Origin of the sequence: Paraburkholderia sp. 32 (genome assembly GCF_050435345.1) — a bacterium.
In the GTDB taxonomy this organism is placed as follows: domain Bacteria; phylum Pseudomonadota; class Gammaproteobacteria; order Burkholderiales; family Burkholderiaceae; genus Paraburkholderia; species Paraburkholderia tuberum.
This window is the reverse complement of record NZ_JBNDKD010000002.1, coordinates 745,762-803,432: the sequence shown is the minus strand read 5'-3', so window position 1 is coordinate 803,432 and position 57,671 is coordinate 745,762. Positions and strand designations below refer to the sequence as shown.

General features: G+C 64.3%; 40 protein-coding genes and 4 pseudogenes (2 of these 44 only partly in view). 18 read left to right on the top strand and 26 right to left on the bottom strand.

Going from position 1 to position 57,671, the window contains the following annotated elements; translation table 11 throughout:
- The 3 genes from OKW26_RS19025 to OKW26_RS19015 form a co-directional block, all read left to right on the top strand.
- On the top strand, window positions 1-140 hold the end of the coding sequence (locus OKW26_RS19025) for a YMGG-like glycine zipper-containing protein (protein WP_429354762.1). 421 nt of this gene lie to the left of the window's left edge; 140 of the gene's 561 nt are visible here — the last part of the coding sequence; its start codon lies beyond the left edge, outside the window; it ends in the stop codon at window positions 138-140.
- Between the two features lie 721 nt (window positions 141-861).
- Window positions 862-984 (top strand): hypothetical protein, encoded by a 123-nt coding sequence (locus tag OKW26_RS19020; RefSeq protein ID WP_013094087.1) that lies wholly within the window; start codon window positions 862-864, stop codon window positions 982-984.
- Between the two features lie 99 nt (window positions 985-1,083).
- Window positions 1,084-1,668 carry a helix-turn-helix domain-containing protein gene (locus tag OKW26_RS19015; RefSeq protein ID WP_429354761.1) on the top strand — a complete coding sequence of 195 codons (585 nt, stop codon included), beginning with the start codon at window positions 1,084-1,086 and terminating at the stop codon, window positions 1,666-1,668.
- Between the two features lie 127 nt (window positions 1,669-1,795).
- Here OKW26_RS19015 and OKW26_RS19010 read toward each other — a convergent pair whose 3' ends face one another.
- The 8 genes from OKW26_RS19010 to OKW26_RS18975 form a co-directional block, all read right to left on the bottom strand.
- Complete coding sequence (locus OKW26_RS19010) at window positions 1,796-2,812, bottom strand: UDP-glucuronic acid decarboxylase family protein (protein ID WP_429354760.1); 1,017 nt, start codon at window positions 2,810-2,812, stop codon at window positions 1,796-1,798.
- Between the two features lie 51 nt (window positions 2,813-2,863).
- Window positions 2,864-3,820, bottom strand: coding sequence for a glycosyltransferase family 4 protein (locus tag OKW26_RS19005; protein WP_429354759.1), 957 nt, complete (start codon window positions 3,818-3,820; stop codon window positions 2,864-2,866).
- Window positions 3,810-4,949, bottom strand: a complete 1,140-nt coding sequence (locus tag OKW26_RS19000; protein WP_429354758.1) for a glycosyltransferase family 9 protein — start codon at window positions 4,947-4,949, stop codon at window positions 3,810-3,812. The genes OKW26_RS19005 and OKW26_RS19000 overlap by 11 nt, the downstream gene beginning before the upstream one ends.
- A complete protein-coding gene (locus OKW26_RS18995) occupies window positions 4,946-6,034 on the bottom strand; it encodes a glycosyltransferase (protein WP_429354757.1) in 1,089 nt (362 codons plus the stop codon). The genes OKW26_RS19000 and OKW26_RS18995 overlap by 4 nt, the downstream gene beginning before the upstream one ends.
- Window positions 6,031-7,776: a carbamoyltransferase family protein gene (locus OKW26_RS18990; protein WP_429354756.1), complete on the bottom strand. Its 1,746-nt coding sequence runs from the start codon at window positions 7,774-7,776 to the stop codon at window positions 6,031-6,033. Before OKW26_RS18990 ends, OKW26_RS18995 begins: the two co-directional genes overlap by 4 nt.
- Before the next feature lie 22 nt (window positions 7,777-7,798).
- A complete protein-coding gene (gene waaF, locus OKW26_RS18985; RefSeq protein WP_429354755.1) occupies window positions 7,799-9,040 on the bottom strand; it encodes a lipopolysaccharide heptosyltransferase II in 1,242 nt (413 codons plus the stop codon).
- Complete coding sequence (locus OKW26_RS18980; RefSeq protein ID WP_429354754.1) at window positions 9,037-9,639, bottom strand: D-glycero-alpha-D-manno-heptose-1,7-bisphosphate 7-phosphatase; 603 nt, start codon at window positions 9,637-9,639, stop codon at window positions 9,037-9,039. The genes waaF and OKW26_RS18980 overlap by 4 nt, the downstream gene beginning before the upstream one ends.
- A 123-nt stretch (window positions 9,640-9,762) precedes the next feature.
- Window positions 9,763-11,070, bottom strand: a complete 1,308-nt coding sequence (locus tag OKW26_RS18975) for a glycosyltransferase family 4 protein (RefSeq protein ID WP_429354753.1) — start codon at window positions 11,068-11,070, stop codon at window positions 9,763-9,765.
- Window positions 11,071-11,448: 378 nt separating this feature from the next.
- On the opposite strand from OKW26_RS18975, the gene OKW26_RS18970 reads away from it, so the two are divergent.
- A complete protein-coding gene (locus tag OKW26_RS18970; protein ID WP_429354752.1) occupies window positions 11,449-14,142 on the top strand; it encodes an ATP-binding cassette domain-containing protein in 2,694 nt (897 codons plus the stop codon).
- Between the two features lie 31 nt (window positions 14,143-14,173).
- On the opposite strand, the gene OKW26_RS18965 is transcribed toward OKW26_RS18970, so the two are convergent.
- Window positions 14,174-15,106, bottom strand: a complete 933-nt coding sequence (locus tag OKW26_RS18965; protein WP_429354751.1) for a glycosyltransferase family 2 protein — start codon at window positions 15,104-15,106, stop codon at window positions 14,174-14,176.
- Between the two features lie 55 nt (window positions 15,107-15,161).
- Window positions 15,162-15,869 carry a PIG-L deacetylase family protein gene (locus OKW26_RS18960; protein ID WP_429355255.1) on the bottom strand — a complete coding sequence of 236 codons (708 nt, stop codon included), beginning with the start codon at window positions 15,867-15,869 and terminating at the stop codon, window positions 15,162-15,164.
- Between the two features lie 57 nt (window positions 15,870-15,926).
- Between OKW26_RS18960 and OKW26_RS18955 the strand changes: the two are divergent.
- Window positions 15,927-16,388 (top strand): annotated as a pseudogene (locus OKW26_RS18955) (phophatidylserine decarboxylase associated domain-containing protein); the annotation flags it as partial.
- 56 nt (window positions 16,389-16,444) lie between these two features.
- Here the strand turns inward: OKW26_RS18955 and OKW26_RS18950 are convergent.
- The 3 genes and pseudogenes from OKW26_RS18950 to OKW26_RS18940 all read right to left on the bottom strand — a co-directional run bounded on the left by OKW26_RS18950 (window position 16,445) and on the right by OKW26_RS18940 (window position 23,055).
- Window positions 16,445-20,528 (bottom strand): annotated as a pseudogene (locus OKW26_RS18950) (CheR family methyltransferase).
- A gap of 104 nt (window positions 20,529-20,632) precedes the next feature.
- Window positions 20,633-21,622: a chemotaxis protein CheB gene (locus tag OKW26_RS18945; protein ID WP_429354750.1), complete on the bottom strand. Its 990-nt coding sequence runs from the start codon at window positions 21,620-21,622 to the stop codon at window positions 20,633-20,635.
- Between the two features lie 353 nt (window positions 21,623-21,975).
- Window positions 21,976-23,055 carry a glycosyltransferase family 4 protein gene (locus tag OKW26_RS18940; protein WP_429354749.1) on the bottom strand — a complete coding sequence of 360 codons (1,080 nt, stop codon included), beginning with the start codon at window positions 23,053-23,055 and terminating at the stop codon, window positions 21,976-21,978.
- Window positions 23,056-23,159: 104 nt separating this feature from the next.
- On the opposite strand from OKW26_RS18940, the pseudogene OKW26_RS18935 reads away from it, so the two are divergent.
- From OKW26_RS18935 to OKW26_RS18925, 3 genes and pseudogenes are all read left to right on the top strand, one after another.
- Window positions 23,160-23,420, top strand: a pseudogene (locus OKW26_RS18935) (hemerythrin domain-containing protein); the annotation flags it as partial.
- 168 nt (window positions 23,421-23,588) lie between these two features.
- Window positions 23,589-23,861 (top strand): DUF6723 family protein, encoded by a 273-nt coding sequence (locus OKW26_RS18930; protein ID WP_184059249.1) that lies wholly within the window; start codon window positions 23,589-23,591, stop codon window positions 23,859-23,861.
- 300 nt (window positions 23,862-24,161) lie between these two features.
- Complete coding sequence (locus OKW26_RS18925; protein WP_429354748.1) at window positions 24,162-24,440, top strand: DUF2934 domain-containing protein; 279 nt, start codon at window positions 24,162-24,164, stop codon at window positions 24,438-24,440.
- Window positions 24,441-24,524: 84 nt separating this feature from the next.
- Here OKW26_RS18925 and OKW26_RS18920 read toward each other — a convergent pair whose 3' ends face one another.
- On the bottom strand, window positions 24,525-25,067 hold the full coding sequence (locus OKW26_RS18920; RefSeq protein ID WP_429354747.1) for a CinA family protein: 543 nt from the start codon (window positions 25,065-25,067) through the stop codon (window positions 24,525-24,527).
- A gap of 120 nt (window positions 25,068-25,187) precedes the next feature.
- On the opposite strand from OKW26_RS18920, the gene OKW26_RS18915 reads away from it, so the two are divergent.
- From OKW26_RS18915 to OKW26_RS18905, 3 genes are all read left to right on the top strand, one after another.
- Window positions 25,188-27,224 carry a protein-L-isoaspartate(D-aspartate) O-methyltransferase gene (locus OKW26_RS18915; protein WP_429354746.1) on the top strand — a complete coding sequence of 679 codons (2,037 nt, stop codon included), beginning with the start codon at window positions 25,188-25,190 and terminating at the stop codon, window positions 27,222-27,224.
- Between the two features lie 330 nt (window positions 27,225-27,554).
- Window positions 27,555-28,859 carry a cation:proton antiporter gene (locus tag OKW26_RS18910; protein WP_429354745.1) on the top strand — a complete coding sequence of 435 codons (1,305 nt, stop codon included), beginning with the start codon at window positions 27,555-27,557 and terminating at the stop codon, window positions 28,857-28,859.
- A gap of 233 nt (window positions 28,860-29,092) precedes the next feature.
- Window positions 29,093-29,509 (top strand): organic hydroperoxide resistance protein, encoded by a 417-nt coding sequence (locus OKW26_RS18905; protein WP_429354744.1) that lies wholly within the window; start codon window positions 29,093-29,095, stop codon window positions 29,507-29,509.
- Window positions 29,510-29,616: 107 nt separating this feature from the next.
- On the opposite strand, the gene OKW26_RS18900 is transcribed toward OKW26_RS18905, so the two are convergent.
- The 3 genes from OKW26_RS18900 to OKW26_RS18890 form a co-directional block, all read right to left on the bottom strand.
- Window positions 29,617-30,351: an ABC transporter substrate-binding protein gene (locus OKW26_RS18900; RefSeq protein WP_429354743.1), complete on the bottom strand. Its 735-nt coding sequence runs from the start codon at window positions 30,349-30,351 to the stop codon at window positions 29,617-29,619.
- Between the two features lie 145 nt (window positions 30,352-30,496).
- Entirely contained in the window at window positions 30,497-31,093 is a 597-nt protein-coding gene (locus OKW26_RS18895) for a hypothetical protein (RefSeq protein WP_429354742.1), read from the bottom strand.
- 55 nt (window positions 31,094-31,148) lie between these two features.
- Window positions 31,149-32,891, bottom strand: a complete 1,743-nt coding sequence (locus OKW26_RS18890) for a ShlB/FhaC/HecB family hemolysin secretion/activation protein (protein ID WP_429354741.1) — start codon at window positions 32,889-32,891, stop codon at window positions 31,149-31,151.
- Between the two features lie 418 nt (window positions 32,892-33,309).
- Here OKW26_RS18890 and OKW26_RS18885 point away from each other — a divergent pair, with 418 nt between their 5' ends.
- Window positions 33,310-34,659: an IS4 family transposase gene (locus tag OKW26_RS18885; protein ID WP_429352904.1), complete on the top strand. Its 1,350-nt coding sequence runs from the start codon at window positions 33,310-33,312 to the stop codon at window positions 34,657-34,659.
- A 462-nt stretch (window positions 34,660-35,121) separates the two neighbouring features.
- On the opposite strand, the gene OKW26_RS18880 is transcribed toward OKW26_RS18885, so the two are convergent.
- On the bottom strand, window positions 35,122-43,470 hold the full coding sequence (locus OKW26_RS18880) for a hemagglutinin repeat-containing protein (protein ID WP_429354740.1): 8,349 nt from the start codon (window positions 43,468-43,470) through the stop codon (window positions 35,122-35,124).
- 742 nt (window positions 43,471-44,212) lie between these two features.
- Between OKW26_RS18880 and ltrA the strand changes: the two genes are divergently transcribed.
- Window positions 44,213-45,580: a group II intron reverse transcriptase/maturase gene (ltrA, locus tag OKW26_RS18875; RefSeq protein WP_429354739.1), complete on the top strand. Its 1,368-nt coding sequence runs from the start codon at window positions 44,213-44,215 to the stop codon at window positions 45,578-45,580.
- A gap of 326 nt (window positions 45,581-45,906) precedes the next feature.
- Here ltrA and OKW26_RS18870 read toward each other — a convergent pair whose 3' ends face one another.
- The 4 genes from OKW26_RS18870 to OKW26_RS18855 all read right to left on the bottom strand — a co-directional run bounded on the left by OKW26_RS18870 (window position 45,907) and on the right by OKW26_RS18855 (window position 50,883).
- A complete protein-coding gene (locus tag OKW26_RS18870) occupies window positions 45,907-46,710 on the bottom strand; it encodes an IS5 family transposase (RefSeq protein ID WP_143037180.1) in 804 nt (267 codons plus the stop codon).
- Window positions 46,711-46,866: 156 nt separating this feature from the next.
- Window positions 46,867-48,156 (bottom strand): MFS transporter, encoded by a 1,290-nt coding sequence (locus OKW26_RS18865; RefSeq protein WP_429354738.1) that lies wholly within the window; start codon window positions 48,154-48,156, stop codon window positions 46,867-46,869.
- A gap of 52 nt (window positions 48,157-48,208) precedes the next feature.
- Window positions 48,209-49,537, bottom strand: a complete 1,329-nt coding sequence (locus OKW26_RS18860; RefSeq protein ID WP_429354737.1) for an MFS transporter — start codon at window positions 49,535-49,537, stop codon at window positions 48,209-48,211.
- A gap of 71 nt (window positions 49,538-49,608) precedes the next feature.
- Complete coding sequence (locus tag OKW26_RS18855; RefSeq protein WP_429354736.1) at window positions 49,609-50,883, bottom strand: glucarate dehydratase family protein; 1,275 nt, start codon at window positions 50,881-50,883, stop codon at window positions 49,609-49,611.
- A 205-nt stretch (window positions 50,884-51,088) separates the two neighbouring features.
- On the opposite strand from OKW26_RS18855, the gene OKW26_RS18850 reads away from it, so the two are divergent.
- The 3 genes from OKW26_RS18850 (at window position 51,089) to OKW26_RS18840 (ending at window position 52,824) form a co-directional block, all read left to right on the top strand.
- On the top strand, window positions 51,089-51,793 hold the full coding sequence (locus OKW26_RS18850) for a GntR family transcriptional regulator (protein ID WP_429354735.1): 705 nt from the start codon (window positions 51,089-51,091) through the stop codon (window positions 51,791-51,793).
- A gap of 292 nt (window positions 51,794-52,085) precedes the next feature.
- Window positions 52,086-52,343 (top strand): hypothetical protein, encoded by a 258-nt coding sequence (locus tag OKW26_RS18845; protein WP_429354734.1) that lies wholly within the window; start codon window positions 52,086-52,088, stop codon window positions 52,341-52,343.
- A gap of 133 nt (window positions 52,344-52,476) precedes the next feature.
- The gene (locus OKW26_RS18840; RefSeq protein WP_084754269.1) at window positions 52,477-52,824 is read left to right on the top strand and encodes a hypothetical protein; all 348 of its coding nucleotides are present in this window, start codon (window positions 52,477-52,479) and stop codon (window positions 52,822-52,824) included.
- Window positions 52,825-52,921: 97 nt separating this feature from the next.
- Here the strand turns inward: OKW26_RS18840 and OKW26_RS18835 are convergent, their stop codons facing one another.
- The 3 genes and pseudogenes from OKW26_RS18835 to OKW26_RS18825 all read right to left on the bottom strand — a co-directional run bounded on the left by OKW26_RS18835 (window position 52,922) and on the right by OKW26_RS18825 (window position 55,512).
- On the bottom strand, window positions 52,922-53,935 hold the full coding sequence (locus OKW26_RS18835; protein WP_429354733.1) for a Gfo/Idh/MocA family protein: 1,014 nt from the start codon (window positions 53,933-53,935) through the stop codon (window positions 52,922-52,924).
- 130 nt (window positions 53,936-54,065) lie between these two features.
- Window positions 54,066-54,332 (bottom strand): annotated as a pseudogene (locus tag OKW26_RS18830) (trehalose synthase); the annotation flags it as partial.
- Between the two features lie 322 nt (window positions 54,333-54,654).
- Window positions 54,655-55,512, bottom strand: coding sequence for a helix-turn-helix transcriptional regulator (locus OKW26_RS18825; protein WP_184023351.1), 858 nt, complete (start codon window positions 55,510-55,512; stop codon window positions 54,655-54,657).
- Window positions 55,513-55,616: 104 nt separating this feature from the next.
- On the opposite strand from OKW26_RS18825, the gene OKW26_RS18820 reads away from it, so the two are divergent.
- On the top strand, window positions 55,617-56,516 hold the full coding sequence (locus OKW26_RS18820; protein ID WP_429354732.1) for an SDR family oxidoreductase: 900 nt from the start codon (window positions 55,617-55,619) through the stop codon (window positions 56,514-56,516).
- A 62-nt stretch (window positions 56,517-56,578) separates the two neighbouring features.
- On the opposite strand, the gene OKW26_RS18815 is transcribed toward OKW26_RS18820, so the two are convergent.
- Entirely contained in the window at window positions 56,579-57,271 is a 693-nt protein-coding gene (locus OKW26_RS18815; protein ID WP_429354731.1) for a phosphatase PAP2 family protein, read from the bottom strand.
- Window positions 57,272-57,518: 247 nt separating this feature from the next.
- Between OKW26_RS18815 and OKW26_RS18810 the strand changes: the two genes are divergently transcribed.
- Window positions 57,519-57,671: the start of an endonuclease/exonuclease/phosphatase family protein gene (locus tag OKW26_RS18810; protein ID WP_429354730.1), read on the top strand. The gene runs 720 nt beyond the window's last position; the window shows 153 of its 873 coding nt (coding positions 1-153); its start codon is at window positions 57,519-57,521; its stop codon lies off the right edge, out of view.

The window sequence follows — 57,671 nt, the reverse complement described above, 5'->3', positions numbered from 1 at the left end:
ATCAGGCGTACGTTCAGTGCATGTATGGCAATGGCCAGCGGGTGCCTGTGCCGCGCAGCGCCGCCGATGCGTACCGGACGCACGACGAAGCGACGCCTCCGCCGCCGGCCTACGATACGGCGCCTCCGCCAGGTTACTGAACCAGGCACGCCGACCACGCTCGCGTTGTCGACGGGGAGCGAGCGCTTGAGCGCGGTGGCCTGTGGAAAAGCCGACAGTTGTTCTCTCATCCTGTACGACGACTCTTGCAGTACGAGCTTTCCACTCAACCAGAGTCGGTCTGACACGGCAGAAGGGCAGGGCCGTCGTTCACGCCGCGGTCGCCTGTTGTGGTTTGAGACCGCTACCGCCATTTTGCAGCCGGGATCGCGCGAGACGAACCGGGTTGCAACGGTTCGCATAATCCTGCACTTTTCCTACCGGCCGTGGTGGCCGGTAAGGAGAAGATCATCGCGGGCTTCAGTAAAGAGGCGAGCGAGCCGTCGCGTTCTTCGCGTCGGCTCGTATCTGCATGGCCGCTCTGGCGCCGAGCTTTGAGCAGGGCGCTACATGCCTTGCCGTCAGACGGATTCCGCGGTCGTCCCCGATTGCGGTTCCGCGATGGGCGGCCGTCACTTGCCGCGCCTGCACCGCCCACGTAATGACAGTTCAATCGCGCCAATACCGACGCCAACCGTATTGGACGTTCAATGCGGTTGATACACTCTGAAAATTCCTCCACCGGGCTGCTCGCATCGTCAGGCGCTTGCATGCCCGCGCCGCAACGCTCTGGCGCGGGCAGGACCGGGAACACTGGTTGCGGCTTGATCACGATGGCCGCGGTTAGCCACGGTCACCCGCAATCTCACGTAGGAGAGCGTCATGACTTCGGACAAGAATTCGAATCGTCAGCCGTCGAATCCGGCGCAGCCCGGCCGCGACAGCGGACAGCAGCAACAGAACCAGACTCCTCCGACGCATCAGGGCGGCCAGCGGCAGCCCTGAGCGCGCTGAGTGACGGCGTGTCCGGGCGTCGTCGCTCGAAAAACCGGACCCCCCGACGTAATAGCGCCGCTAACGGCGGATCGTGACTACGAAGGCGAAGTGGAAAAACTACACATCTATCTGTTCGGCGCGCACGATGCGGTTCGGCACGAGCAGGCGCTGATCCGGCTCGACAAGGCCGGCTACATGGTCACGCTCGCGCGGGTCGTGGTCGAAGATCTGCCGACCTATGCGCAGGCGCGCGACCGCTGCGAGCTGCAGAGTCTGATCCGACGAATCGCGCCGCGCGACACGCTCGTCGTGCTCGAGCTGGCCGCGCTCGGCTGCAACGCGCGCGACATCCTCGCCACCGTGATGCAGTGCCGGAAGGCCGGCGTGGCGCTGCGTTGCGTCGAAGTCGGCCATACCGATCTGGCCGGGCGCCCCGAGCCCTCGGCGGTGAAGGCATTGCGCGCGCTGGTGCGGCTCGACGCCGCGTGCCGCAGCCTGCGCAGCCGCGACAGTCTCGCGGCCGTCCGCGCGAGCGGCAAGCACACGGGCAGGCCGCCGTCGCTTTCCGAGCAGCAGCGTCAACGCGTGCTGCAATCGCTCGGCAGAGGACAGTCGGTCAGCGAGGTCGCGCGGCGCTTCGGCACGTCGCGTCAGACCGTGATGCGCATTCGCGCGGACACGCCAGCCGTGTAGAAATTGCGTGCCGGAGCCGTTTGCGTCATCTTATTACCGCATCGCTGATCGTGCAGCCCGCGCGGCGCGTTTCGCACGACTAATCGCGTGAAACGCGCCACTGCGTCGGCAGCGCTGCGCCGCTGGCTCAATAAAGGCGAGCGGACGTGACTCCGGCGCCGTCCATGCCCGCAGGCGGCGGCGTGTGCTGACTCGCCTCGATGCGCGCGCGGAAATAACGCGCGGTGCGCGGCAGCCCTTCGTCAAGCGACGTGCCCGGCTGCCAGCCGAGCAGTTTTGTCGCCAACGAGATGTCCGGCTGTCGATGCCATGGATCGTCGGCCGGCAGCGGCCGTGATTCGAGCGGCGACGCGGAGCCGGTCACCGCGACGATGCGCTGCGCGATCTCGCGCATCGACACTTCGTGCGGATTGCCGAGGTTGACCGGGCCGCCTGGATCGTCGGCGCTGTTCATCAGCAGGATGAAGGCGTCGATCATGTCGTCGACATAGCAGAACGAACGCGTCTGCGAGCCGTCGCCATAGACGGTCAGCGGCTCGCCGCGCAACGCCTGCATCATGAAGTTCGACACCACCCGGCCATCGGCCGGATGCATGCGCGGGCCGTAGGTGTTGAAGATGCGCGCGATGCGGATCGACAGACCATGCTGGCGGTGATAGTCCATGAACAGCGTTTCCGCGCAGCGCTTGCCTTCGTCGTAGCACGAGCGCGGACCGATGGGATTCACGTGGCCCCAGTAGTCTTCTTTCTGCGGATGGACGAGCGCGTCGCCATACACCTCGCTCGTCGACGCCTGGAAAATCCGCGCTTTCACGCGTTTGGCGAGCCCGAGCATATTGATCGCGCCATGCACGCTGGTCTTCGTAGTCTGCACCGGATCGTGCTGGTAGTGGATCGGTGACGCGGGGCACGCGAGGTTATAAATTTCATCGACTTCCACATACAACGGGAACGTCACGTCGTGACGCATCAGTTCGAAGTTCGCGCAGTCGAGTAGATGCGCGATGTTGTCCTTCGTACCGGTATAGAAGTTGTCAACGCATAGCACGTCATGTCCCTGCGCGACGAGCCGTTCGCACAGGTGCGAGCCGAGAAAGCCGGCGCCGCCGGTGACCAGAATGCGCTTGCGGGTAAGTTCTTTCATGATGCGTGATCCTGAGGTTGGACCGCATGAACGTTGAAAATCAGCGTGGCATCACGCCGTGACGTGCAGCAGCGCGTCGTGCCAGTCCTCCGCGAAACGGTCGATATGAAAGCGTTCGAGCGCCGTGCGCCGCGCGCCTTCGCCGAGCCGCCGCGCTTCGCCGGGATCGCGCAGCAGCCCGAGCATGGCGTCGACGAGCGCGTCGACGTCGGTATGCACGAAGCCGTTTTCGCCGTTGCGGATCACGGTGGCGAGTTCGGCCGTCGCGAGACCGACGATCGGCATGCCGATCGTCATCGCCTCGACGATCGCGAGGCCGAGGCTGGTCCAGCGTATCGGATTGAAAAAGAAGCGGTAGCGCGCGCTGAACGCGGCCAGATCGAGGTTGCCGATTTCACCGATGCCGTCTAGCCGCTGTGCGTCCATGCCGACGAGATCGAGCGGCACGCGCGTGCGCGTTTCGCTGAAGACATCCGCGCCGAGCCGCCGGCCGCGCTGCGCGAGATGATTGACGACCACGATGCCGCGCTGCAGTTCGCCGCTGTAGCGCACGCCGTCGGGCACCACGACGCCATGTTCGATCACGCGCGTCGGCGTGACGCCGCTGTCCCACATCAGCCGGTTGAAGTGCGTGACGTGGACCAGCAGCGTGCCGGGATCGTCGACCCAATGCCATTGCTCGAACGGGTTCTCCTGCGGCGGGTCGTGCTCGACATAGACGCGTGGCAGACGTTGCTGCGCGGCGCTCAGCACGCGCTCGCGGTCGTGGTCCCAGTGGATGCGATGCTGGTACAGCACCACGTCGAACTCGCGGTTGGGCACGTCGTCGATTGCGATCTCGTGCACGTTGTCGCCCCACGGCAATACGCCGACCTTGCCGGCATAGCCGGGCGGATGAGCGGGTTTCGTCACCAGATAGAAATCGTGCGGCGTCTGGCTCAGGTAATACATGTAGTTGCCGTGCACGTGCCAGGTCAGCACGCGCAGCCGGCGGCAATTACGCAACATGGTGCAGATCCTCGAAAGACAGCAAAACGGTTCCCTCATGCAGGCTGCCTGGCGCGCCTGGTTGCGCGCCGGGCGCGCGCGCAAGCTGCTCGCGGGCGGTCTCGACCACCTGTTCGACCTGCACGTTCAGCGCGCACGGATGACCATACGGGCAGTCGCGGAACATGCACGGCCGGCACGCCGGATAGTCGGCCAGCACGCGATGCCGCGCATGATCGAGCGGCGCCCAGCGCCGCGTGTCGCTGCCGCATGCGATCACGACCGACGCGCTCGCCATCGCCGCGGCGATGTGCGAGATGCCGGTGTCGTTGCAGACCACGAGCCGCGCATGCGCGACCAGCGCGGCGAGTCCGCCGAGCGACGTCGCACCCGCCAGATGCAGCGCGGGCGCGCTCATCGCACCGAGCACCGCGCAGGTCAGCGGCGCTTCGGCGGCCGTGCCGGTGATCGCGATCTGCCAGCCGTCGGCGGCGAGGTGGTCGGCGACGGCCGCGAAGCGCTCGGCGGGCCAGCGGCGCGACGGCAATTGCGAACCGGGGTGAACCAGCACGAGCCGCTCGTCTTCGATGCCGTGATACGTGCGCAGCGCGGTGTACTCGTCGAGGTCGAGCTCGGTGAGCGGGAAGGTCAGACGCCGGTCGTGCGTCGGCGCGCCGAGTGCGCTCATCAGCGCGAGATAGCGCTCGGGCTCCGGCAGCGCATCGGGCCAATCGATGAAGCAACCCTCGCGCGGTACCTCGTCGGGCTGCACGAAGCCTGCGTCGGCACATGCGCCGAGTTGATGCAGCAGAGCGTTGGCGATGCCGCCGCTGCCGTGCAGCTGGATCGCCAGATCGAAACGCCGCTCGCGCATCCGCGCGAAGAACGCGGGCAAGCCACCGTTCGATTCGGGCTGCTCGGGAAAACCGACCGCGCCCGGAAACACGATCAGCTCGTCGACGAGCGCCGCGTAGCGCTCGACGAACGCGCGTGCCCACGGCAGTCCGATCAGCGCGATATGCGCATCCGGCGCGGCCGCGCGCAGTGCGCGCAAGGCGGGCACCGCGCACAGCATGTCGCCGAGCTGCAGCGCGCGAAACACGGCGATACGGCGCGGCGCGAGCGCCGCCAGCAGCGAGGGTGGGGTCATGGAAAGAACACCTTGAAACGGATGGCGCCATAGAGCCGCCAGTAGATCGATAAAAACGGAATGGGGATCGACGTCCAGAGCATTTCGGCGACGTGGCGCCAGCCGTGGTTGCGCCCGCGCAGCCGCCGCGCGCAGAAATAGCCGGTCAACCCGCACCACGCGCTCAAACCCGCGCCCGCGAGCATCGGCTGATCCGCGAACGAACCGCCGATCGCCAGCACCGCGGCGCAGAGAATCGCGTAGTACAGCAGCGGCGGCCGCGAGCGGATGCGGGTTCGAAACAGTTCGGGATGCTTGCGATAAAGCAGCGCATCGAACTGGCTCTTTTTCTGCTGCGCGATGCTGACGCCCCAGCGCGCGGGCCGCACCGGATGCACGACCACCGCGTCGCGGGCGCGCACGATCTGGCCGCCCGCGGTAAGCAGCGTGAACTGCAGGTCCGAATCCTCGCGCCACGCCGACGTGAACCGTTCGTCGAAGCCGCCGGTCGCGACGAGCGCCGCACGCGTGACGAACACGTTCGCGGTCGCGAATTCGGCGCGCGCGAGGCCGCTCGCGTCGGCTTCGTAATCGGTCGGCAGATCGGGCGGCGGGGGCAGCGGCACGACGATCGTGCCGGCGGCCGCCGTCGCGCCTTGCGCGAGCGCCGCGACGCCAGCCGTCAGCCAGTGCGGATCGGGCAGCGTGTCGTCGTCGGTGAAGGCGATCAGCGAAGCGCGCGCATACTGCCAGCCCGCGTTGCGCGCGCCGGCCGGCCCCTGGGTGCGCGTGACCGGGAGGTAGTGCAGTTCCAGCCCGCGCGGCGCCATCTCGCGCGCGAATCGTTCGACGCAGGCGCGCGTGGCCTCGTCGGGACCGTCGTCGCAGACCACGATCTCGTAGCGGTGCGGCGCGAACTGCTGCGCGCATAGCGCGGCAAGGCAGTTCGCGAGCATCGCGGGACGGCGGTAGGTGGGCACCACCACCGACACGTCGGGCCACGACTGCGTGCGCAACGTGCGACCGGTTTCGTCGGCATCTTCGCTGCTGTAGCGCTCGGCCACGCCGCCATGCAGGGGCGACGGACACATGACCGAGGCGTTCATGCGCGGCCCCCCGCCTTGTCGACGAGGAACGGGCCGATCACGAGCGCGTCGAGCGGCGAGGTCCAGAACGACTCGACCGCGTCGCGCGGCGAATTCACCATCGGCTCGCCGCGCGTGTTGAACGACGTATTGACGAGAATCGGCACGCCCGTGCGCTGCTTGAACGCCGCCAGCAAGTCGTAGTACAGCGGGTGCTGCGCGCGGTTGATGGTCTGCACGCGCGCGGTGCCGTCCACATGCCGCACGGCCGGAATACGCGCGGCCCTGTCGGCGCGCACGTCGAACACGAACAGCATGAACGGCGCGGTTTGGCCGTTCACGAACCATTCGTTGGTTTCCTCTTCCATCACGACCGGCGCGACCGGGCGAAAGTCCTCGCGATCCTTGATCTCGTTGAGCTTCGCCTGCATCCGCGGATCGACCGGCGACGCGAGGATCGAGCGCGCGCCGAGCGCGCGTGGCCCGAATTCGGTGCGCCCCTGATACCAGCCGATCACCTTGCCCTGCGCGAGCAGATCGGCGGTCTCGCCGGCGATATCGGCGAGTCGCCGGTACGGTACTTTCGACCAGCGCAGGAACTGCTCGATTTCCGCTTCGCTGTATTCGGGCCCGAGATACGCATGATCCATTCTCCAGTGACGTTCGCGGTCGCCGCGCGCGGCACGCTCGCGATAGTCGGTCCACAGTGCCGCGCCAAGCGCGGTGCCAGCGTCGCCGGCCGCCGGTTGCACCCACACTTCGCTGAATGGCCCGGCGTCGCGCACCTTCGAGTTCATCACGCAGTTCAGCGCGACGCCGCCCGCCATGCAGAGCCGGCTCAAGCCGGTCCGCCGATGCAGCCAGTGCGCGAGTTCCAGCACGGTCTCCTCGAGCACGCGCTGCAACGAATTGGCGATATCGAAGTGGCGTTGTTCGAGCGGCCCGCCGCGTTCGCGCGCGGGACCGAAGCGTTCGGTCAGCCGCGGAGCGTCGACGGTATAGCTGCCGTCGTGCCGATAGCGGACGATCTCGCGGAACACCTCGACATAAGCCGGCTTGCCGTACGACGCGAGCGCCATCACCTTGTACTCGTCCGACGAGTGCAGGAAGCCGAGCCAGTCGGTGACCGCTTCGTAGAGCAGCCCGAGCGAGTGCGGCAGCTCGACCTGTTTCAGACGCTGGTACTCGCCGCCGACGAATTGCCCCATGCTGGTCGTCACGCCCTCGCCGCGGCCGTCCATCGTCAGCACGGCGGTGTCGTCGAACGGCGCGGCGAGAAACGCGCTCGCCTCGTGCGCGAGATGGTGCTCGACGAAGTGCCATGCGAAGCCGTGCTCGCGATCCACGCCCCGGAAGCGCTTGCGCAGATGATGCGGCGCGCCGTCGAGCAGCTGGCCCTTCGCGTTGGCGATATAGCTGAGGAACAGCGGGTCCCACGCCGACGCGGACGGGTTGTCCGGGCGCGTGCCGGCCGGATCGAACGGCAGCTCGATCGTCGCACCCGGCCTCTTCGGCATGCCGCCGAATAGCGTGGGGTCGTACGAGTAAGCGACGTGATCGATCGCGGCGAGCGTAATGCCGGCGGCCTTCAGGCAGTAGTCGATCGCATCGAACGGGAGCTGCCAGGTCGAGAACGGCACCGGACGTTTCGCGTGCTTGACGTGCGTGAAGCGTTCGTCTTCGGCGGCGGCGAGCACCACACCGTCGCGCAGCAGCGCGGCGGCGCTGTCGTGATAGACCGCATTGATTCCGAGTGTGTACATGGCATTGGCAGTGGAAGTGGGTTCAGGGGACGGTTGGCTGATCGATCAGCGACGGCGTGCTCGTGTCATCGGCGCGACCGGCGCGCTCCGATACACCACGACGCGGCGCATGCGCATGCGCTTGCCGCAATTCGAGTGCCGCGTGCACGACCTCGTCGGTCGGAACGCCGAGCAGGCAGGCGTGATGCCCGTGCGGACACACGCTGCGATAGCACCAGCGGCATTCGACGTCGCGATACAGCACGCGTTGCGGCGTTTGCCACGGCGTGTGCTGCGGGTTGGTCAGCGCGTAAAGATCGACGACCGGCGTGCCGAGCGCGGACGCGACATGCACGGGGCCGCTGTTGTTGGACACGAGCACGCTCGCGCGTTCGAGCAGCGCGGCGAGTTCGGCGAGCGTCAGCGCACCGCTCAGGTCGTATAGCTGCGCGCGCGCGCCGGGCGCGGCCGTGCGCATGACGGTCTCGACGAGCGCTCGCTCGCTCGCGCCGCCGGTCACGAGCACCGAGGCGCCGGTCTCGCGCGCGAGCTGCGTGGCGACCTCGCCGAAGCGCTCGGGCGGATAGCGGCGCGACGCAGCGGTCGCACCTGGATGCAACACGACGCACTCGGTGTGGCGGCAGATGCCGAGCGTCCTCAGTTTCGCGTCGAGCGACTGGCGCGCGTCCGGCGGCACGCGAAAGCGCATGCCGGTATCGCCCGTCTGCGCGCCGACGTGATGCACCAGATCGAGCTGGCGTTGCACCTCGTGCCGGGTGCGTTGCTGCGGCTCCGGCTCGCGCAGCCAGTCGGTCAACAGCGCGTACGGGTTTTCACGGCAATGCGCGAGGCGGCGCGGAATCCCCGCGAGATAGCACAGCATCGCGGCCGGCAACGGGCTCTGGCTATAGACGGTGAAAATCACCGCCGCGTCGAAGCCGCCGCGCCGCAGCCGCTGCTGCATGCGGTGATCGTCGAGCAGATCGCGCGTCACGGTCGACGCGGGCGCGACCCACGGCGCGTCGTATTCGATCACATCGTCGACGTCGTCGAGAAACGGCGCGAGCGCGACGCCGCTGCGCGACGCCAGCAGCGTGAGATGGCGGTCTTCGGCGGACTCGCGCAGCGCGTGCAGCGCGGGCGTGGTCATCAGCACGTCGCCGAGATTGTCGAGGCGCACGCACAGAATCCGTTTGACCTCGCCGCCCCAGCACACCGGCTGCGACGTATCGGGCGCGCGCGCGTGAGCCAGCTTGGGCGGCGCAAGTGGCAGAGGTGCGTTCACCGCGGCGCCTCCTTGCGGCGCGCCGCGGTGCCCGGCGGCAGGCCGTGCAATACGACGCGTTGCGCGGCCTCGTGCAGACCGGCGGCGCGCGCGCCCGGCGTGCGCTGCGGGCCGGTTCGCCATTCGGTTTCGTGGCCGTTGTCGAGCAGGATCGTGCGGCAGCCGGCGCGATTGCCCGCTTCGACGTCGTCGAGAATGTCGCCGATGAACCAGCTGTTGGCGAGATCGAGCTCATGCTCTTCGGCCGCGCGCAGCAGCATGCCGGGCGCGGGCTTGCGGCAGTCGCAGACGATCGCGTAACGCGCGACGCTGCCCCCCGGATGATGCGGACACCAGTACGCGCCGGCGAGCGTGGCGCCGCACTCGGCGAACATCTGCCGCAGCCGGCGTTCTACGTCGAACAGCGCTCTGTCTTCGAACTTGCCGAGCGCGATGCCGGACTGATTGCTGATCACGAACAGCGCGTACGGGTACGCGGCGAGCAGCGCGAGCGCTTCGCGCGCGCCCGGCGCGAAACGCATCAGCGCGGGATCGGCGTTGTAGGGCACGTCTTCGAGCAGCGTGCCGTCCTTGTCGATGAACACGGCGGGTAGCGTCATGATGGTTCGTGGTATGCGCGAGCTTCGGTCAAAAGTCGGGAAAAGGCGCGCCGCAGCCGCTGGACCGGCCGCGGCGTGTTCCAGATGCGCACACCGTGCGGGTTCGCGCGGCGTGCGCCGTCGTCAACGGGACGACGCTCCGGCTGCTGCTCGCAGCGGTAGCTGCGCCGGCTCGGACGCGGTGTCGAGCGATGTCTTGGTCGGTGCGAGCCTTGCCGCGCGTGCATAGATTTGCGCGAGCGCATCGCTGACGCCGCGCCAGGTGAAGCCGGTCCGCGCCCGGTCGAGACCCGCTTCGCCCATCCGGCGCGCGAGCGCGGGGTCGCGCCGCAAGCGGTCGAGACGCGCGGCGAGCGCGTGCGGATCGCGCGGCGGCACGAGAAAGCCGGTCACGCCATCGAGGATCGAGTAGCGGATGCCGCCGACATCGGCGCCGATCACCGGCGTCGCGCAGGCCATCGCCTCGATCGGCGTGATGCCGAACGGCTCGTACCAGGGCGTCGTCACGAACACGTCGGCGGCGCTATAGAAGTAGCGCAGCCGCGTGCGACCACGCCGGCCGACGAAGCTCGTCTGCTCCGCGACGCCGCATTCGCGGGCGATCTCGCGCAGGCGCGCGATCTCCGGCGTCGCGATTTCGTTGGGCGCGTCCGAATTGCCGCCGACTACGTACAGCCGCGCCGACGCGTTGAACGTGTGCTTCAGCACGCCGACGCCGCGCACCACGTTGTCGATGCCTTTGCGCGGCACGAGCCGGCCCAGTTGCAGCACGATGAAGTCGTGCTGGCGCCAGCCGAGCGCATCGCGGGCGGCTTCGCGCTCGACGGGCCGGAACTCCTCGGCATCGAATCCGCACGGCACGATCTGGATGCGCGCTGGATCGGCGCGATAGTGTTCGAGCAGATCGGCTTGGTCCTGCGGACATTCGGCGACGAGCACGTCCGAGCCTGCGACCAGTTCGTCTTCGATCGCGAAGCGCTCGTCGGGGAAGCCGTCATCCGTTCCCTGATGGATACGCCGCACGCGGCCGAGCGCGTGAAAGGTCGTGACCAGCGGCACGCCGAGCGCAGCCTTCACTTGCAGCGCGGCGAGGCCGGACATGAAGAAGTTCGCGTGCATCACGTCGTAGGACTGCGGTTCGCGGCGAAAGAACGCGCTCAGAAACGCGGCGAACTCGTCCATGAATGGCAGCAGTCGTTCCTTTGGCAATTGCCGCGGCGGTCCCGCGGGCACATGAATCACGCGCACGCCGTCCATGTCGACGCGCTCGGGCAGCAGTGCGCGATCGCGGCGCGTGAACACGTCGACCTGATGGCCCATTTCCACCAGTTGACGCGCGACGTTCGCGACGTAGATGTTCTGTCCGCCGCTGTCGACGCCACCGGCGACAGCAAGTGGCGACGCGTGTTCGCTGATCAGGGCGATCTTCATTGGCATTCCTTCCTGCGATGAGCGGCTATTGATGTTGACTTTCGTAAGCGGCGCACAGCATGTGGTGTGCCATTCGCATCCTGCGGTGCGGACAAACGACGCAAACGTCGCGCGGAACCGTACGAAGCGCTGTAGCGTGCCCTTTGTCGTGGGTAGAGAAGCGCTGTGGCGTCCCCTGTTTCTACATACGGTCATGTAACTTCGAACCGCTTGCGCCGCGCCGGTACCAGGATGGGCGCAGGACCCCGCCCAATTAACAAGTAAGAAGTGCGCGGAAAAGGGCTGGAGCCAGCGCCTTTTTTGCTTGCGCCCGGGCGCGCCGCTTGCGCGACGCCACACTTGTGCGACGTTTCTTCCGGGTGCCCCCACCACGACCTCATGCCGAATTCCGCCCCGCCGCCTCGCTCCGAACTGACGCGCCGAATCGTCGGCGATCTCGCGCATGCGGTATGGCGTTATCGCTGGCAGACCAGCGGGGCGCTCGCGCTGATGATCGCCGCGCGGCTCGCGACTGTGCTGATGCCGCTCACGCTGAAGCACATCGTCGACGAACTGAGCCATCCGCTCGCCCAGGTGGCGTTTCCAGTGTTCCTCGTGCTCGCCTATGCGCTGCTACGATTTTTCGGCGACGCGCTGAACGAGGCGCGCGACGTCGTGTTCAGCATCGTCGTGCAACGCACGGTCGCGGCGCTGACCGAGCGGACCTTCGCGCATCTGCATCGGTTGAGCGCGCGCTTTCATGCGCGGCGCGAGACTGGCGCGATCGTGCGCGACGTGCAGAAAGGCGCCGACGGCATCGGCTTTCTGCTCGGCACCGCGCTGTTCGCGATCGTGCCGACCTTCTTCGAGATCGCGGTGATCGTCGGGATCATGGTGCATAGCTACGCGCGCGAATTCCTGCTCGCGATCGTCGTGACCTTCGTGCTGTATGCGGGCTATACGTTCGTGTTCACGCGGCGGCGCGTCGCATTCCAGCGCGCGGTCAATCTGCTCGAAGCGCAATCGGACGGGCGGCTCGTCGACAGTCTGCTGAACTACGACACGGTCAAATACTTCGCGACCGAAGAGAGCGAGACGCAACGGCTCGGCAACGTGCTGGAGAAGTGGGTGCACGCGCGCATCGCTAACCAGAACGCGTTGACCGCCTTGCACGTGGGACAGAGCGCGGTGATCGCGCTCGGGGTAGCGGCGGTCATGTTGCTCGCCGCGCAGCACGTGGTGGCCGGCAGCATGAGCGTCGGCGATCTGATTCTGGTGAACGCCTACCTGATCCAGATCTGCATGCCGCTGAACACGCTCGGCTTCGTGTTTCGCGAGACCAACGACGCGCTCGTCAACGTCGAGCGCATGTTCGTGATTCTGGCGGCGCGCGGCCGCGTCGGCGAGGATATCGATGCGCGCGACGCGCAGCCGCTGAAGGTCGGCGCGGGGCTGATCGAGTTCGAACACGTCGATTTCGGCTACGACACGGCGCGGCAGGTGCTGCGCGATGTCGACTTTCACGCGTATCCGGGCAAGACGCTCGCGGTGGTCGGCGGCAGCGGCTCGGGCAAATCGACGCTCGTGAAGCTGCTGTTTCGCCTCTATCGGCCCGAGCGCGGCATGATCCGCATCGACGGGCAAGACATCAGCATGCTCACGCAGCGCAGTCTGCGCGAGGCCATCGGCATCGTGCCGCAGGACACCGTGCTGTTCAATGAAACGATCGCCTACAACATTGCCTATGGACGTCCGTCGGCGACGCGCGCGGACGTCGTGCGGGCGGCGCGGGCCGCGCAGCTCGACGAGTTCATCGAGCGCTTGCCCGACCATTACGACACGCGCGTCGGCGAGCGGGGCGTGCGGCTATCGGGCGGCGAGCGGCAGCGCATCGCGATTGCGCGCGCGATTCTGAAGGACCCGCGCATCATCGTGTTCGACGAGGCGACCTCGGCGCTCGACACGCGCTCCGAGCGCGCGATCCAGACCGAGCTGACGCGCCTCGCGCAAGGCCGCACGTCGATCGTGATCGCGCATCGACTTTCTACCGTCGTCGACGCGGACTGGATTCTGGTGATGGAGCACGGCCAGGTGGTCGAGCAGGGCACGCATCGGGAACTGCTCGCGCGCGAGGGCGTGTACGCGAAGATGTGGTCGCTGCAATGGCAGCAGGGTGAACTCGAACACGCGCAGCGCCGGCTGACCGCGCGATCGGTCAGCGTCAGCGCATTGACGGCGGGTGTGATCGATGCCTTGCACGACGAGATCGCCGAGCAGCGCGTCGTCGTCTACGCGGAACCGTCCGACCACGAGCTGCGGGTGACCGGCGATCCGAGCGTGCTGCAACCGTTGATCGCCGAGTTGTGCCGCAATGAGATCGCGCAGGCGAGCCCGGGGCAGCGCATCGCGTTGCGCGCGCAGCGGCACGGCAATCATGTGTGGTTCAGCGTGCTCGGCATGGGCGACAAGCCGGCCGAGCTATCGCAGGCGGCGGCGCGGCAGATGGAAAGCGCGCTGGCGGCCGCGGGCGGCAGCTTCACGCTGACGCCGCTGAACGGGCGGCTCGCCTATGTGGCGATGCTGCCGCTGCGGCCGGTCGCGGATGCGCAACCGCCACTGGCGTCGGCGCCCACGGCGCCGGATTCGGCGGAGCCCGCTCCGCTCGATGGCCTGTTCGTGCTCGCGATCGACGACCAGGAAGAAGCGCGCGACGCGCTCGAAGCGGTGCTGAGCACGAGCGGCGCACGCGTACGGCTATGTGCAGCGGGCACCGAAGCGCTGGACTGGCTGCGCGCGACGGACCCGGCGCAATGGCCGCACGTGCTGCTCTGCGATCTGATGCTGGCCGGCGAGGATGGTTATGACGTGCTGAGCCGTTTGCGCGCACTGGAAGGCGGGCGGCCGTCGATACGCGGCGGGCCACTGCCCGCGATCGCGCTGACCGGCTACACGGACGCACTCGACGAACAGCGCGCGCGCACCGTGGGTTTCGACACGCACTTGCACAAGCCCGTGGCGCCCGCAGAACTGATCGCCGCGATCCGGCGGCTCGCGCAGGCGCCGTCGCGCACGGACACGGCGTTGCCGCGATAATGATGCGCGCGATTCAGGTCTGAGCGAGGTCTCAGATCGGCGCGTCGAACTTGCCACCAACAGTCGTCGTTGCGGACGCGTCGAGATTGCGCTCGGCCGCGCGCACGCGGTCGCGCATCGCGAGGATCGACCGGGGGACTACCCGGCGTTCTCGCACGGTCCACGCCAGCCCGGCCAGTAATTCGGTGCCGTCGCGCAGCAGCGTGCCTTCCCGCGCGAATACGTCGAGGGCGCGCACAGTCGCGCTCAACGCTTCGCCCAACGGCAGACGCAGCCACGCGACCCACGCGGCGTTGCGCGCGAGCATGCGACGGCGCAACGCGCTATCGCGCACCGGCGACGGATGGTGATGGAGCGTCAACTGCTCGCAGTAGACGATCGCATGTCCCGACGCGAGCACGTCGAGCGAAACGAGTGTTTCCTCACCGCCGATGAAAAGACGCGGCTCATAGCCGCCGATCTCGCGATACAGCGCCGCGCGAAACACGCACGCGCCCGCCATCAAGCCGATCAAGGAGGGCCCCGGCAGACCGACACGGCCGAGCGGGCTTGCGCGCATCAACGCACAGGTCGGATCCGTCGTGTTGTCCGCGCCGACCGCGACACGCGCATTCAGCACACCGACGCGCGGCCATGCATCGAGCAATTGCATCGCGCGTTCGAGCGAGCCCGGGCCCCACCAGGTGTCGTCATCGCAGAACGCGACATAGTCGGTCTCGACGCACGCGACCGCGTGGTTGCGCCCTGCCGCGCCGAGATTGCCGTTGCATTCGACGACGCGAACGCTCGGATAGCGCGCTTCGACGAGTGCGACCGTGTTGTCGGTGGAACCGTTGTCGGCGACGATGATCGGCGGGTTTTCGGGTAACGCGAGCAGACGTTCCAGGGTAGTGAGCAATTCGCCCGCACGGTTATACGTGAGAACGACGACCGAAATACGCGGGTGGGGGGCTTTGGTTTGCATGCTGTGCAATCGCTTCGACGGTTGGACTGCGACGACGCAAACCTCGTGCCGTGCGTCACGCGTTTTGCGTTGATCGACCCGATTCGTCGCGGCCAAGCTGCCAATAGCGTTCGGACGAAAAAAGGCTTGCCTGTCCTTCGGGACCGAATGCGCGCAATTGGCTGCGATAGGCGTCGAGTGCCGCGCGCTTCGTGCGCTCGTGTTGCGTAGTGCGGGGCACGTCCAACGCATGCGGTGTGTTGGCGGCGTAGCCGCGTTTCGCGAGGTCGGACAGGCGCGCTTGCACGACGCCGGACATGCGCCGGTAGGGCACGTCTTCATACGCGACGAACTGCGTGGCTGGCTGACGCCGCACCAGGGCGAGACAGGCATTGGACACGAGAACGTGATCCGAATGGAACAGACCCAACGGCATGACGATCAGTGTGGGTTTTGTTTCGGAAACAGCGTGGTTCAACGCGGCGATCAGCTCGTCCGCATCAGGCGATGCGTGGTATTGCGCGTCGCGAAACAGCAGATGTACCGGAATCGCCGACAACAACCCCAGCGCCTCCCAGTCTTCCGCCTGACGCGCCCGCATCGCTTCGAACGCGTCGGCGAAACCGGCCGCGCGGTCCCAATCGGTCGTCATGTTCTCGGCGGGCGGCGCGGTGAAAACCGTGCAGACGACCGCGCCGGGATGCGCGGCGATCAGAAGTCCGCAGCTGAGGACCGCATCGTCGAGATGCGGTGAGATGACGAGCAAGCGCTGGTCCGATTCCATACCGGCGAGTAGCAAGCTGCATTCCGCCGGCGCGGTGCGCGAAGGGTCGGTGCGGGAATAGTACTTGCTCCCATTGCGGTTCTACTACTACGCGAACGTGCGCGCACGGCGCCACGCACGCGCGCCGTTGAAGAACTCGCGGCGCTGATCGAAGGCGATCCGGTGCTGCGCATGGATATGACGCGGGCCATCATTCAGGCGCAAGAGGCGGGCTACGTGCTCGGCTATGCATCGATCGACGAGCTGATGACGATCGTCGACTACCTGATGACCTACGCACCGCCGTTCAGCGAATCCGATCTGATTCACTGTCCGCTGAACGCGGTGCTCGACTGGCCGATGTGCATGCCGTCCGGCTACGCGCTGTTTCGCGACCCGGCGCTCAATGCGCAACTCAAGCACGTGCTGAACTGCTGGTCTGGCTTCCTGAGCGGCCCGCATTCACGCGCGCATTTAAATACGTCGTCGCCCGACGGCTGGTTCAGCCCTGAGGCCGACAAACGGATCGGCCTCGCGCAACGCGTCGTCGTCGCAAAGCAACGGATAGATGCGTTGCGCCCCGTCAAGCCGCTAGTTCAGCCGCGCAGCCGCGCGAAAATACTCATCAGGTCTTCGAGAACCACCGGTTTTTTCAGGTGCGCGTCGAAGCCCGCGTGTTCGGCCGCGCTGACGTCCGCCTGCTGGCCGAAGCCGCTGACCGCGATACAGATCACGGACTTCATCGCCGGCATGCCGCGCAGCTTGCCGATGAACTCCATGCCGTCCATGCCCGGCATGCCGATGTCGGACAGGATGATATCGGGCGCGTTGCCGTTGATGATCGTCAACGCTTCCTCGCCGCTCGTCGCGGTCCGCACTTCGGCGCCCTCGCTTTCCAGCAGCAGCTTGAAGGTTTCGACGGTCGCGGCGTCGTCGTCGACCATCAGGATGCGCGTGCCTTTCAACGGCTCGGCGGTGACTTCGATATCCGCGCTCGTGCGGGTGGCGAGCCGGTGGGTGGGCAGGGTCACCGTGAAAGTCGCGCCGCGGCCGACGCCGTCCGACTCCGCACGCACCGCGCCGCCGTGCAGGTTGACCAGATCACGCACCAGCGCGAGGCCGATGCCGAGGCCCCCGCGGCGCAAGCCCGGATCGCGGCTCTGCTGGAACATCTCGAAGATATGCGGCAGCAGCGACGCCTCGATGCCGATGCCGGTATCGCTGACGCGCAGCACGGCCTCGGCGTGATCGTTGACCTGCAACGACACCTGAATCGAACCGCGCTGCGTGAACTTCAGCGCATTGCTGATCAGATTCCACACGATCTGCTCGATCCGCGTGAGGTCCGCGTGAATGATCACGGGCGCATCGGTGATGTCGACCCTCAACGCGACGCCGCGCTGCGCCGTATCGTCCTGCACCGCGCTGCACACGCGCTGCACGATCTCGCGCATGTCCACTACGGTGCGCACGACCGACAGCTTGCCCGTGCGCACGCGCGAAATGTCGAGCAGATCGTCGATGATTTGCGCCTGGCCCATCACGGTGCGGCGGATCGTATCGGTCGCGCGCGACACGTTCAGGTTCTGCCGCGTTTCCGGCGCGCGCGCGATCAGCTCGGCGCTGGCCGAAATCAGGTTCAGCGGATGCTTGAGCTCGTGCGACACGACCGCGAGAAATTCGTCGCGGCGCCGCTGCGCGTCGCGCTCGCTTGCCGCGCGCAGCGATTCGACATGGGTGCCGCGTCCCGAGGTCGGTTCGTTCACATATTCGCCGAGATCGCGCGTGATCTGCGCAAAGCCGCTGATGCCCGGTTCGTCGAGGCGGGACAGCACGCCGCTCGCGAAAAAGCGCGTGCCGTCCTTGCGCAAATGCCAGCGCTCCTCTTCGGCGCGGCCATTCAGACGCGCTTCGGCGAACTCGCGTTGCGCGACGTTGTCGGCGCGGTCCTCTTCGGTGTACAGGATGTCGGCGGACTGGCCGATCATATCGGCTTCCGTATAGCCGAAAATCCGTTCCGCGCCCGCGTTCCAGCTGTTGATCACGCCATTGTCGTCGAACGTGATGATCGCGTAGTCGCGCGTGCTTTCCGCGACGATGCGCATGCGCCGCTCGCCTTCGCGCAGCCGGTCTTCCGCCTGACGCCGCCCGGTGATGTCGATGAACGACAGCACCGCGCCGTCGATGCGGTCTTCGGTCGTGCGGTAAGGCACGAAGCGCGCGAGATACCAGCGCCCGTCGTTGCTCTTCAGCTCGCGTTCGATCAGGCGCAACGAGTCGAATGCCTCGGCCGCGTCGTCGGCGAGCTTGTCGTATTCGAGGCGGTGCGTGATGTCGAGCAGCGAACGGCCGATGTCCGACGCAATGATGCTGAAGACGTCGGTTGCGCGCGGCGTATAGCGCTTGATGCAGATGTTGCGGTCGACGAAGATCGTGCCGATGTCGTTCGCGGCGATCAGGTTGTGCAAGTCGTCGTTGATCTTGCCGGTTTCCTCGACCTTCGACTTCAGCTCCGCGTTGACCGTGGTCAACTCCTCGTTGATCGATTGCAGCTCTTCCTTGCTGGTTTCGAGTTCCTCGGTCGCCGAGCGCAGTTCCTCGTTGATCGCCTGCAATTCCTCGTTCGATGCCTTCAGCTCCTCGGTTGAGGTTTCCGACTGCTCGATCGTGGACTGCAACTGTTCCTTCGTGCGTTGCAGTTCCCGTTCGAGCTGAGTGATGATCGGGTCTTTCTGCACGTCGGCCGGCGCCGTTTCGGCGTTCGCCACGCTGTCCTCGACCTCGTCGAACAGCACCAGCACGAAGTCCGCGTTCGCTTCCGGATCGTGCACGGGCCGCGCGGTCATGTTGACGAAGTACGACCGGCCATCGCGCTCGATGCGCACGCGGCGCGCTTCGACGCTGCGGTTCGTGTGCAAGGCCTGATAGATCGCGGTGCGCAGTTCCAGCCGCAGTTCCGGACGCACGACGGCCACGATGTTGTGCGACGGCTCGCCGCCGGAATACTGCAGAAAACGCCCGGCGCGATCGGACAGATGAACGATTTCGGATTCGCGGCTCACCAGCACGCTGGGCGGCGCATATTGCTCGACGAGCCGCTGATGCAGATCGCCGAACGAAAAGCGCCGGCGCCCCGGCGGCTGCACCGTGGTCACGACAGGCCGCGAGCTCATGGTGCCGGAAATCGCGATCGGCAGCGGCGTGTCACTGCGTACCGCCATGTTCGCGCGATAGATGCGGTTGCGCTTGTCGACCACGGTGAACATCGAGCTCACGCCGTCGGCCGACTCCGAGCTGCCGAGGAACAGCATGCCGCCGGGACGCAGCGCGAAGTGGAACATCTTCAGGATTTCGATCTGCGCTTCGCGGTCGAGGTAGATCAGCAGGTTGCGGCAGCAGATCATGTCGAGCCGCGAGAACGGCGGGTCGCTCAGCACGTTATGGTGGGCGAACAGCATGTGCTCGCGCAGCTCTTTCTTGATCCGGAAATGCGCGGCGTCCCTCGTGAAGAACTGGCGGATGCGCGCCGGCGTCAGGTCGGCGGAGATCGAGTCCGGGTACACACCGGCGCGCGCGAGGGAAAATGGCGCGCTCGTCGATGTCGGTCGCGAATACCTGAAAAGACACGCCCTCGGGCGATTTCAGCGAGCGTTCCTGCAGCAGCATCGCCAGCGAATAGGCTTCTTCGCCCGTCGCGCAGCCCACCGACCACACGCGGATGCGGTCCTGTTCGCCGCGGCTTTCGAACAGGGGCGGCAATACTTCACGTTCGAGCACGTCGAACGCTTCCTTGTCGCGGAAGAAATTGGTGACGCTGATCAGCATGTCCTGCAACAGCGCCTGGGTTTCTTCAGGGTGCAGATGCAGATAATCGCGATACACCTGCAGGTCGGTAATGCCGTTGACTTGCAGCCGGCGTTCGATACGCCGCAGAACCGTAGCCCGTTTGTAATGTCGGAAATCGTGTGCGGTGCGGGTGCGCAGAATCACCATGATTTCGCGCAGCGCGCGCTCGGCCGACTCGTTGACCGTGTCTTCCTCGGGCTCGTCCGCCTCCGCGGCCGGCAGATGGATTTCCCGCGCGGTGGACCACAGATCGAGCAGCCGTTGCGGCATCTCGGCCGCGGTCATCACGAAGTCGGCCATGCCGGTCGCGATTGCGCTGCGCGGCATGCTGTCGTATTCGGCCTCGGAAGGGTCCTGCACGAGCGTGATGCCGCCCATTTCCTTGATGCGCGACAAGCCGACCGAGCCGTCCGAGCCCGCTCCCGACATCACGATGCCTATCGCGCGTTCGCGGTGCGCCTCGGCGAGCGTGCGGAAAAACAGATCGATGCTCGCGCGGCGTCCTTCCTCGGGCAGCTTCCGCGTGACGCGCAGGTAGCCGTCGACCATGATCATCTCGAACGAGGGCGCGACCAGATAGACGTGGTCCGATTCGATCGGCGTGGGGCCTGTGACCTGCTGCACGGACATGCTGGTGACTTTCTGCAGCAGTGAGGCCAGATTGCTTTCGTGATCCGGCAACAGGTGAACGACCACGACGAAGGCCATCGACGTGTGCGCGGGCAGCGCCTCGAAGAACTCCGTCAGCGCGTTAAGCCCCCCCGCCGATGCGCCGATACCGACGATCGGATAGAGTGCCTGGCTAGGCAGAGTTTGCCCTCGCTTCTTTGACATGGCTGCGTGTCCCTTCTTGGAAAGGATAGTGTTCAGCGGTGGATTTTTATAGGGCGACGAGCCCATTTCTTGCTGGCTCGGACGGCTATTATCCCGCATTGCACTCATTTTTCCATCAGCATCGACTGCAGCAGTTCGGCCGCGTGCCTCGCGCGCAGCGCATTATCCTCCTCGCGCTGTTGGGCGGCGGTATCTCCGGTTTTGGCGAAATGGTCGCGCAACTCGCGGCTAAACATTTCGCGCTCGCGCAGCGCACGCAGCGCCTTGCGCAATGAGTCCTCGGCATCCGTCATGCGGCCGTCGCCGAGCGACGCGGCCGAATACGCATGACCGGTATGACAGCGATAACGCATCACTCGAGATCCGGTGATGCGCCACAGCGTGCCGTTGCATTCGGGGCATGTGAAAGTCGAGGGCGTCGCGAGTCCCCTGATTGCTTCGAATGCCGTGGTGCCGGCCAGCCACGCGTCTTGTTCGAGAACGATGCGATCGGTCGCCTCGCGCCGCGCACGGCCGTTTTTTCCCAGCGCGCCGGCGTTGCCGCCGGTCAGTTTTACCAAACATTGCCCCATTTGATCGAGCGGCAGCACGTGGTCGGCAAACGGCGATGCATGTCGCGGCATCTCGCTCGCGAACGCGTCGGCCGGGTCCTGGACGAGCGTCGCGCCGCCGCACGCCTGAATTGCTTCGAGGCCCGCGGTGCCGTCGTCGAGCAGGCCGGTCAGGATCACGCCGATCGCGCGGGGCCCTATCTGCGCGGCCGCAGTGCGAAAGAGAGGGTCGATCGCCGGGCGCGCGAAGTTCTCTTTCGCGCCGTGCCGAAGCCGCAGTAGCCCATCCTCGACGACGAGGTGCCGATCGGGCGGCGCCACGTAAATTCTGCCGGGCGCGTAATGTTCGCCATCCTGTGCGTGCTTGGCGGGTAGCGGTCCGGCCTGGTTCAGAAGCGCGGGCAGCATGCTGCCATGCGCGCCGATATGCAGCACGACGGCGATGCTGGCGGGCATATCGACGGGAAGCTGCGAGGCAAGCGAACGAAGCGCATCGACCCCTCCCGAGGACGTGCCGATTACGATGAAGTCGCGGTGGGTCAAGTGGGCTCCGGGACGTGGAAGCGGGGCGTGCAAGCGGACCTTTCCTGTTAGTCAAACAAACCAGCAAGCCATATGCCGTCGCTGCATTTTTTGGGGCGTTGCCGGTAAAAACGTTCTTTTGGCGACGGCGGTTTTCAGCCTCCGCCACAATCCAGGCACGCGGGCCGAAAGCGCCGCGCGAAGCTCGCACAATGCATATGACGAATGTCGTTCAAGATCAGCTGCCGCGCGAATCGACCCAGTTCGTGAATCTGGTCCGCAAGTGGACATCGCTGCGGCAGTGCTCGCGGTGATGCAGAGCCGGACGCCCCGCGAAGCCGAAGTGCGCCGCGCGGGCGGTCCGGTTAATGCAATTACACTGGCGCGGGCTGACTGCCCGTTGCTCGCGGGCGGCCGCTCGTGTCGTGCGCGAGCAGCGCGTCGTAGATCGTCAGATAGTCGTCGGTCATGCGCGCGGCCGTGAAGCGGCGCTCGAACGCGCGGCGGCACGCGCCGCGCTCGATACCGTCGATGCGCGCAACCGCTTGCACGGCCTCGTCCACGTTATCGACGATCAGGCCGCTCACGCCGTCTTCGATCAATTCGGGCACCGCGCCGCGGCGAAACGCGATAGCCGGCGTGCCGCATGCCATCGCCTCGATCATCACCATGCCGAACGGCTCGTCCCATTCGATGGGCAGCAGCAACGCGCGCGCGTTCTCGATCAATTGCCGGCGCGCGAGGCCGCCGACTTCGCCAAGGTATTCGGTGAACGCGCCAGAGCGGCGCAAGAGCGGATCGATGCGTTCGCGGAAATAGTCGCGTTCGCCGGGATGAATCTTCGCGGCGATCTTCAATGGCAAGCCGCTGCGCCGGGCGATTTCGATTGCGAGATCGGGACGTTTCTCCGGCATCATGCGGCCGAGAAAAAGTAGGTAGGAACCGGCCATCGGTTCAAATTCGAACTGGTCGAGCGGCAGTCCGTGATGGACGGTGCCCTGCCAGTTCGCCCACGACACGGACCGGCGCTGGCTCGCGGAAATCGACACCACCGGCACGCGCGCGAATTCGCGAAACAGCGGGCCATGATCGTTCAGCAGCAGACGGCCGTGCAGCGTCGTCAGCGTACGGCATGGCAGGCGCTCGGCCCACGCGAAATGCAGCGGCTCGCCGTGAAAATGGACGACGTCGAAGCGGTCCGCGTCGCGAATCACGCGCGCGAGCTGCCTGATGTGATGGGTTTGCGTGTCCCACACGTTCGCGTCGCGCCAAAGACCGCGCGGGCAGATCGGCACGAGCCGCGCGGCGCTCGTCGAATCGGCGCTCGCATAGAGCGTCACGTCGTGGCCGCGCGCGACCAGCTCTTCGGTCAGATACGACACGACGCGTTCGGTGGCGCCGTACGCGTACGGCGGCACGCTTTCGTAAAGCGGAGCGATCTGGGCGATTCTCATCAGTCGTTGAAAAGAGGAAGGAGAGGTTAGCGCGCAACATGCCGCGCCGGACCACCAGCAGCAAGTGACGTACCGACGCGGGACCGTTGGCGCGGTATGGCGACGTCGAGCATTTTCTGGTGAAAACGCTGATCGCGAAGTTCGAGACGCTGAAGCCGGGCGACAAAGGCTTCGACGCGACGTTCAAGGTCATGTCCGAGCTCGTGCGGCATCACGTCGAGGAAGAGGAAGGCGAACTCTTTCCGGCCTTGCGGCGCACCGGCTGCGATCTCGCCGCGCTCGGTGAAAAGATCGCGGCGCGCAAGCAAACGCTGCAAGCCAGGCTGGATCAGGCGGGCAGTCGCGCGGTCGGCGACAAGACCTGATGGGAGTCTTGAATTTGCGCGCGGCGCTCGCACTGATTCGTTTAAGACGTCGCTGCGACAGTCATGTCTATAAGTCGACACTTACGGACGTGCGCACCCCGTTACAAGTCCATTAACATCGATTTCAGGAGGGTACAACAGGATCGCCTGATGCAGCAGGGGAGAGCCATGTCAAGGAGAAAGTTGAAACTGACGCCGTATCTGGCGGCAGGGGTCGCCTCGCGCGACGACTTTTCCATCTACGTCACCGCGCGCCGCAGCGCCGATGGGCGATTCTATGCCGATCTACTGGTGAGCCGTAAAGTGGATGGCCGCCGTCTGTTCCCGTTCGATGGCGCGCCCGAAGTCGGTCCCTTCAACAGTATCGAGGAAGCGCGGCTCGCCGCCGAGGAGTACGGTGCGCGAATCGTCGCGGCCGACCTTGCCTGTCCCGAGGCGTGAGCGCGGCCCGTCGCGACATCGCCTGGCGACACCCTCCCCGTCAAACGCTTGCCCTGGTTCACGACCGGCACGCGGTGGATCTGTGCGCCCGCCGTTTTCGTTCTGACGTCGTCGACGTCGACTTCCTCGAGCACCAGTCCGGCGGCGCGCTGATTTGATTCGCACGTCGAATAGCGGGGTGCCATCGAACGAACGTGCGACGCGCGGAACAACGCTTGCTGGCCTGTGGCTCGCCGTCATTCGGGCACGGTGCATGTGGCGCCGTACCGAGGCATCGCTCATGTTCACGGAGAAGCACATATGGACAAGGAACTCGAAGCCCGCATTCGCACGCGGGCGTACCAGATCTGGGAAAACGATCCGTCGCCGGAAGGGAAAGCCGACGACCATTGGGAAGAAGCGCGCGGGCAGATCGAGGCGGAAGGCGCGGCCGACGACGCTGCCGTGCCGCAGGAGCCGACCGATCAGTCCGCGGAGCGCGAGCGCGGCTCGCGCATCGCGCCCGAAGAGCAACTGCAGGAAATGTCGGGCGATGACATCGAACCGCCGAAGCGCGCCACGCGGCCGCGCGCCGGATAAGCGAGCGCCGCCCCTTCACACCGACGCCGGCAATGGCGTCGGTGCCACCGGCAATGCGCGTTGGTGGCGCGTCGCGCTCTCTCGTCAGTGGTCCCGCTCGACGCGCGGGAGTTGATCGAAGTAATGCTCGACGCGCGACAGCGCATACAGCGCGGCGGCCGAACGCACGTCGTTGCGGTCGCCCGAAAAGCGCCGCGTCTCGGCGAACGTGGTGAACTCATTGCCGCGCCGTCGGAACGACCACGCGAAGCATTGCGTGCCTGGTGGCGGATCGTCATCGGAGCCGCCATGCGCGCCGCTATCGGCGAGCCCCGTGTTCGATACCGGGATGTCCGCGCAGCAGCCTTGCTGGCGCAGCGCGCCCTCGGCCATTTCGCGCGCGACCGCTTCGCTGGTAAGCCCGTACTGCTTCATCGTGCTTTGCCGCACACCGAGAAAGCCTGCTTTGCCCGATGGCGAGTAGCTGACGAAGCCGACATCGAGACACGCGTCGCTACCCGGCACGCTCGCCAGATACGACGCGATCTGACCGCCCGTGCAGGATTCGGACCGGCATTTGGTTCGTGCAATCGCTCTCGAGAAGCGCGCAGCAAAGATCGGTCCGGGCGCGATTCGCGTTTCGCGCATCGCCACGAGTACCTGCCGGCGGTATGCTCATTGCTGAAGCGTGAAAGAGCAGCGGACTCGCGCGCGGCCCCGTCGCAATGCGTGGCGCGCGCAGCGCTGCGCATTCGCGAGGAGGCGGCGATGAGCGATTTCGACGAAGCGCGCGCATGGATGGTCGAACGGCAGATCGTGCAACGCGGCGTGCGCGACGACTACGTGATCGAAGCGATGCGGCGCGTGCCGCGCGAGGCATTCGTGCCATCCGATCTGCGCGAATTCGCGTATGACGATACGCCGCTGCCGATCGGCGGCGAGCAGTCGATCTCGCAGCCGTACATCGTCGCGAAGATGCTCGCGGCCGCCGAGTTGCAGCCCGGCGATCGCGTGCTCGACATTGGCACGGGCTCCGGCTATGCGGCCGCGATCGCCGCGGAGATCGCGGGCCGGGTGGATTCCATAGAACGCGACGCGAGCCTCGCCGAGGGCGCGCGCGAGCGCTTGCAGCGGCTCGGCTACGAGAACGTCGAAGTGCATGTCGGCGACGGCACCGCAGGTCTTGCCGCGCATGCGCCCTATAACGCGATCATCGCGGCGGCGGGCGGGCCGCGTGTGCCGCGAGCGCTGCGCATGCAACTCGCCGTGGGCGGACGGCTCGTGATGCCGGTCGGCAGCAGTCAGAGCCGTCAGCGGCTCGTGAAGATCGTGCGGCGCGACGAACACGACTACGACGAAGATGCGTTCGGCGACGTGCGCTTCGTGCCGCTCGTCGGCGACGATGGCTGGCCGGAGCCAGGCGGCGCGGCGCGCGCGGATTTGCGGCCCGCGTCCACGTCCACGCCGATCCCGCTCACGCCTATGCCGGCCGCACCTACGCCGGCCGCGCTCGAACTCGCGATTCGCGACGCGGCCGAACCGTTGCCCGACATCGATTCCGCGGAATTCGCGGCATTTTTCGACCGCTTCGCCGGGCATCGCGTCGTGCTGCTCGGCGAGGCCAGTCACGGCACGTCGGAGTTCTACCGTGCGCGCGCGGCGATCACGCGGCGCCTCGTCGAGCAGCACGGCTTTTCGATGATTGCGGTCGAGGCCGACTGGCCCGACGCCGCGATCGTCGACCGGCATGTGCGCGATCGGCCGATGCCCGGCGGGCGGTCCCGACCGTTTCGCCGCTTTCCGACCTGGATGTGGCGCAACACCGACTTCATGGGCTTGGTCGCGTGGCTGCGCTCGCACAACGCCGCGCACCCCGAGCGCGAAACGCGCTTTTACGGGCTCGATATCTACAGCCTTTCCGAATCGATCGATGCGGTATTGCGCTATCTCGACAGCGTCGACCCTGCCGCGGCGCGCATCGCTCGCGAGCGTTACGGGTGCCTCAGTCCGTGGCAGAAAGATCCGGCCGTATATGGACGCGCCGCGTTGAGCGGCGGCTACGCGCAGTGCGAAGAACACGTGGTCGCGCAACTCGGCGATCTGCTGAAAAGCCGGCTCGACTATGCGCGCGAAGACGGCGAGCGCTTCCTCGACGCGGCGCAGAACGCGCGGCTCGTGGCGGTCGCCGAGCACTACTATCGCGCGATGTACTACGGCGGGCCGCAAAGCTGGAATCTGCGCGACACGCATATGTTCGACACGCTGCGTCATACGCTCGACAGCCGCGGGCCGCAGGCGCGTCTGGTCGTGTGGGCGCACAACTCGCATATCGGCGACGCGAGCGCCACGCAGATGGGCCGCATGCAGGACGAGATCAATCTCGGCCAGCTGTGTCGCGCGCAGTTCGGCGACGCGGCGGCGCTGATCGGGTTTGGCACGCACAGCGGCACGGTCGCCGCAGCGAGCGATTGGGGCGGACCGATGGAGGTCAAAACCGTGCAGCCATCGCTCGAGGGCAGCGTCGAATTCAGCATGCACGGCACGGGTCTCCCGCGCTTCCTGCTCGACCTGCGGCCCGGCATGCACGACACGCTGCGCGAACGGCTGCGCGCGCCGCTATTGGAGCGCTTCATCGGCGTCATCTACCGTCCCGGGACCGAGCGGCATAGCCATTACGCGCAAGCGTCGCTGGCCGAGCAGTTCGATGCGTTCGTGTGGTTCGATCGCACGAGCGCGGTGAGCGCGCTGCCCGTTTCCGCCGACGAAAAGAACCATGCGGCGGAGACTTTTCCATTCGGTGTGTGAGGGCGATCGGCACGCTCAGGCCTCAGGCGAGGAACGCGGCTTGCAACGGAACGGACAGTGCATTCCAGCTGGTCCGAACCGAGGGGTCGCTCATGAACAAGGTTGTACAGCGCCTTGCCATCGCCGCGATGTCGGGTGTTGCCAGTGGCGTCGTCTGCGCGCAAGGCGCCCGGCGAGCTGAGCCGCGACCAGGCGAACCGTGAACATGCGGGGCGCGCGAACCAGGCAGCGGTTCAGCACGGACAGTGCCGCCGGCATGGCGCGAGCAGTGCGCGCTAGCGGCGACGCGGCCTGGCTGCCGCCACCGCCGCGCGTGCTCGCGATTCCGCCATGAAGGACGAACCGGTCTGGTTCCTGCTGATCGGCGCGCTGCTCACGTTCATGGCCGTCGCGCGCGGGCCGATCCGCCGCTTGCCGCTGACCGGCGCGATGATCTATCTGCTGGTCGGCGTGGCGGTCGGGCCGGCCGTGTCCGGGCTCGTCGGGGTCGATCTGCTCCGCAATACCGCGTTGCTCGCGACGCTGGCTGAAGTCGGGCTTGTCGTGTCGTTGTTTTCGATCGGCATGCATCTGCGCGTGCGGCTGCGCAATCCGCTGTGGTTGTTGCCGCTGCGGCTCGGCGGCCCGGCGATGCTCTTCACCGTCGCCTTGATGTTCGGCTTCACCGCTTTGGTGACCGGACGCGCGGACGGCGCGGCGTTGTTCCTCGCGGCCGCGCTCGCGCCGACCGACCCGGTGCTCGCCAACGAGCTGCGCGTGACGCAAGCTGGCGACGACGAGCCCGTGCGGTTCGCGTTGTCGGGTGAAGGCGGCCTGAACGACGGTGCCGCCTATCCGTTTGCGGTGCTGGGACTGACGCTTGCCGGCGCGAGGCTGTTCGGCTCGGGCAGCGGCGTGCATTTCGTCGGCTCGGTGCTGTGGGGGATCGTCAGTGCGCTCGTGATCGGTTGCGTGTTGGCGATCGTGTTCGCGCGCGCGATCTTCTTTCTGCGCACCCGCTACGGCGAAGCGATCGGTCTCGACGGGTTTCTCGCGCTAGGCCTGATGTCGACGTCGTACGGCGCGTCGCTGCTGCTGCACGCGTATGCGTTCGTCGCGGTGTTCGTGGCCGGCGTCGCCGTCCGTCACGAGGAGTTGCGCGCGACGGGCGACAAGAATCCCTCGGAAGTGCTCGACGAGGTGCAGCACGGCGAACAGGTCGATGTCGCCCAGGATCCAGAAATGGCGCATGCGGTCCTCGCCGAATCGATGATGGGCTTCATGCGCGAAATGGAGCGACTCGCGGAGTTGTCGCTGATGCTGATCATCGGCTGCGTCGTGTCCGCGCACTGGCGCGAGATGTTCGATCTGCGCGCCGTGTTGCCCGCGGTGTTTCTGTTTTTCGTCGCGCGGCCGCTGTCCGTCGTCGTCGCGATGATGGGTGCGCGCATCGACAATAGCCAGCGGCATCTGATGGCGTGGATGGGGATTCGCGGCGTCGGCGCGTTTTACTACCTGATGTTCGGCCTTGAATACGTGCGTGGCGCGATGACGCCGCTGCTGCCCGCCGTGCTCGATGCGATCGTGTTGTCGGTGCTGCTGCATGGCTCGACCGCGAACTATCTGTTGCGGCGGTATTTCGACCGGCGTCGCTGAATGAAGCGACGGGCGCGATGGCGCGCGTGAGTTGTCGCGCCGCGCTCCGCCTGGCTCCCGTTTGCCGCTCCTTGTATCGCAATGTATCCGCGCGGCCCGGGGATACGTGCGCTTACCAAACCCGTTGATCCAGACACATGCGAGATACGTCGGCGCGTTCAAATACGTGCACCGCAAGTTCGAGCCCGGATTTGCAGACCTGAATATCACTGGATCAGCAGGAGTAAGCCACCATGACCCGCATCGAAGAAGTGCTGTACACCGGCAAAACCCATACGACCGGCGGCCGCGAAGGCGCCGCGCGCAGCTCGGACGGCCGTCTCGACATCAAGCTGTCGCCGCCCGGCACCTCGGGGGGTGGAACGAATCCCGAGCAGTTGCTCGGCGCGGGCTGGTCGGCGTGTTTCATCGGCGCACTCGGGCTGGCGGCGCGCGCGTTGCACCTGTCGTTGCCGGCCGATACCAGCGTCGATGCGGAGATCGATCTCGGCACCACCGATGGCGCTTATTTCCTTCAGGCGCGTCTGTTCGTCAGTCTTCCCGGTGTCGAGCGTGACGTGGCGCACGGGTTGATCGAGCGAGCGCATCTGACCTGCCCGTATTCGAAGGCGTTGCGCGGTAATGTGGGTGTGCAGACTACGCTCGTTTGAGCGTCGCTGAGGGTGGTGGCGGGGCCGCGCCGAAGCATCGCGCGGCCCCGCGTATCTGCCATGCCAGCAGCTTCGAAAGCTACGCGGTGTCGGGTTCGTGCGGCCCGCTACGCCGCAGGCGCAACCGACGCTCCCGCGATCTCGTGCCGCGCGAGCGATTGCGCCACCAAGCCCGAAGCCTTCATCTCTTCGACAAACGAACGCAGCGCGTGAGCCGCCGCTTCGCCGCGGCTCTTCGGCACACCCATCGCCTGCCGGATCACCATGAAGCGCTCGTCTAGCAACCGCAGACCGGGAGTTTGCTTCGCATCGGCCTCGAGTTGCTGCTTCACGCCTGCCGCCACTTCCAGATGCTGCTCGATAAACGTCGGCACGACGCTCGGCGAGCTCGGCGCGCGCACGATTTGCGCGGATTTCAGCTCGCGCGTCAGAAACAGATCGTATGCACTGCCTTTGCCAACGACGATTCGGTTGTGCGCCTGATCCACATCCTGATTCGAGCGTACCGGCGAGTCGTCGCGCACCAGGTAGAAGCCTTCGATCAACACATACGGCGCTGTGAACGCGATCGTCTCGCCGCGCAACGGATCGATCGCGAAGAAGCCGAAATCCGCGCGCTCCTCGCCGACGGCCTGCACCGATTTGCCGGCCGTATCGAAGACGACCAGCTCCAGTTCGACGCCCAGTTTCGCGGCGAACGCGCGCGCGAGATCGATCGATACGCCGAACGGCTCGCCGGAGTCGGCGTGACGATTGGCGAGGATTGGATTGCCGAGATTGATCGATGCGCGCAGCTTGCCCGTGGGCGTGAATGCGGCGACGACGGAGGGATCGATGGTCATAAGGCCTCTCGTGGCGACCGCGTTCGGGGCGAAGCGCAGTCTTAGGGTTCGAGGATTTCGCTGATGCGGGATAGCGCGTCGTGAGTATGTCGCAGATGCTCGCGCATCGCTGCCAAGTCATTGCTTGTGTCGTCCGCTCATGGGCCTACTTCGCCAGGCGAACGACGTACAGCCCGGTCCCGTTCACATAACCGGCAACACTGTAGTTCGGGCTCACCGCGATCAGCGCGCCCGGAATTGTCGGCGAATAGGCCACACCCGACGTCGTAACGGTCGCGAGTTCGATCGCCGGAGTACCCGTCACGGGCTGGGTCGTCGTGAAATTGAACGTCAGCAGCCGGCTATCCATCTGCGTGATATCGCCATCACCGCCTTCCGTGATTTCGTAGGCGTAGCTGGTCTGCACGCCAGCCGGCGCCGGATCGGGTTTGCCCAGGCAGAGCGTCAGGGCGCGCGTGACGCCGCCAGTGGGGGCCTTCAGTGTCAGGGTTGCAATATTGTCGTCGGTTACCATCGTCATAGGCGTGCCGGCTGCCGTACCGAGGGCGATATCCAGCCGCTTGTAGTTGGCCGGACAGTTGAACGCGGTCGATTGCGGGGATGACGCCGCGTCTGGAGCAGAGGCGGCTCCCGGTGACGAGGCCGACGAATCCGCCGCTGCTGCTGCGTCACCGCTACCGCCATCGCTGCCGCTCCCACCGCCGCACGCAGCAAGCAGCACTGCGGCGCCAATCAGACTCATCGAAAATTTCCGGCTCATCAGCATTGTTATCTCCTTATGGTCAGTGAATCACTCATCAGAATTGCCCTGTCACCTGAAAGCCCAGGGTGACGCTCGGCGCAGGAAAGCCGGTCGGTGCATAGACCGGCGTCCCGGCGAACACGTCATAGCTGAACGTGCCCAGGCGCGAGGGTACGGAACCCTTGAACCCCAGGACCGCACCCGCGAGCTGCGTACCCGCGAGGTACGCCGTGGACGGTCCCCACAGGTGACCGTAGTCGAGGCCTGCATAAAGAACCTGCCCCGTCTGGCCGAGCGGATACTGGAGTTCGTTGCGCCAGTAGAAGCCTCTTTCTGCCGCGAGCATCGTTTGTCCGCTAAAGCCACGCACCGTGTAGCGGCTGCCAATACTCAGGTCATCGATATAGTTCAGTTCGTCGTTGGTGAACTGCCCGTGCAGGGTGCCGACATAGCGAAGCGCCTGCCCGGCGACCGCGAACGGTACCGAGAGGTTTGCGTCGAGCGTCGCCATCTTGAAGCGGTAGGTTGGGCCACCCGGTGTGTCGGGCTGCGCGCCGAGGCCACCGATACCCTGACGGTAGGCCAGTGTCCCGTCGAACTGCGCCGCGCCGAAGTAGTGCCGGTTGGTCAGCCCCGCCTCGATAAATGTATTGTCGCGGTACTGCTGCGGAATCTCGGCGTCCTCGATGAAACTCACACCGAAGCGCTTGATAAGCTGGAACTCGACTCCCGACACATCGTTCTGGCTGCGGTGGACAACCCGCTCCAGTTTCAGGCCCGCCGTCTGCGCGTTGCCGCTCGCAACGTAGGTTCCATTGGTGGCCGCGATCTGCTGGTAATACGTGTTCGTATAGCCGTACAGCGTGCCAGTCCAGTAACCCCACGGCATCGCATACGAGGCGTTCCAGCCGTGCGTGCCGAGGTCGTGATTGCCAAACTGCAAATCCTGGTTGAACCCCGCCGAGAGAATGTCATTCAGGCCCAGCAGGTTATACAGGCCGAGCGTTACGTTACCGATATACCGGCCCGTCTCGTCGGTACCCGAGTTGTCTGCCGAGACCACGAGCGACCAGGGCTTCGTGCGTTTCACGGTCACGACCACATCGCTTTCGCCGGGCACGACGCCGGGGACAATCTCCATCGTCGCATCCTGGTTCGGTATGCGCTTCATCTGTTCCAGACCTTGCTCAAGGTCACGCAACTGGAGTACGTCGCCGTCGCGTGCAGGGAATGCGGTTTTCAGCGTGCCTTGCGTGCTGGCGTCAGCAAACTTCAGGTTTCTGATAACGCCCGGTATGAGGGTGAACTTCAGCGTACCTTTCGAGAGGTCCTGGGTCGGCAACAGGACGCGCGTCGTGATGTAGCCGTGGCTCAGGACTGCGCCTTGCAGCCCCTTCGCCAGCATGTCTACACCCTGCTTGCCGACGCATTGCCCCTCGTAATGCCGCAGCCATTCATGCAGGAATGCGAATGGGTCCATCGGCAATGCCGACGCGCCTTTCACGCGAACCGCCTCAGGCAGCGTTTCAGGCACCTCGACCGCGAACGTGTCGAGGCGAAAGCACGGCGTCTCGACCGGCAGCACCGGCCATTCTCCCGCTACCGGTGCGGTCGAGCGCACAACCGGCGCGGCGACGGTGGCCGCGCGCTGCTGTGCGTCGCGCTGCTGCTGGACCTGCTGGTTCTGCTCGGCGTTCGTACGGGCCGCTGCCGCCACATCGGGAGGCGTCTGCGCGTTTGATGCGAGTGATACCAGGGCTGTGAGCGGCAGGGCCGCCAGCCTCTTTCGGATTTTCATGGGTGAACGTGAGGTCGTAGGAGGGGCGATTGAGAAGTCACCCCCTATGTTTCTCTGGCAAGCCTGTTAAATTGAGTCACTTTCGCTTTCGATTGCACGTAAATCCCTGAACTCCCAAAACAACGGTAAGGCGCACGAAAACAGTAAGAGAAGATAAAAAGGGAACAACAAAGCTAAACCATCCGGGTTGCCCGAAAAGACTGCGAGGTACAAAGCCAACCCGATATAAATGGTCGACAACACCACCGCAACGATAACGAATCGTCTCCATAGCTGTCCGCCATTTAACCCATCGTCTTATACACAAGTCTGCCCTCCGCACCGTAGGCCGGAACAAACCGTCGTCGAGCAATGAGATCGACCGGGGCTTGTAAACTTTCGGCGCGTCGCGTTTACTCTTGCTTTTTGCGTGAACGCCTTGGCCCTGGAAGCACCGTGCTGGACGGAAACCGAATTTGCTGGGCTCGACCTTGGCGACGCGCGCTTGAACAAGCGAGCAAGGACATTGATGGAACGATTGGCGGCCAAGCCGACGGCTGGCGTGCCGCAGGCGTGTCGGGGCTGGGGCGAGACGATGGCGGCGTACCGCTTCTTCGACAACGGCGAGGTCCAGTGGAGTGCGATTCTGGAGCCGCACTGGCGGCAGACCGAGCAACGAATGGCCGCCCAGTCGGTCGTGTTGTGCCTGCAGGACACCACGGAACTGGATTTCAACGGCCGGCAGGCCGCGGGCCTTGGGCCACTGTCTTACGAGATGCAGCGCGGAATGTATTTGCATCCGACCTATGCGGTGACACCTGAGCGGGTGCCGCTGGGTGTACTCGACGCGTGGATGTGGGCGCGTGAGCCCAAGGACGCGCAGGGCAAGCGCGGCGGGCTCAAGGAAAGCCTGCGCTGGATCGAGGGTTACGAGCGGGTAGCGGAAACGGCATCGAGCCTGCCGCACACGCGACTGGTGTACGTCGCCGATCGCGAGGCAGACATGCTCGCGCTGATGGTGCGGGCGCAGGAGTTGGGCACGCCGGCGGATTGGCTGATTCGCTCGACCCACGACCGCTCGCTGCCCGAGGGAGCTAAGCTTTGGACGGCGACGACAGAAGGCGCACCGCTCGGCGAGATTGCCTTCACGATGGGCTCGCGTCACGGCGTGAAGGCGCGCCAGGTGCGCCAGCACGTATGGTTGCGGCGCATCGAACTGCCGGCAGGCGTTGGTCAAAGCGTAGCGGCCACGTGTCTGGTGGCGCGTGAGTTTGATGCACCAGACGGCGTCAAGCCGATCGAATGGCGCTTGCTGACCAACCGCGAAGCCAGGACGCTGCAGGAAGCGATTGAACTGATCGACTGGTATCGGGCGCGCTGGGAAATCGAGATCTTGTTCAACGTGCTGAAGAACGGTTGCCGAGTCGAGGCGCTGCAACTGGGCGCGATCGAACGGCTCGAACGCGCGCTGGCGCTGTTTCTGGTCGTGGCTTGGCGAATCGTCCATCTGATGCACATGGGCCGCAGTTGCCCCGATCTGGATGCCGAACTGTTCTTCGATGTCGATGAAATTCGCGGCGCGTATTTGCTGACCGACGTCAAGCAGCCGGCCAAGCCCAAGCTCAACGAGGTGCTGCGCTTGATCGCGCGCTTGGGCGGATTCCTCGGCCGCAAGGGCGATGGCGAACCCGGCGCGAAAGCTATTTGGCTGGGACTCAAAGAGGTTCATATCGCTGCCAAGACATTGCAGAAGTTACGTGTCGGCGGTCACGCTGGAAATTGTGTATAAGCCGATGCATTTAACCGCGGCTCTCCAGCAGCAGTTCGCCATCCCTTGTACAACTCGAAAAAAATGACAAAGAGGAACCCTATAGCCGCGAACGCAACCTTGCCAGCGATAGCCTTCCAGTTGTTACCCCGAAACAGAGATACCGCAACTAGAACAACAGCTATGTGGAAAAAAAGAGGGCTTCTCCTAGAAGCTCCCGACATCGCATGCCTAAATGCTTCGAGCATTAATTTTCGCCCTCATCCATCTTGTTACTTTTCCTGATCTGACGACGCTCCCGTAGCATCGCGTAGGTAACCAACACAAAAAGCGAGACATACATCGGTATTCCGGCTAACGCAGGGCGCCACCCGGCACCCCGTAGCTCTGATATCGCGATAACAACAGCGACGACGGCAAAGACGGAAATGTATGCCTTTACGTAACGGGTAATGAACCTACGTCTCGCCTGAGTTTCCATAATCATTTTTGTGATTGATTATTCTGAATAGCTTGCTGAATTGGTCCAGCAGCACCCTGCATAATCTGATTGACAAGATTTCCAATTGGCGACGGCAGCACTGCTTTTGCCCATGACCCAGCGCCCGTCGTCGCGGTGGCTACCCCGGCGGACAGATCAGGATTATTGCCGGTCATGCCGGCGCTGCCGAATGCAGCGACGCCGTTTACCGCCGCGTTGTAGCCATTAGCGGCGATCTTTCCGGCCGCTCCCATTGTGGCGATTGCTTCGTCTCCTATCGCAAATGGGGCACTCAGACCACCAACTATCCCGACAATGTACGAGTTTGTAAAGTTCGGCGCATCCGGACTCGCCCCGGTCTTGTAGTTGACATAGCTTCCTGCATAGTCGTATCCACCAGCAAGCACCGCAGCGGTCACGGCCTCCGGTCCGAGCGCCGCTACAGCAGCAGCAGGCACCCCGTACATGGCACCCGTCTGCATGTTATTCGATGCGATAGTAGCGTTCGCCCCATCCGCATTGACCGCAGCCATGGCCAGCGAAGGATCGCACGGCGCCGAAGCATTACACACCTTCGACAGCGTTTTCTTCGTATCCATCATCTGGTTGTACAACTGCACGTTTGACGCCGTTGCCGCGCCTGCGGTTCCACCCACCAACGCCCCGCCAAGACCTGCTGCGACATTAGCGGCAAGATTGCCGAGCAGGTCCGAACCGGTTTCCAAGGCAACGCCCTTCGAAAGGCTGTCCAATTGGCCGGCCAATTTCGAGGAAAGACCCGCGCCGGCGGCTCCGCCAACCGCCGTAAAGATACTGCCGCCGCCAAGCCCACCGATGAGCGCACCGCCCGCCGCCTGCAACAGGGCGCGATTGTCCCCGCCTTCGTCCCAGGCGTCATAGGTAGCCTTGTCGGTGGCCGTATCACGCTTGTTGTCCGCATAGGCACCGATACCCTGCGCCACGACCTGGCCCGCCGCCTGCGCGGCCTGCATCGTGTCGGTCTGCTGAGAGAGGATCGTATTCACGTCCGGCGTTTGAGCGACCGTACCGTTCGTGTTCGTGGTGTCGCGGCTCAGGGTCGCCACGTCCTGCTTCTGCCCGGCCTGGTCGGTAATGTTGATCGAGCCCGCGCTGATCGCGCTGCGCGTCGTCGCATTCGAATCACCGCTCTCATTCTGCGAGATCATCGGCGACACGCCACCTGTACCGCTCACCGAGCCAGGCCCAATCGCCTTACCGGTATTACCGACGCCCACACCCGCGCCGATACCGTTGCTGGACGCGCTGTAGTGCGACTGGTTCTGGATATCGCTGTACGTGAGCGTACCGGTCGTCAGCGAATTCTTCGACGCATCGGCATCGCTGGCAATCATCGCGCCCGCCAGATTCGTGTTGCCCTTGACACTAATATCAAAGCCACCGTTGCCCGCCTGAATACCCGCCTGTTCGTTCACCTGCGCATAGTTCGAATCGGCATGCCCGTTCTGCGCGCTGAAGCTCGCGCTGCCGCCGCCCTGGCTGATGCTGAAGCCGCCGCCCACGCTGCTCTGGTGCGCGGTGTTCACAGTCGTGTCCTGCACGCTCTGGATATTCAGGTTGCCGCCGACAGCCGCGTTCACCGTACCGCCATTGACCTGCGACCCGGTGATGTTCGTATCGCCGCCTGAAATCACCGTAACGCTGTTCGTGCCACTGACGTGCGAGGCGTTCTGGACGGCCGCATTGCTGTTGCCGTCGCCGTGCGCGTTGGACATTGACGCCGAGACGCCGAAACCCTGCGTGCCATAGGACACACCGACGCTCGCGCTGCTCGATTTGTTCGTGCTGGCGGTCGTGTCCGTGTCCGTGGTGTTGACGATGTTGACCTGATTTTTCGCGGCGAGCACGACATCGGTCGCGCTCACGTTCGAACCCGCGATTGTCAGGTTGCCGCTGCCGGGCGTGCCGTCGCCAGTTGCCACGAAAGCTGCGGTGCCGCCCGCCTGAACGTTCGAACCCTTCTGCGTCGTCTGATCCTCGGTGAACGTATTCTTGCTCTGGCTGGAACCGAAGCTCAACTGCACGCCGATGCTCGGCGCGTTCGGCCCGGTTGCGCCGCCCATCACACCCGCTGCACCCATACCCGCCATCGCCGCATTGCCGCCCGCCGCAATGGCGTGCAGCGCCTCGGCGCGGCCGTTGCTGTTGCCGCTCGCGAGCGCCTGGCCCTGCTGGTACGCCCCGTTGATCGCATCGCCCACGCTGCCCGACAGGCCGAGTGTGAAACCGCTCTGCTTCACCTCCTGGGTTTCGTCGTGGTGCGAGGTGTCGGGCGCCGCATCGATGATCACGTTGGCCGCCGTGCCCGTGACATTCTGGGCTGCCACGAGATCGCTGCCCGTTACGTGCAGGGTGTTGCCCGCCTGAATCGAGAGGTTGCCGTTCGTGCTGCCGACAAGGCTGGCGTTGTTCGTCACGCTGCTGTCATGCGTAGTCTCCTTCGTGTCGCTATTGCCGTAGTTCAGGCTCACGCCACCACCGCTCATCGCGCCGAAGCCCGACTTCTTTTCCTCATAGAACGAACTGCTCTGACTCGTATCCTGCGTCGTGGTGATGTTCACGTCATGCACGGCGCTCAGTGAGACATCGTTTGTCCCGACGATCGTGCTGCCCGCGACGTTGATATCCTTGCCGCTTGAGATCGACACGCGGTCTGCAGAAATCATGCTGCCCTGCGAAAGCGTCGTCGTCGTGTTGCTCGAACTCGATACCTCCTTGCCGCTTACCACGTTGCTGTGGCTATGCTGCCCCTGGAAATTGTCGACATAGGTCGTGGTGGCCGCGCCGATATTAACGTTGTTCGCAGCCGCAAGCGTGGCCGTCCCCTTGTCGAGGTTGATCGTGCTGCCGATCAGGTTGATATCGTTTCCCGATGCGACGGTAAGCGAATTGCCGGAATTAAGCGTCGTCGCCGTCAGCGTATCGGCGGACGTGTGCAACGAGTCTGAATTGCTGCCGTGACTGTCGCTGACCGAGCTGTTGCTGTCGACGGTCGAGGTCGCTTTCGCCGCCTGGAGCGTCACGTCGCCGTTCACCGCGATCGTCCCGCCGCCGCCGAGATTGATATTCGCGCCCGTCGCGGTCAGGTTGCCGCCTACGCCGATCTGCGAAACGCCGCCAACATTCACGGAACTGCCGTTCGCGCTGTTGAGGTCCGTATCCGACACGCCGTTCGCGCCATGAACCACCTTCTGCTCGCCGGTCTGAACGGTGCCGATGTCGTAGTTGCCGCCCACGGCCATGCCGAGGTTGCCGCCGACATTGAGATTGGCCCCGTTCTGCTCGAAGTTGCCGCCTGTCACAATCGCGGCGTCGCCTGCCACGCTCACGCTCGCGATGGGGCCCAGCGTGGTCGTGGTTCGCGTCGCCCCTGTTGCGCTGACCTGATTGACGGTGTTCGTCGCCGTATTCAGCAGCAGGTTGCCGCCTGCATTCAGCGCGAGGCTCCCGGCCTTTACGGTCGCCGAGGTCAGGTTGACATCGCCCGTTGTCGCCAGCGACATGAGGCCACCGCTTTGCAAGGTGCCTAACGCGTTGTCTACGGACTGGCCGTTGATCGTCAGCGAATTGCTTGCCTGGATCGTGCCGCTATTCGTGAAACTCTGCGCGTTCTGAAGATCGATGTTGGTCGCCGCGATGAGCGGCCCATTCATGTTCTGCTGACTGGCCTGCGCGAGATAGACGACCGGCACGAGCACCGACTGCCCGTCCACGATCTCGGTCTGCATGATGACCACGTTGGTCGTGAGCGCGGCGACCTGCTCGGGCGACAGCGCCACTCCGAGCGACAGATTCAGGGATTCAGCGAGCGATGCGCCTGCTGCCAGCATCGCTTCGTACATCGACTGCGTATCGGTGTAGGGGCCGAGTACGGCCTTGCCGGTCAGCGACGTTATCTGGTTCTGCACGAGCTGCTGCTCGTACAGGCCGTCGCCGAGGCGCTTTTCCACCGTCTGGGGATTCAGGCCAAGCTGCTGGAGATAGTAGTCGCTGGAAATGAACGATTTCGCGTTCGTAAAGGCCGGGTTCGACTCGATCAGGTACGGCGCGTTCGGTGCCGTGTCCGGTCTGAACAGTCCGCCCTGCGGGATCGTCAGGTTGCTCAGGACGTTCACCGCCGTGGCGCGAGCGATCGCCGGATCGACCTGGACGGCGCTGCCGCCGACCCCGCCGACATTCACCCCGCTGACCGACTGGCCGGGTACAAGCCCGAGCGATGGAATCCCCGCATTACCCGCCGTGTTGTTGACGCTCACGCCTGTACCAGAAATCGTGCCACCGGCCGTCCAAGTGGATTCGTAGTCGGGCAGGCCGTAGACGCGAACGTCAGCCGGTGCTACCTGGTAGCCGCCCGGATTGGAACCGACAAACGGCGCATTGCCGAACGGCAAGGTCCAGTTGTGTTCGCTGTTGTCATAGTTGTTGTAGTGATAGTAGCCCGAGTAGGTGACCTGTACCTCGGGCGCGAGTTGCCCGCGCCAGCTATCCGCGTCCAGCGAGACGGGCATCGCAATGTTGCCCGCGGCGGCGACGGCGCTCCAGTAGTTCTGGAACAGCCCCGTTTTCGACGCGTCCAGGTTGCCGCCCGCAATGATCTGCGCCTGCGGGCTGATGGACGCAATCAGGTTTGCTACCGCCACGCCCGTATAGGTCGTGTACTGGTAGCCGCTATTCCACTGGCCGCCGTGCGGCGGCACCGTGTACACACCGCCAATCATGGTCAGGAACGCCGGGTTATCCGGGGTGGTCCAGCCCACATCCTGACCCGAGCACGCGGCCATGTTGACCGCAGTACACCCGGACAGGCTGATGCCGAGCTGAGCGATCAAGGACGGATCGACAGACTGATTCAGCCCCGTCGTGGTCATCGTCGTCCGCGTATTCGTGACCTGATTGGCGGCGAGCGTCATGTCGCCCGCCGACTGGATCAGCGCCGACTGGTTGCGGATAAGATTCGCGTTCGTGTAGTTGCCGTTCGCATCCTTGCCGCCTGCGAGGACGACATTGCCCAAGCCGAAAATCGCGGTCGTCGCCTGCGTGTCGGTGGCCGTGGTGTCGTCGCGGTTCTCGATGTCGGGCGCGAGCAGTTCCAGCGTGCCGCTGCTGTCCGTCGCGCCAATGAGCGCGGATGGTCCTACATTCGAAATGCTGCTAGTGGCGTTCAGCGACACGCTGCCGCCGACGATTGCACCGGTGTTTTCCAGCGTGTTCGAGTGCGTGATGAGCGTGCCGCCTGCCATCATCGCCCCACTGTTGGCGATGTCGTCCGCGTTGATGGCCAGGTTATCGACCGCCTCGAGCGAGCCGGAATTGCTGAACGTGCCGGGCAGCGTAAAGGTGAGGTCGTGACCGGCCATGAACTGCATATCCGGCGTCGGCGCAAAATCGCCCTGAACATTCACCGACACGTCATTGGCCGCGCTGTATGCGCCGCCCCCTGTGAGCGTCGCGGCATTCAGCAACAGGTCGTGATCGGCGCCAATCTGGCCGTCGGTGTTCGACACGGCCCCGCTCGCCGAAATGACGACATTGCCGCCCGAACCGGCGAAGGTGCCAATCTTGCCCCCCGTGTCATCGAGCGTACCGGTCTGGATCGCGACATTCGCGCCACTGACCTGGCCGCCCTGCGTGTTGGAGATGGAAGACGCGCCGAGCTTCACGGACCCATTACCTGCGATCAGGCCGCCACTGTTCACGATCTGGCTGCCGCCCTGCACGGTGGTGTCTCCCGTGCCGAGGTTGCCGATGAGCCCGTCTGTGCTGTCGATGGAAGCCGCCTGAACCGAGAGCGAGCTGGCGTCGCCCGCAGCGCCGGTACCTGACTGGATCTGGCCGCCCGTGTCCGTGAGTGCGCCGCCGCTCGCGAGCGAGATCGACGACAGCGAACGTACCGCCCCCTGCGTGTTGCTCACGTCGCCTGCGACGCTGGCCGCGATGGCCCCCATCGCAGCCAGCGCGCCGGCCTGATTGTTGAGGCTGCTGGCGTGCACCGAAAGCTGCCCCGCCGTGATCACCGTGCCGCCCGCATTTGAAAAGGAACCCGAGCCATTACCCGGATCAATCGCGAGAGTGCCAGTTCCCGCGTGGGTGATGGTGCCACCATCATTTTTCAGAACCGCCGGGGCGAGCGTGAGGTCCGTGCTGTTCGTCTGGACTGTCCCGCCCGCAGAGTTATCGAGCGTTCCCGAGACGGCCACGGTCATCGCTGACGTGCCAGTCTGCGTGATCGTGCCTGCGTGATTGAGGAGGTTCGTGGCGTCAAGCGACAGTTGCGCCGCCTGGGTGACGCCACCGCTGTTGTCCAGCGTCGTGGCGCTCACCGCCGCCAGCTGACCGGCTACGATCACGCCGCCGTTATCGGTAAGTTGCGCCCCGGCATTGATGGTCGCATTGTTCTGCGCCTGAAGCGTACCCGCGTCGTTGTTCAGGGACTGCGCGTCAAGCTGGAGATCCGTTTGCGCGCTGACCGTGCCGTGATTGACAATGCTCCCGCCTTGCAGGGTCACGGTACCATTGCCGCCAATCACGCCACCCTGCGCACCACCGGCGGTGGTGCCTGCTGCGTTCAGAAGCTGCCCCGTGGTCGTGACTGACAGGCCGTCTGCGCTGAGCGACGTTATCCGGCCCGCACTGTTGTCCAGCGAGGCTCCGGCTACCAGCACGCCCGTGGCGCCCTGCATGGCCCCCTGGTTGTTCGAAATGTCTCCGCCGCGTACCTGCATCGCACCCTGCGAAACCATTTCGCCGCCCTGATTCGCAATCTGTCCCGAAGTCTGTGCGACGAACGTTCCCTGCGAGGACATGCCGCCGTTCTGGTTCGACAGGCTGCCGGCGTCAAGCGTCATGCTGCCGCCGGCCGTCAGCGTTCCCCGGTCATTGACCAGCGCACCTGCAGCCTGCGCGTTGACCGCGCCTGCGGCGCTCGTGGTCGCCCCGGCGAGGTTCACGTCGCCCGCGTATGCCGCCAGCGCCATGTTGCCGTTCGCCGCCGTCTCGCTGCCCGCGAGATTCACGCCGCTGCCCGAGAGCGTCGCATTGCCGCCCGCCATGTTCAGGCCGCTGGCATCAAGCTGGCCCGATGCGGAAAGCAGCAGGTCGCCGCCGCTGCCCACCGAACCATCGCCATTCACGCCCGCGCCGAGCGTGCCGGTCGATGCAACGCTGCCCGCAGTGATCGACGTATTCTGTTGTGCCGCAACGGTGCCACTGTTGGTAACGGCTCCCGCCGTGCCAATGGAGGTATTGCCTTGGGCGTAGATCGTGCCGCTGTTCGCGACGCCCGCCGCGTTAATTCCGAGATTGCCGCTCGCGTTCATCGTGCCGGACTGTACAAGCTGGCCCGCGCTCGTGAGTATCAGATCCCCCGCCTGCGCAGCGATGGTACCGGCATTCGCAACACCCACGCCGTTCTCCGTCCCCACCAGAACGATGCGGTTGCTGTACATGCCACCCAGTTGCGACACGTCGATGGAAACGCCGGGAGCGGGGCCACTTCCTGCAATCGGCGTTGGAATCAGGCTCGTGTAGTCGATGCTGTTTGCGCCCGTCACAACATGCATTGACTTGCCATATATGGCTGCATTCACCTGCAGGGCGCGGGACAATAAGTCCACTTCATCAATATTTGAAGTGTTCAGGCCCGCCCCTTGGACAGTAATCATGCCGCCCGTTACACTGAAACCCGTCAGATTGCCATTGGCGTCGATCAGCGGATTACCAGTCGTTAAAATTCCACGTGCGGTGTTGATAAAGCCGCCGCCGTCCACGACCAGGCCGGAAGCGTTCGATATGATGACATCCGCCTTTTTCCCCGCGACCTCGACATAACCGCGCAATAGCGACGGATTATTGCTGTTGACCTGGTTGACGATTATCTTTGCGGCGTTGTTCGGTCCGAAGTTCGGATTACCCGATATCTGTCCGGCGAGTTGGGTGTTCGTATTAACGGGCGAATTATTGAGGATCGCGCCGTTTTTTTGCACATCGAACTGCGAGTACGTATTCACGGATATGCCCGCATTCGACGGTCTGTTCACGTTCACCTGTGGTAGACCATTCGCCGTGCTGATGACGCCGGGTGCATGTGCGCCACCGGGAACGATCTGCGCGTACGACGTGACGGGCGCAAGACCGAAAATAGCTAGTGCGGCAAAGGCCGCGTGACGGATTGCGAAGAGGGTGAACGATTGCAGCGCGACCGATGGGCCGGTTTCTCCCTGACCTGCCTTACCTTGTCCGACTGCGGTTTCTGCGACCGCAACGAGCATTCCCCGGAGCTTGCTGAAAACAAGCCGGTAATAACGGTTATTCATTGCTTGTACCTGTGATGCTGGATGAAGCCCTGCATACTGCAACGGCGTATTCCAGTGACCTCACACGACGCCGGACCGGCATCGCACCTGACGGCGCACACCTCGCGCGCATGCGGTTCATGCTGAGGCAATCGCAAACTAATTTCTGTCAACGATTGTCAGGATTCGACACTAAAACCACATTTTGCGAATTCGGAGTCATCTGATTGTCAAAACCGGATTCGCATGAAAAGTCGGATTTGACAATCGACAAAAACTGCCTGATACGTCAGTTAATCAGCTGCAATGCTGTCCATGAAACGAAAAAGCCCGCCAATGCGGGCTCTTTCGTTGTGCGCCGAGCATGCGCAACAGCTTGGGGGTGTGAGTCCCCTGTCCAACCTGATGGTGGTGAAGGACTAGCGAAACGCAAGGGCGTCGTCGTGAGGCGGGGTCTGAAGGAAGCGTGTAGCAAAGCCATGACCTGACGAACAGAAACCAGATGCGAGGCCTACCTAGCCGGACGAGCAAGCAATTGATTGCGAAGTCCATAGCCATCAAGGGCTGGGGTGGTAGATCTGGCAGGTGTGTGGTGAAGGCGGTTGCGCTTACCTCGGGAGGCCTGCATGGCGTCCTGGAATCAGGACTGAGCGGCTCGCAAGGGCCGTTGACCACCGTGCAGGAGTCAGCAGAGGGCATATTAGGGCGGCGACGCCTGAAGGCCCGAACGGAAAGGAGCGGCGAGTAAGCCGGAGAACTCGACATGGGAGAGCAGCAGAAAACGCATCGCGTCCTCGACACCGGAAGCAGGGGTGAAGCCCCGATGGCTGCTGGTGGAGGGGCTGAACCTATGGCGGCGAACCCCGAGTCTGAAAGCCCGTCGGCATATGACCGACTGATGGAAGAAGTCTGCGAAAGGGGGAACCTGAAGCAGGCGTTGAAGCGTGTGAAAGCGAACAAGGGCGCACCGGGCGTGGACGGGATGACCGTTCAGGCATTACCGGCGTACCTGCGGGAGCATTGGCCGTCGATACGGGCCACGCTGCTGAACGGCACATACAAGCCTCAACCTGTGAGACGGGTCGAGATACCCAAGCCGGATGGTGGTGGCGTGCGCAAGCTCGGCATCCCCTCTGCGCTTGATCGATTCGTCCAGCAGGCGGTCTTGCAGGTGTTGCAAAGGCAGTGGGACCCGACGTTCTCGGAGTCCAGCTACGGCTTCCGTCCGGGCCGCTCGGCACATCAGGCCGTGGCGCAGGCGCAAAGCTACATCCAGTCGGGGTACCGATGGGTTGTAGATCTGGATCTGGAGAAATTCTTCGATCGCGTGAGCCACGACATCCTGATGAGTCGGGTGGCAAAGCGAGTCAGCGACAAGCGAATGCTGAAGCTGGTCCGCTCCTTCCTGACGGCGGGTGTGATGGAGCACGGGCTGGTTGGTGCGACGGACGAGGGCACACCCCAGGGTGGTCCCCTGTCCCCGCTATTATCCAATCTGATGCTCGACGATCTTGACCGGGAGCTTGAGCGACGCGGGCTGCGTTTCGCGAGGTACGCTGACGACTGTAACGTCTACGTACGCAGCGAACGCGCGGGCCAGCGTGTGATGGCGGGGCTGAAGGCCTTCCTCGCCGGCAGGCTGAAGCTGACGGTCAACGAGACCAAGAGCGCGGTCGCACGGCCACACACGCGGAAGTTTCTGGGGTTCACCTTCTCGGATCGGGACAAGGTCAAACGGCGTATTGCGCCCAAGGCGCTGTCCCGCCTCAAGGAGCGCATCCGGGAATTGACTCAACGCACGCGCGGGGTCAGCGTCGACCAGATGATCGGCGCGCTGAAACGTTATCTGGCAGGGTGGCGGGGCTACTTCGGTTTCTGCGAAACGCCCAGCGTTCTGCAACGCCTGGATGAATGGATACGCCGCCGCATCCGCTGCTTCTTCTGGAAGCAGTGGAAACGGGGCCGCACAAGATTCCGGGAGCTGACAGTACGCGGCGTCAGCCGAAACCTTGCTGCCCAGACGGTCGGTTCGCCACACGATGCGTGGCGGCTGAGTTGCAGTCCCGCGCTGGGCATCGCCCTGTCAAACCGTTACCTTCGCTCGCTGGGGCTTCCATCACTAAGGCCATAGTCGATTAACCGATCCGAACCGCCGTGTACGGACCCGTACGCACGGTGGTGTGGGAGGGGCCGGGCCGCGAGGCCTGTCCCTATCCCGATTCAACGTCTCGGAGTTTATGATGCGCGCCACTAGTTGATTGGAGTTGTTCTGCATGACCGCGCAGCCGGGACCTCTGCGTCCACATCCACCGATGGATAGGCCTTTGACTATAAAAAGGCTCCGCCACAAGCGTATATTTCACCGGGAAAAACGCGCGGAGATTGCGTCGTGTTGCAAGAAGGATTATTCCGAACGGTGGATATATCGGCTTGTGTTTATACGGACGCTAGAGCGTGTTAGGCACTTTTCATAATCGGTGCAGCATGAACGAGCATAAGCATGGCGAAGACGACGAAGTGCAGGCCTGCCAGGGTTTCGGGCAGGCGCTCGTAGTCGCGTGCCAACCGCCGGAAGCGGTTGAGCCAGCCGAAACTGCGCTCGACCACCCAGCGGCGGGGCAGCAGCACGAAGCCCTTCTTCGCCTCAGGCAGCTTGATGACCTGCAGTTCAATGCCTTCATCACGTGCGGCCTGTGCAGCAGTGTCGCCCGTATAGCCCTGGTCAGCAAACGCAAGTTTCACCGTCTGACCGGTGACGTGCTGAACCTGACGCGCAAGCTCGGCCACCTGCGCGCGCTCCTGCTCGTTGGCCGGCGTAATGTGCACCGCGAGCAGCATCCCCAGCGTGTCGACAGCCATGTGAACCTTGCTGCCCCGCTTGCGCTTGTAACCGTCGTAGCCCGCACGCGGCCCGCTTTCACACGTGGACTGCAATGTGCGTCCATCCAGAATGACCGCACTGGGCTGGCCCTGACGCTGTTGCGCCACGCGCAGCACCGAGCGCAAATCGTTGACCATCGCCTCGAAACAACCCGCGTTCAGCCAGCGCTGCGTTTGCTGGTAGACCATTTCCCACGGCGGAAAGTTGGTCGGCAGCATGCGCCACGATGCACCCGCGCGCGCCATCCAGCGAAGCGCGTTGAACATTTCGCGCAGTTCGTATCGGCGCTGCGGTGCATCTTCGTTCATCAAGGTCAGATACGGAGCGGCGAAGCTCCATTCCTCGTCCGAAACATCTGTCGGGTATGGCTTGCGTTCTATCATCCCGCCAGGTTACCAGGTCTGACAGAAAGTGCCTAACACGCTCTAAGGAATGACAAGAAGCGGCCCCGCGTCTGCGGGGGCCGTGCCTGCAAGGGTGAGGAACGCCACCTATCCATACCACGTCCCCCCGTCCTCCCACCCACCACCAGCACTTCAATCCCGCAGCTTCACCGCCGTCATCCGCGGCATTAGCAGATGAATGATGCCCAACGCAACCAGATACGCCGACGCGCCGACGGTGAAGAGCGCCCAATACTGCCCGGTGCGCTGCAAGGTCTCGCCGATCACGCCGGAAAAGAAGAACGAACCGACCATCCCCGCCACGCCGCCGATACCGACCACCGTGCCGACCAGCCGCTTCGGAAACACGTCGCCGACGATGGTGACGAGGTTCGCCGACCAGCCCTGGTGCGCCGCTGCCGCGAGACCAACGGCGAAGACCGCCCACCACAGGCTCTGGAAATACGACAACGTTGCGATCGGCACCACGCACAATGCACAAATGAGCATCGTGAGCTTGCGCGCGAAATTCGGCCTGTTGGTGCGGGCCATCAAACGCGACGACAGCCAGCCACCCGCCACGCTGCCGACCGATGACATCGTATAGATAGCGATCAGCGGCAGGCCCATGTTGCCGATGTCGATATGGCGCGACTCATTGAGCCACTTGGGCAGCCAGAACAGATAGAACCACCACACCGGATCGGTCAGCAGCTTGCCGAACACAAACGCCCACGTTTCGCGGTACTTGAGCACCGACAACCAGCCGACTTTCTGCTCGGCGACTTCCTCGCGATCGGCATTGATGTAGTCGAGTTCTTCCTTCGACACCGACGGATGCTCCGAAGGCTGCCGATAAACCAGCATCCACACCGCCAGCCAGATGAAACCGGTCGCGCCGCCCGCGATGAACGTCGCGCGCCAGCCCCACATCACGGCAGCGATCGGCACGAAGGCCGGCGCCACGATGCCGCCGATCGTCGCGCCCATGTTCCAGAAGCCCGTCGCTAGCGCGCGTTCCTTCTTCGGAAACCACGTGGCGGTAGTGCGGATCGCAACCGGAAAATTGGCCGCCTCGCTGAAGCCGAGCAGACCGCGCACGGCCGCGAAGCCCGGCACGGTCGATGCCACCGCGTGGAGCATCGCCGCGAGACTCCACAGCGCCATCGCGCTGCCGTAGACCTTCTTCGTGCTGACGCGATCCGCGATGCGGCCGAAGATCGCGAGACCCACCGCATAGGCGACCGTAAACACCATCACGGTCTGCGCGTACTGCACCTGGCTCCAGCCGATATCCTTTTGCAGCAGCGGCGCGAGCAGCCCGAGCATTTGACGATCCATGTAGTTGATCGTCGTCGCGGCGAAGATCATCGCGCAGATGGTCCATCGGTATCGTCCGACGGCCGTGCGTGCGGCGGCCGTCGTGGCTTCTATCGTTTTCATCGTGTCTCCTTAAGGTTTCTGCAAATGGTGTCTATACGGTTGTTCGATGCAGTCAATGCGCGGAGGTGGGCATTCCTTCACGCGGGCTCATACGGGAGAAGAACACGACCCCGGCGGCTACCACCGACATCACCGCGAGTCCAGTGAGGCCGCCCTCGATCGAGCCGGTCTTCTGTTCGAGGAAGCCGAAGGCCGCTGGCGCGACGAAGCCGCCGAGGTTGCCGATCGAGTTGATCAGCGCCAGCACCGCGGCGGAAATCCGCGCGTCGAGATAGCCCTGCGGGATCACCCAGAACAGCGACGAGGCGGCCTTGAAGCCGATCGCCGCAAAGCAGATCGCGACGAACGAAAATGCCGGGCCGCCCTGGCCGGCCGCATACATGCCGAGCGCGGCGATCAGCAGCACGCACGCGACCCACGCCTGCTGGAACTTGAAGCGCGCCGCGAGCATCGCGAACAGATACATCGCCGCGATCGAGATCAGCCACGGAATCGAGTTGTACAGGCCGACCTGGAAATCGTTGAAATGGCCCATCTTGCGGATGATGCTGGGCAGCCAGAAGGTCGCGCCGTAGATGGTCAGCGATACCGCGAAGTAGATCAGGCAAAAGATCAGGATTTGCGGATCGCGCAGCAGCGCGCCTATCGATGGCTTGACCGGGTGCGCGGCGGCGCGCTGGCGTTGCTCTTCGTCGACCGCATCGAGCAAGGCGTCCTGCTCGGCGCGGGTGAGCCAGGCGGCGTCGCGCGGCTTCGAGTCGAGCCACAGCAGGATGAAGCCCGCGAGCACGACCGAGAACATGCCTTCGATGATGAACATCCACTGCCAGCCGCGCAGCCCCGCGCCTTCGATCAGCATCAGCCCGCCGGAGATCGGCCCGGACAGCACCGACGCGAGCGCCGAGCCGCTCAGGAAGATCGCCATCGCCTTGCCGCGCTCGTTGCTCGGCAGCCATTGCGTGAAGTAGTAGATGACGCCGGGAAAGAAGCCCGCTTCGGCCGCGCCGAGCAGGAGCCGCATCGCGTAGAACGACGTCTCGCCGCGCACGAACGCCATGCCGGCCGCGGCCAGCCCCCACGTCAGCATGATGCGCGCGAGCCACAGCTTCGCGCCGTAGCGCTGCAGCAGGATGTTCGACGGCACTTCGAAGATCGCGTAGCTGATGAAGAAGAGCCCCGCGCCGAGCCCATAGGCCGCCGCCCCGATGCCCAGATCGGCGCTCAGATGCTGGCGCACGAAGCCGATGTTCACGCGGTCGATGTAGTTGACGATGAACATCACGACGAACAGCGGCAGCACGCGCCATTTGATCTTGCGCACCGCGCTCGCCAGCGCGCCGGCGCGCTCGGGCCGCGCCGTGTCGGCAATCGGGCTACTCATGGGGTTGTCTCCTTCGATGGCGACGCGCGTTGCGCGTCGCAGGGCTCGTAGGCGCGGATGGGAAGCGGGAGTTAAAAGCGCGGATTCTTGCCGGTGAAGCCCGGCTCGTACTTGCGCATCTGCGAGAGGTCATCGCGATTGCGCACGCCGCACGACAGATACTGCGCATGCAGTTCGGCGAGCCGCTCGCGGTCGAGCTCGACGCCGAGGCCCGGCGTGGTGGGCACGCGCACCGAGCCGTTGTCGAACGTCACGCGGCCGCCCTTGATGACTTCTTCCTCCTGCCACGGGTAATGCGTGTCGCACGCATAGGTCAGGTTGGGGATGCTTGCCGCGACGTGCGTCATCGCCATCAGGCTGATCCCGAGGTGCGAGTTCGAGTGCATCGACATGCCGAGATCCCACAGCTTGCACATGCGCGCGAGCGTCTGCGTAGCGCGCAGGCCGCCCCAATAGTGGTGATCCGACAGCAGGACCTTGACCGAACCCATCTCGGCGCCGCGCCGGAAATCTTCCATCGTCGTGATGACCATGTTGGTCGCGAGCGGCAGGCGCGTGTGCTTCGCCAGTTCGGCCATCCCTTCGAGACCCGGGCACGGGTCTTCGTAGTACTCGAGCAGCTCGTCGAGTTCAGGTGCCGCCGCGATGCTCGTTTCGAGCGTCCAGTTGGCGTTCGGGTCGAGGCGCAGCGGCACGCCGGGGAACGCCTGATGCAGCGCGCGCATGCACGCGATTTCGTGTGCCGGTTCGAACACGCCGCCCTTCAGCTTGATGCTCTGGAAGCCATACAGCTCGATCATTCGACGCGCCTGCGCGACGATCTGCCCGGGGCTCAGGCCTTCGCCCCAGGCATCGGGCGCATAGGGCTTGTCGACGTGCTCGGCGTACTTGAAGAACAGATAGGCGCTGTAGGGCACGGCGTCGCGCACCTTGCCGCCGAGCAGGTCGACGACCGGCGCGCCGACGATCTGCCCTTGCAGATCGAGCATCGCGACTTCGAGCGTGCTGATGACTTTCGGCGCGTTCTTCGCCGAGTGCGAGCCGGGCGCGAGTTCGAATTCGACCGCGCCCGGGCTCGCCTTGATCGACGCTCGCACGCGCTCTTCCATGCGATTGAGGTCGAATGGCGACAGGCCGGCCACCAGCGACTTCGCCTGTTCGAGCACGCGCAGCATCGGTTCGTCGCCATAGGTCTCGGAGATGCCGACGCGGCCGTCGCTCGTCTCCAGCTCGACGATGGCGCGCAGCGCCCAAGGTTCGTGGATTCCGGCGGCGTTGAGCAGCGGGCCGTCGCGGAAGGCGATCGGGGTGATGCGCACCTGCGTGATGGTGATGTCGCGAGTCATGATGGCAATCGGCATAAGAAGAGTTTGATGGGACGGATGGTAAAGCACTAATGTATTAGTGCGTTACTGGGGTAAGTACCCATGTGCACTGTTCGCGGAATTCCGCTCGCAAGCCCGCTGGAAGGGGCGCGCGTCGGCTATAGTACTAGTGCCTCAGCGGACCGCCATGCCGGGTCACGTCTGCTTCCATGCTTCAGTTTCTGCCATGAAAAACCACGCTCATTCGTCGACGGTAACCCGGCTCGACCGCTCCCGCCACGCCGCGCCGCAAGTATTCGAACGACTGCGCGAAATGATCCTTTCCCTCGAACTCACGCCGGGTACGGTGCTGTCGCGTGCCGAGCTGGCGAACCGCTACGGGCTCAGCCAGACGCCCGTGCGCGACGCGCTGATGAAGCTCGGCGAGGAAGGTCTCGTCGACATCTATCCGCAGCACGCGACGGTCGTCAGTCAGATCAACGTGACGTCCGCGCTGCAGGCGCATTTCCTGCGCCGCTCGATTGAACTCGAAGTGGTGCGCACGCTCGCGGAGCAGCGCGACGCCACGCTGATCGCTGAACTGCGCCTGACGATCGCGCGGCAAACGGAATTGCTCGACCTGAAGAACTACGAGCAGTTCTCGCTGCTCGATCAGGCGTTTCATCGGCAGATGTACGAGGCGGCCGGCGTGCCGCAGCTATGGGATCTGGTGCGTAGGTTGAGCGGCCATATCGACCGGCTGCGGCGCCTGAATCTGCCGGTGGAGGGCAAGACAATAGCGGTCGTGCGCGATCACACCGAGATCGTCGATGCGATCGACAAAGGCGATGTCGAGGCGGCGCAGGCAGCGCTACGCAAGCATCTGTCGGGGACGCTGAGTCAGATCGATCAGATCCGCACAAGTCATCCGAATTTTTTGGCGGACGAGTGAGCGTTCGCTGATTCGCTGGCTACGGCTGGTTCACGGTCATTCTGAATGGACCGCCGTTCGCCGCCGCGTGGGGTACCGCTTCGTTGAGCGGATCGCAACATCCTCGTTTTCATGTTCATCGAACCGGAAGCGCGGCGGCTGTTCGGACCCGCCTGGGAAAACGAAGCGCGCCGCATGTGGATCGCGCACGACGCGAAGGCCCTAAGACCTTGGTCCGATTGACGCGACAGCCACGCGTGGCACCCTCGTACAAAGCCGGCATACTCGTATTCAACCTGTCAGGGAGGTCGCCATGTTTTCATGGAGCCGGGAGTTCGCGGTCGCGGTCATGGCTGTGTCCGTGATGGTTTGCGCGGGAAGCTCCTGGGCAACCGAACAGGCTCAGCAGCGTCGCGCCGGACGTGACGTTCGCCAGGAGACACGCCAGGGTTCCCGCCACACGAAGCAGGAGTGCCGGGCCACGGACCAGAAGAGCAATTCGCAATGCCGGCAGGACAAGCGGCAAACCAAGCAGAATGGCCGTGAGGCGGCCAGGAATATCAAGTATTGAGCGTTTGCGTTCGCGTGCGCCGGCTGGGCACTGAACCAGCGACAGCAGGGGATGGCAGACACCACGTCCACCAGATCAAGCGGGGAAGCTGATGCGAGCCTGCCGATACGTAGCGCTTTGCACCTTGCCGTTCATGATCGTCGGCTGTAACACGCCTCCGATCGCACCGGGCAAGCCGGTCGATATCCCGACTGCCCTCGAGCAGGTTCTCCAGGGCCTGTGCAATTTCCGCAAAGATCAGGCCGGCCGGAAGCAGGATCTCGGCGCTGCAATCGACTCGATCACCGTGGAACTCGACCTGACCGTCGACGGAGCGAGAAATCCCCCGGTGGCGGTGGCGCCGGATATCCAGTTCATTCCCACCGTTAGCTATGGTCAGATCATGACGGCAAACAGGGGTAGCAGACTCGTGCTTACGCTGAAAAACACCGGCAGCGGTGCCCACGGCGGCGACTGCGATGTCACCGCGCCGGCCAGGTAGAGACCATTTTCGCTCGCCATAGTCTATGGCATTGCGAAAGCGGACGACTGGGCACTTGCCGCGCGTTGAACAGCGCGGCTCGCGCCAGCGTTGCACGTCAACCTTGGGCGATGCTCTCCCACGCGCCCGATTGAGCCGAGCGGAACACGGCATCGATCACCCGCATATTCGCGCGCGCATCTTCTAGCGAAATAGCCTGCGGGCCCCCACTCAGGATCGCCTCCGCGAACGTGGCGGCGGCTACGCCATATTGATCGCACACCGCAAGCTCCAGCCAGCGGTCAGTCGCGACACCGTCGCTATTGTGCTCACTGATTAGCAGGCGTGTCGGTCGATCGTTTGGTGCATTGAATGGAATTTCGACTTCGATTCGCCCCTTGGTACCGTGAAATTGCATCCGCTGGTACGGATAGGTCTGAGTCGAGTAAAAGAAACTCGCCTGCACGCCATCGAAGTCCATCAGCACGGAGCCGAGCCGGTCCACTTTGAAGGTCGGATCCTGCTCCACCAGCGCAACGACGCGCCGTGGCTCACGCCCGATAGTGAAGCGCGACGTCGTGATCGGATAACAACCAATATCGAGCAGACCGCCGCCACCTAGCTCGCTCTTGTTGCGGATATTGTGTTCGTTCGTGTTGTGATAGGTGAAACCGCCGGTCACTGCCCGCAATTCGCCGATCGCGCCTTCGTCGATCAAGGTCCGCACCTTCAACCATTGCGGATGCGTGCGAACCATGAACGCTTCCTGGATGTATCGGCCGGTCTTGTCGCGCGCGGCGATCAGCCGTTCAACCTGTTGAGCGTCCAGGCTGATCGGCTTCTCACACAGGACGTGCTTGCCCGCCTCGACCGATTTGATCGTCCATTCCACGTGGAAATGATTGGGTAATGGAATATAGACCGCGTCGATTTCCGGGTCCGCGAGGAGCGCCTCGTAACTATCGTACGCGACAGCCAGACCATACCTGGCCGCGGCTTCCCGCGCCTTCTCCGGAGAGCGCGACGCGATGCCTTTCACCCGACACTTCGGCGCGTTGTGCATGGGCACGACCACCTTGTCGTTGATCTTTGCGGCACCCAAAATTCCCCAGACTATTTCATCCTTTGCCATGACATCCCTTTATTCGATTGCGTATCCGATGAGTCGAGCAGGCTGAACATTCGCGTGAGTCGACAAGTCGCGTGAGTCCGCGAACGACCAGAAGCATGCGATCGTATCAGTTTAACCGTGTCGCCCCGCGATACGCGGCGAACACTGCCGCGCGCTGAGCGGGCGTCAGCCGGACCAGATCGAGTTCGTCGTGATTGCGCAGAAACACCCCCCATTGCGCGCTCGGCGGCCGTGGCTTCGTCGCAAGGAGCGCGTCCTTCAACGGTTTCGTGTTGCCCGTCGCGAGCGTGTAGAACGTGTTTTGATTGACCCGGAAGTTGAACATCATCGGCAGGCGCTCGCCCTCGTCGCCGAAGTAGTGCAGGTCGGTTTGGGGCGGCACGTTGCCTTCGGCCAGATCGTCGTCATGCCGAGCCCTTGCAGGTAATCGAGCCTGCGCATCAGGCCCTCGAAGTCGCCGACGCCGTCGCCATTCGCATCCATGAAGGTGTCTACCGAGAGGCAATAAATGATCGCGCCAACTTGCTTGCCGCCAGCGAGGCGGTCATCGTGATTCTTACGCGAAGCTTGTGCGATGCCGTGCGGCCGATTAACGGGCCGAACGATGCAGTTCGGTAGTCGTCCCCAAGGTGCTCCAACCTCATTGGTTTCCACGAGCAATTGCGAAGTCGCCCGAGTGCGATCCGGCGGCCGCGCTCGCGCTCGAGCGTCAAAGCCGATCACGCAGCGGTCAAAGGCGCGGCGCTGGCACTCTCATCGATCGATGAAACGGTACTGCGGATGCGCGCGGCGATTCGCGCGTCGAGCGGCGTGTACACGAGCATGCTCAGGTCTGGCCGACCATCGACGGCGAACAGCGAATACTCCATTTCGATGGTCCCGAACGCAGGATGCAGCAGGCGCTTAACGTGCTGTCCTTCGCTGTGGCCGAATACCTGGTTTTCGCGCCACATGCGTTCGAAGTCCGGGCTCGCGCGACACAGATCGTCGACCAGATCGCCCACCTCGGAAGCGAGCCCCGCGCGGGCAACGTCCGCTCGGAACGTCCCCACGACGAAGCGCGCGACACTCTCCCAGTCGTGCTGTTTTGCCCGGACGGCCGGATCGCCGAACAGGAAGCGCAGGATGTTGCGCTGGCCCGGCGGCAGCGCGCTGTAGTCGGTCAGCACGACGGCTGCGGCGCGATTCCACGCGACGACGTCCCACGTCGCGGTCTTGATGATCGACGGGCTGGCATCGAGTGAATCGAGCACGCGTTGCAAGCGCGGGTCCACTGCGTCGGTGGACCGGTAGCGCACTTCCGGGGGGCGTCCGAGGCCCAGCATGAAAAGATGTTCGCGCTCGGTATTCGTCAGCATCAGCGCCGCGCAGATGCGCTCAAGCACCGCGGCGGACGGCGCGCCGCCGCGGCCCTGCTCGAGCCACGTGTACCACGTCGAGCTGATATTCGCGCGCTGCGCCACTTCTTCCCGGCGCAATCCGGGCGTGCGCCTGCGGCCCGAGAAGCCGAAGCTGGCCGGATCGAGCCGCGTGCGGCGACTACGCAGAAAGTCCCCGAGGGTTTGGGCGGTGTTCACTGGGATGATTAACCTGTTAGTCGCTTTACCGGGATAAGCTCACTACTTCAATAGCATAGTGAATGATCGCATAGTGCGTCGGTGGCTATTCTGGAGACTTGACCATGCGAATCTTTCTGACGGGCGCAACCGGGTTTATCGGCTCGGCTTTGGTGCCCGAACTTATCCAAGCCGGGCATCAGGTCATCGGCATGACCCGGTCCGACCAGGGCGCGCAGGCTCTCAGCGCGGCCGGTGCGGAGGTCCATCGCGGCACGCTCGAAGACACCGACAGCCTGCGCAGCGGCGCCGCGAAGGCGGACGCCGTCATACACCTTGCTTTCGACCACGATTTCTCGCACTTCGTGGAGAACTGCGAGAAGGACAAGCGTGCTATCGCTGCACTGGGCTCGGCGCTGGCCGGCTCGGATCGGCCGCTTCTGATCACGTCGGGCACGGGCGTCGGCAGCCGCGATAACGGGCAGCCGGCCACCGAAGACGTGTTCAACACCAGTCACCCGAACCCGCGCATCGGCTCGGAGCTGGCCGGCAACGTGCAGCTGGAGGCGGGCGTCAACGTGTCGGTGATGCGCTTGCCGCAAGTGCATAACCCGTACCGGCAAGGCCTCATCACGCCGCTCATCCAGATCGCGCGGGACAAAGGCGTGTGCGCCTATGTGGAGGAGGGACGCAACCGCTGGCCGGCGGGGCATCTGTCGGATGTCGTGCGGCTGTACCGGCTCGCGATCGAGAAGGGCGAACGCGGTGCGCGCTATCACGCGGTCGGCGAAGAAGGCGTTAGCGCCCGCGAGATCGCCGAGGCGCTTGGACGCGGCCTGAAGTTGCCGGTCGTCTCGATCGCGCGCGGCGAGGCGCAGGCGTACTTCGGATGGATGGCGATGTTCGCCGCGCTCGATATGCCGGCATCGAGCGCGCAGACGCAGGCGCGTTTGGGCTGGCGACCGACAGGTCCGACGCTTCTCGCGGATCTGAACGAAGCGCGTTACGTTCAGGTGTCCACGTAGCTGTCGCTGTCGCTGTCAGCCGCCGTCCCACGAGAACAAACCTGGAGCAACCATCGCCGTCATCATAGGTGTTTCATTACGCCACTCGCCAGCTTGCGCAGTTCGTCGAACTGCGTGACGAGCTGGAGGCACAGAATAAAGGCCAGCGTCGCTGCGGGCGCCGGGTGGCGTTCGGTCCATCGCAGCACCGGCGTCGCGTAGCGTACGCGGATCGCATCCCGCGTCATCACCAATGTAATCACGATTCCCACCGCGGCGCCCACCAGCAAATCGGTCGGATAGTGAAAGCCGAGATAGGCGCGCGGAAGGCAAATGAACAGCGCAGTATAGAGAAGCGCCAGCACGCCGACGCGCCGCGACATGAGGAAGATGCCGGTGGCGACCGCCATCCATAGCATCGCGTGATCGCTTGGGACGGAACTCCAGTTGGTCAGCACTGCGTCCTTGATTTCGCCGCTGGCAAAGCGCAGATGCAGTTCGGTGTCGTAGACGGGGCGCACCCTGAATGGCAACCAGTGAGTCAGCAGTCTTCCGACTAAGAGCGCCACGATGCCGCTGACAAGCGTCGCGAGAACCATTTCTCGCCGCCATTCGCGGCACTCGTCTTGCTGAAACCACATCCACCACAGCACGGGAATGAGTACGAGGCCTTTGAAGGTGTACAGGTTGTCGATGGCCTGGATGGATAGATTCGCGAACTCACCAAGGTGTATGTTGGACAGATATGTTTCGATGGATAAATCGAAGCTATTCATTGTTTTCTAAAGAAATTGAGCCGGTCGCGGATGAGGGTCAGCATAATTCATCGCATGCACGGCATTTTTTGGCGCTTACTTTCACTGACAATTATTACCGCGCAATTTCATCGCTAACTTTCAGTGACCCTGTGGACGCTCATAACAAGGGGAGCCGTGTGATTGAAATGCGCCCGTCCTGTCCAGCGCTGAGTCACCGCGCAGGATGCGGCGATACACTGTAGTCGGATCTTTCAAGGAGGCCGTCATGAAACTGGTCGACTGGAACATTCAGTGGGGATGCGGCGTCGACGGCCGCGTCGACCTCGGACGGATCGTGCGGGAAGCACGCGCGTTGTGCGACTTCGACGTCCTGTGTCTGCAGGAAGTCACGCGCGGCTTCAACGAAGAACCGGCGGCC

What these genes read in the sequence shown, in the direction of transcription:
- OKW26_RS18895 (WP_429354742.1), bottom strand. Translation starts at nt 31,093, where the DNA reads ATGAGTCTGATTGGCGCCGCAGTGCTGCTTGCTGCGTGCGGCGGTGGG.
- OKW26_RS18850 (WP_429354735.1), top strand. Translation starts at nt 51,089, where the DNA reads ATGAAAAACCACGCTCATTCGTCGACGGTAACCCGGCTCGACCGCTCC.
- OKW26_RS19010 (WP_429354760.1), bottom strand. Translation starts at nt 2,812, where the DNA reads ATGAAAGAACTTACCCGCAAGCGCATTCTGGTCACCGGCGGCGCCGGC.
- OKW26_RS18860 (WP_429354737.1), bottom strand. Translation starts at nt 49,537, where the DNA reads ATGAGTAGCCCGATTGCCGACACGGCGCGGCCCGAGCGCGCCGGCGCG.
- OKW26_RS18880 (WP_429354740.1), bottom strand. Translation starts at nt 43,470, where the DNA reads ATGAATAACCGTTATTACCGGCTTGTTTTCAGCAAGCTCCGGGGAATG.
- OKW26_RS19020 (WP_013094087.1), top strand. Translation starts at nt 862, where the DNA reads ATGACTTCGGACAAGAATTCGAATCGTCAGCCGTCGAATCCGGCGCAG.
- OKW26_RS18820 (WP_429354732.1), top strand. Translation starts at nt 55,617, where the DNA reads ATGCGAATCTTTCTGACGGGCGCAACCGGGTTTATCGGCTCGGCTTTG.
- OKW26_RS18995 (WP_429354757.1), bottom strand. Translation starts at nt 6,034, where the DNA reads ATGAACGCCTCGGTCATGTGTCCGTCGCCCCTGCATGGCGGCGTGGCC.
- OKW26_RS18815 (WP_429354731.1), bottom strand. Translation starts at nt 57,271, where the DNA reads ATGAATAGCTTCGATTTATCCATCGAAACATATCTGTCCAACATACAC.
- OKW26_RS18980 (WP_429354754.1), bottom strand. Translation starts at nt 9,639, where the DNA reads ATGACGCTACCCGCCGTGTTCATCGACAAGGACGGCACGCTGCTCGAA.
- OKW26_RS18940 (WP_429354749.1), bottom strand. Translation starts at nt 23,055, where the DNA reads ATGAGAATCGCCCAGATCGCTCCGCTTTACGAAAGCGTGCCGCCGTAC.
- OKW26_RS18890 (WP_429354741.1), bottom strand. Translation starts at nt 32,891, where the DNA reads ATGAAAATCCGAAAGAGGCTGGCGGCCCTGCCGCTCACAGCCCTGGTA.
- OKW26_RS18905 (WP_429354744.1), top strand. Translation starts at nt 29,093, where the DNA reads ATGACCCGCATCGAAGAAGTGCTGTACACCGGCAAAACCCATACGACC.
- OKW26_RS18845 (WP_429354734.1), top strand. Translation starts at nt 52,086, where the DNA reads ATGTTTTCATGGAGCCGGGAGTTCGCGGTCGCGGTCATGGCTGTGTCC.
- OKW26_RS18920 (WP_429354747.1), bottom strand. Translation starts at nt 25,067, where the DNA reads ATGCGCGAAACGCGAATCGCGCCCGGACCGATCTTTGCTGCGCGCTTC.
- OKW26_RS18965 (WP_429354751.1), bottom strand. Translation starts at nt 15,106, where the DNA reads ATGCAAACCAAAGCCCCCCACCCGCGTATTTCGGTCGTCGTTCTCACG.
- OKW26_RS18925 (WP_429354748.1), top strand. Translation starts at nt 24,162, where the DNA reads ATGGACAAGGAACTCGAAGCCCGCATTCGCACGCGGGCGTACCAGATC.
- OKW26_RS18865 (WP_429354738.1), bottom strand. Translation starts at nt 48,156, where the DNA reads ATGAAAACGATAGAAGCCACGACGGCCGCCGCACGCACGGCCGTCGGA.
- OKW26_RS19000 (WP_429354758.1), bottom strand. Translation starts at nt 4,949, where the DNA reads ATGACCCCACCCTCGCTGCTGGCGGCGCTCGCGCCGCGCCGTATCGCC.
- OKW26_RS18970 (WP_429354752.1), top strand. Translation starts at nt 11,449, where the DNA reads ATGCCGAATTCCGCCCCGCCGCCTCGCTCCGAACTGACGCGCCGAATC.
- OKW26_RS18990 (WP_429354756.1), bottom strand. Translation starts at nt 7,776, where the DNA reads ATGTACACACTCGGAATCAATGCGGTCTATCACGACAGCGCCGCCGCG.
- OKW26_RS19005 (WP_429354759.1), bottom strand. Translation starts at nt 3,820, where the DNA reads ATGTTGCGTAATTGCCGCCGGCTGCGCGTGCTGACCTGGCACGTGCAC.
- OKW26_RS18915 (WP_429354746.1), top strand. Translation starts at nt 25,188, where the DNA reads ATGAGCGATTTCGACGAAGCGCGCGCATGGATGGTCGAACGGCAGATC.
- OKW26_RS18975 (WP_429354753.1), bottom strand. Translation starts at nt 11,070, where the DNA reads ATGAAGATCGCCCTGATCAGCGAACACGCGTCGCCACTTGCTGTCGCC.
- OKW26_RS18840 (WP_084754269.1), top strand. Translation starts at nt 52,477, where the DNA reads ATGATCGTCGGCTGTAACACGCCTCCGATCGCACCGGGCAAGCCGGTC.
- ltrA (WP_429354739.1), top strand. Translation starts at nt 44,213, where the DNA reads ATGGGAGAGCAGCAGAAAACGCATCGCGTCCTCGACACCGGAAGCAGG.
- OKW26_RS18855 (WP_429354736.1), bottom strand. Translation starts at nt 50,883, where the DNA reads ATGACTCGCGACATCACCATCACGCAGGTGCGCATCACCCCGATCGCC.
- OKW26_RS18930 (WP_184059249.1), top strand. Translation starts at nt 23,589, where the DNA reads ATGTCAAGGAGAAAGTTGAAACTGACGCCGTATCTGGCGGCAGGGGTC.
- OKW26_RS18910 (WP_429354745.1), top strand. Translation starts at nt 27,555, where the DNA reads ATGAAGGACGAACCGGTCTGGTTCCTGCTGATCGGCGCGCTGCTCACG.
- OKW26_RS18835 (WP_429354733.1), bottom strand. Translation starts at nt 53,935, where the DNA reads ATGGCAAAGGATGAAATAGTCTGGGGAATTTTGGGTGCCGCAAAGATC.
- OKW26_RS18900 (WP_429354743.1), bottom strand. Translation starts at nt 30,351, where the DNA reads ATGACCATCGATCCCTCCGTCGTCGCCGCATTCACGCCCACGGGCAAG.
- OKW26_RS18960 (WP_429355255.1), bottom strand. Translation starts at nt 15,869, where the DNA reads ATGGAATCGGACCAGCGCTTGCTCGTCATCTCACCGCATCTCGACGAT.